At 44.5% G+C, this 57,671-nt stretch carries 57 protein-coding genes, 5 pseudogenes and 2 riboswitches (2 of these 64 cut by a window edge); of the genes and pseudogenes, 22 read left to right on the forward strand and 40 right to left on the reverse strand.

Annotation, left to right across the window (positions count from 1 at the left end):
• On the reverse strand, positions 1-806 hold the 5' portion of the coding sequence (locus L0M13_RS14565; RefSeq protein WP_235197176.1) for an alanine--tRNA ligase. The gene continues 49 nt to the left of window position 1, outside the view; 806 of the gene's 855 nt are visible here — the first part of the coding sequence; its start codon is at positions 804-806; the stop codon falls past the left edge of the window.
• A complete protein-coding gene (locus L0M13_RS14570; protein ID WP_235197177.1) occupies positions 791-1,174 on the reverse strand; it encodes an alanine--tRNA ligase-related protein in 384 nt (127 codons plus the stop codon). The genes L0M13_RS14565 and L0M13_RS14570 overlap by 16 nt, the downstream gene beginning before the upstream one ends.
• 196 nt (positions 1,175-1,370) lie before the next feature.
• Here L0M13_RS14570 and L0M13_RS14575 point away from each other — a divergent pair, with 196 nt between their 5' ends.
• Positions 1,371-2,282, forward strand: a complete 912-nt coding sequence (locus L0M13_RS14575; protein ID WP_235197178.1) for a diacylglycerol/lipid kinase family protein — start codon at positions 1,371-1,373, stop codon at positions 2,280-2,282.
• 31 nt (positions 2,283-2,313) lie between these two features.
• Here the strand turns inward: L0M13_RS14575 and L0M13_RS14580 are convergent.
• The 3 genes and pseudogenes from L0M13_RS14580 to L0M13_RS14590 all read right to left on the reverse strand — a co-directional run bounded on the left by L0M13_RS14580 (position 2,314) and on the right by L0M13_RS14590 (position 6,198).
• Positions 2,314-3,508: pseudogene (locus L0M13_RS14580) on the reverse strand (acyl-CoA dehydrogenase family protein).
• 22 nt (positions 3,509-3,530) lie between these two features.
• Entirely contained in the window at positions 3,531-4,697 is a 1,167-nt protein-coding gene (locus L0M13_RS14585) for a saccharopine dehydrogenase family protein (protein WP_235197179.1), read from the reverse strand.
• A 20-nt stretch (positions 4,698-4,717) separates the two neighbouring features.
• Positions 4,718-6,198 (reverse strand): annotated as a pseudogene (locus L0M13_RS14590) (aldehyde dehydrogenase family protein).
• Between the two features lie 251 nt (positions 6,199-6,449).
• Between L0M13_RS14590 and L0M13_RS14595 the strand changes: the two are divergent.
• Positions 6,450-7,310, forward strand: a complete 861-nt coding sequence (locus tag L0M13_RS14595; RefSeq protein WP_235197180.1) for a MerR family transcriptional regulator — start codon at positions 6,450-6,452, stop codon at positions 7,308-7,310.
• Between the two features lie 589 nt (positions 7,311-7,899).
• Here the strand turns inward: L0M13_RS14595 and L0M13_RS14600 are convergent.
• From L0M13_RS14600 to L0M13_RS14615, 4 genes and pseudogenes are all read right to left on the reverse strand, one after another.
• Complete coding sequence (locus L0M13_RS14600; protein WP_235197181.1) at positions 7,900-8,862, reverse strand: oxygen-dependent tRNA uridine(34) hydroxylase TrhO; 963 nt, start codon at positions 8,860-8,862, stop codon at positions 7,900-7,902.
• Between the two features lie 164 nt (positions 8,863-9,026).
• Positions 9,027-9,978 (reverse strand): annotated as a pseudogene (locus L0M13_RS14605) (2-hydroxyacid dehydrogenase).
• Between the two features lie 84 nt (positions 9,979-10,062).
• Positions 10,063-10,680, reverse strand: coding sequence for a DedA family protein (locus L0M13_RS14610; RefSeq protein ID WP_235197182.1), 618 nt, complete (start codon positions 10,678-10,680; stop codon positions 10,063-10,065).
• 13 nt (positions 10,681-10,693) lie between these two features.
• Positions 10,694-11,779, reverse strand: a complete 1,086-nt coding sequence (locus tag L0M13_RS14615; protein WP_235197183.1) for a metallophosphoesterase — start codon at positions 11,777-11,779, stop codon at positions 10,694-10,696.
• A 173-nt stretch (positions 11,780-11,952) separates the two neighbouring features.
• Here L0M13_RS14615 and L0M13_RS14620 point away from each other — a divergent pair, with 173 nt between their 5' ends.
• From L0M13_RS14620 to L0M13_RS14640, 5 genes are all read left to right on the forward strand, one after another.
• Positions 11,953-12,294 (forward strand): lmo0954 family membrane protein, encoded by a 342-nt coding sequence (locus L0M13_RS14620; RefSeq protein ID WP_235197184.1) that lies wholly within the window; start codon positions 11,953-11,955, stop codon positions 12,292-12,294.
• A gap of 12 nt (positions 12,295-12,306) precedes the next feature.
• On the forward strand, positions 12,307-12,945 hold the full coding sequence (locus L0M13_RS14625) for a PspA/IM30 family protein (protein ID WP_235197185.1): 639 nt from the start codon (positions 12,307-12,309) through the stop codon (positions 12,943-12,945).
• A 65-nt stretch (positions 12,946-13,010) separates the two neighbouring features.
• Positions 13,011-13,706 (forward strand): cell wall-active antibiotics response protein LiaF, encoded by a 696-nt coding sequence (gene liaF, locus L0M13_RS14630; RefSeq protein WP_235197186.1) that lies wholly within the window; start codon positions 13,011-13,013, stop codon positions 13,704-13,706.
• Positions 13,703-14,746: a sensor histidine kinase gene (locus L0M13_RS14635; RefSeq protein WP_235197187.1), complete on the forward strand. Its 1,044-nt coding sequence runs from the start codon at positions 13,703-13,705 to the stop codon at positions 14,744-14,746. Before liaF ends, L0M13_RS14635 begins: the two co-directional genes overlap by 4 nt.
• Positions 14,724-15,359: a response regulator transcription factor gene (locus L0M13_RS14640; RefSeq protein WP_235197188.1), complete on the forward strand. Its 636-nt coding sequence runs from the start codon at positions 14,724-14,726 to the stop codon at positions 15,357-15,359. The genes L0M13_RS14635 and L0M13_RS14640 overlap by 23 nt, the downstream gene beginning before the upstream one ends.
• A 34-nt stretch (positions 15,360-15,393) precedes the next feature.
• Here the strand turns inward: L0M13_RS14640 and L0M13_RS14645 are convergent, their stop codons facing one another.
• The 5 genes from L0M13_RS14645 to L0M13_RS14665 all read right to left on the reverse strand — a co-directional run bounded on the left by L0M13_RS14645 (position 15,394) and on the right by L0M13_RS14665 (position 19,615).
• Positions 15,394-16,191: a sensor histidine kinase gene (locus L0M13_RS14645; RefSeq protein ID WP_235197189.1), complete on the reverse strand. Its 798-nt coding sequence runs from the start codon at positions 16,189-16,191 to the stop codon at positions 15,394-15,396.
• Complete coding sequence (locus L0M13_RS14650; protein ID WP_235197190.1) at positions 16,173-17,546, reverse strand: hypothetical protein; 1,374 nt, start codon at positions 17,544-17,546, stop codon at positions 16,173-16,175. The genes L0M13_RS14645 and L0M13_RS14650 overlap by 19 nt, the downstream gene beginning before the upstream one ends.
• Position 17,547: 1 nt before the next feature.
• On the reverse strand, positions 17,548-17,709 hold the full coding sequence (locus L0M13_RS14655; protein ID WP_235197191.1) for a hypothetical protein: 162 nt from the start codon (positions 17,707-17,709) through the stop codon (positions 17,548-17,550).
• Positions 17,687-18,379, reverse strand: coding sequence for a response regulator transcription factor (locus L0M13_RS14660; protein ID WP_235197192.1), 693 nt, complete (start codon positions 18,377-18,379; stop codon positions 17,687-17,689). The genes L0M13_RS14655 and L0M13_RS14660 overlap by 23 nt, the downstream gene beginning before the upstream one ends.
• Before the next feature lie 363 nt (positions 18,380-18,742).
• A complete protein-coding gene (locus tag L0M13_RS14665) occupies positions 18,743-19,615 on the reverse strand; it encodes an EamA family transporter (protein ID WP_235197193.1) in 873 nt (290 codons plus the stop codon).
• Between the two features lie 109 nt (positions 19,616-19,724).
• Here L0M13_RS14665 and L0M13_RS14670 point away from each other — a divergent pair, with 109 nt between their 5' ends.
• Positions 19,725-19,955: a helix-turn-helix domain-containing protein gene (locus L0M13_RS14670; RefSeq protein WP_052650566.1), complete on the forward strand. Its 231-nt coding sequence runs from the start codon at positions 19,725-19,727 to the stop codon at positions 19,953-19,955.
• Positions 19,956-20,001: 46 nt separating this feature from the next.
• On the opposite strand, the gene L0M13_RS14675 is transcribed toward L0M13_RS14670, so the two are convergent.
• The 16 genes from L0M13_RS14675 to L0M13_RS14750 form a co-directional block, all read right to left on the reverse strand.
• Positions 20,002-20,724, reverse strand: a complete 723-nt coding sequence (locus L0M13_RS14675; RefSeq protein WP_235197194.1) for a YjgB family protein — start codon at positions 20,722-20,724, stop codon at positions 20,002-20,004.
• A 142-nt stretch (positions 20,725-20,866) separates the two neighbouring features.
• Positions 20,867-21,649: a hypothetical protein gene (locus L0M13_RS14680; protein ID WP_235197195.1), complete on the reverse strand. Its 783-nt coding sequence runs from the start codon at positions 21,647-21,649 to the stop codon at positions 20,867-20,869.
• Between the two features lie 44 nt (positions 21,650-21,693).
• The gene (locus L0M13_RS14685) at positions 21,694-23,025 is read right to left on the reverse strand and encodes a hypothetical protein (protein ID WP_235197196.1); all 1,332 of its coding nucleotides are present in this window, start codon (positions 23,023-23,025) and stop codon (positions 21,694-21,696) included.
• Positions 23,026-23,049: 24 nt separating this feature from the next.
• Positions 23,050-23,772, reverse strand: coding sequence for a hypothetical protein (locus L0M13_RS14690; RefSeq protein ID WP_235197197.1), 723 nt, complete (start codon positions 23,770-23,772; stop codon positions 23,050-23,052).
• An 18-nt stretch (positions 23,773-23,790) separates the two neighbouring features.
• Complete coding sequence (locus L0M13_RS14695) at positions 23,791-23,946, reverse strand: hypothetical protein (protein WP_235197198.1); 156 nt, start codon at positions 23,944-23,946, stop codon at positions 23,791-23,793.
• 187 nt (positions 23,947-24,133) lie between these two features.
• Positions 24,134-24,724 carry a pilus assembly protein TadG-related protein gene (locus L0M13_RS14700; RefSeq protein ID WP_235197199.1) on the reverse strand — a complete coding sequence of 197 codons (591 nt, stop codon included), beginning with the start codon at positions 24,722-24,724 and terminating at the stop codon, positions 24,134-24,136.
• Entirely contained in the window at positions 24,721-25,230 is a 510-nt protein-coding gene (locus L0M13_RS14705) for a TadE/TadG family type IV pilus assembly protein (protein WP_235197200.1), read from the reverse strand. Before L0M13_RS14705 ends, L0M13_RS14700 begins: the two co-directional genes overlap by 4 nt.
• Entirely contained in the window at positions 25,202-26,611 is a 1,410-nt protein-coding gene (locus tag L0M13_RS14710) for a VWA domain-containing protein (protein WP_235197201.1), read from the reverse strand. Before L0M13_RS14710 ends, L0M13_RS14705 begins: the two co-directional genes overlap by 29 nt.
• Positions 26,612-26,692: 81 nt before the next feature.
• Entirely contained in the window at positions 26,693-26,914 is a 222-nt protein-coding gene (locus L0M13_RS14715) for a hypothetical protein (RefSeq protein ID WP_235197202.1), read from the reverse strand.
• Positions 26,915-26,934: 20 nt separating this feature from the next.
• On the reverse strand, positions 26,935-27,870 hold the full coding sequence (locus tag L0M13_RS14720; protein WP_235197203.1) for a type II secretion system F family protein: 936 nt from the start codon (positions 27,868-27,870) through the stop codon (positions 26,935-26,937).
• Positions 27,871-27,879: 9 nt separating this feature from the next.
• Positions 27,880-28,809, reverse strand: coding sequence for a type II secretion system F family protein (locus tag L0M13_RS14725; protein ID WP_235197204.1), 930 nt, complete (start codon positions 28,807-28,809; stop codon positions 27,880-27,882).
• Positions 28,800-30,164: a TadA family conjugal transfer-associated ATPase gene (locus L0M13_RS14730; RefSeq protein WP_235197205.1), complete on the reverse strand. Its 1,365-nt coding sequence runs from the start codon at positions 30,162-30,164 to the stop codon at positions 28,800-28,802. Before L0M13_RS14730 ends, L0M13_RS14725 begins: the two co-directional genes overlap by 10 nt.
• 28 nt (positions 30,165-30,192) lie before the next feature.
• A complete protein-coding gene (locus tag L0M13_RS14735; protein ID WP_235197206.1) occupies positions 30,193-31,332 on the reverse strand; it encodes a CpaE/TadZ family protein in 1,140 nt (379 codons plus the stop codon).
• Between the two features lie 11 nt (positions 31,333-31,343).
• Entirely contained in the window at positions 31,344-32,141 is a 798-nt protein-coding gene (locus L0M13_RS14740; RefSeq protein WP_235197207.1) for a Flp pilus assembly protein CpaB, read from the reverse strand.
• 727 nt (positions 32,142-32,868) lie between these two features.
• The gene (locus tag L0M13_RS14745) at positions 32,869-33,882 is read right to left on the reverse strand and encodes a homoserine O-acetyltransferase MetX (RefSeq protein ID WP_235197208.1); all 1,014 of its coding nucleotides are present in this window, start codon (positions 33,880-33,882) and stop codon (positions 32,869-32,871) included.
• Positions 33,883-33,894: 12 nt separating this feature from the next.
• On the reverse strand, positions 33,895-35,184 hold the full coding sequence (locus L0M13_RS14750) for an O-acetylhomoserine aminocarboxypropyltransferase/cysteine synthase family protein (protein WP_235197209.1): 1,290 nt from the start codon (positions 35,182-35,184) through the stop codon (positions 33,895-33,897).
• Positions 35,185-35,287: 103 nt separating this feature from the next.
• Positions 35,288-35,399, reverse strand: a riboswitch (SAM riboswitch).
• A 132-nt stretch (positions 35,400-35,531) separates the two neighbouring features.
• On the opposite strand from L0M13_RS14750, the gene L0M13_RS14755 reads away from it, so the two are divergent.
• The 6 genes from L0M13_RS14755 to pepT all read left to right on the forward strand — a co-directional run bounded on the left by L0M13_RS14755 (position 35,532) and on the right by pepT (position 42,000).
• On the forward strand, positions 35,532-36,170 hold the full coding sequence (locus tag L0M13_RS14755) for a glycerol-3-phosphate acyltransferase (protein WP_235197210.1): 639 nt from the start codon (positions 35,532-35,534) through the stop codon (positions 36,168-36,170).
• A gap of 101 nt (positions 36,171-36,271) precedes the next feature.
• Positions 36,272-36,387, forward strand: a riboswitch (SAM riboswitch).
• Between the two features lie 123 nt (positions 36,388-36,510).
• Positions 36,511-37,542 carry a methionine ABC transporter ATP-binding protein gene (locus L0M13_RS14760; RefSeq protein WP_235197211.1) on the forward strand — a complete coding sequence of 344 codons (1,032 nt, stop codon included), beginning with the start codon at positions 36,511-36,513 and terminating at the stop codon, positions 37,540-37,542.
• Complete coding sequence (locus L0M13_RS14765) at positions 37,532-38,182, forward strand: methionine ABC transporter permease (RefSeq protein WP_235197212.1); 651 nt, start codon at positions 37,532-37,534, stop codon at positions 38,180-38,182. The genes L0M13_RS14760 and L0M13_RS14765 overlap by 11 nt, the downstream gene beginning before the upstream one ends.
• Before the next feature lie 31 nt (positions 38,183-38,213).
• Positions 38,214-39,050, forward strand: a complete 837-nt coding sequence (locus L0M13_RS14770; RefSeq protein WP_235197213.1) for a MetQ/NlpA family ABC transporter substrate-binding protein — start codon at positions 38,214-38,216, stop codon at positions 39,048-39,050.
• Positions 39,051-39,447: 397 nt separating this feature from the next.
• The gene (locus L0M13_RS14775) at positions 39,448-40,650 is read left to right on the forward strand and encodes a M20 family metallopeptidase (RefSeq protein WP_235197214.1); all 1,203 of its coding nucleotides are present in this window, start codon (positions 39,448-39,450) and stop codon (positions 40,648-40,650) included.
• Between the two features lie 132 nt (positions 40,651-40,782).
• Positions 40,783-42,000: a peptidase T gene (pepT, locus tag L0M13_RS14780; protein WP_235197215.1), complete on the forward strand. Its 1,218-nt coding sequence runs from the start codon at positions 40,783-40,785 to the stop codon at positions 41,998-42,000.
• Between the two features lie 28 nt (positions 42,001-42,028).
• On the opposite strand, the gene L0M13_RS14785 is transcribed toward pepT, so the two are convergent.
• Entirely contained in the window at positions 42,029-43,048 is a 1,020-nt protein-coding gene (locus tag L0M13_RS14785; RefSeq protein ID WP_235197216.1) for an STAS domain-containing protein, read from the reverse strand.
• A gap of 176 nt (positions 43,049-43,224) precedes the next feature.
• Here L0M13_RS14785 and L0M13_RS14790 point away from each other — a divergent pair, with 176 nt between their 5' ends.
• The 3 genes and pseudogenes from L0M13_RS14790 to L0M13_RS14800 all read left to right on the forward strand — a co-directional run bounded on the left by L0M13_RS14790 (position 43,225) and on the right by L0M13_RS14800 (position 44,975).
• On the forward strand, positions 43,225-43,455 hold the full coding sequence (locus tag L0M13_RS14790; protein ID WP_235197217.1) for a hypothetical protein: 231 nt from the start codon (positions 43,225-43,227) through the stop codon (positions 43,453-43,455).
• Positions 43,456-43,550: 95 nt separating this feature from the next.
• Positions 43,551-44,455 (forward strand): annotated as a pseudogene (locus L0M13_RS14795) (EamA family transporter).
• A gap of 96 nt (positions 44,456-44,551) precedes the next feature.
• A pseudogene (locus L0M13_RS14800) lies at positions 44,552-44,975 on the forward strand (pyridoxamine 5'-phosphate oxidase family protein).
• A 34-nt stretch (positions 44,976-45,009) separates the two neighbouring features.
• Here L0M13_RS14800 and L0M13_RS14805 read toward each other — a convergent pair.
• Positions 45,010-45,444: an Rrf2 family transcriptional regulator gene (locus L0M13_RS14805; protein ID WP_235197218.1), complete on the reverse strand. Its 435-nt coding sequence runs from the start codon at positions 45,442-45,444 to the stop codon at positions 45,010-45,012.
• 91 nt (positions 45,445-45,535) lie between these two features.
• Between L0M13_RS14805 and hmpA (L0M13_RS14810) the strand changes: the two genes are divergently transcribed.
• Together hmpA (L0M13_RS14810) and hmpA (L0M13_RS14815) are read left to right on the forward strand one after the other, a co-directional pair.
• Positions 45,536-46,726, forward strand: a complete 1,191-nt coding sequence (hmpA, locus tag L0M13_RS14810; RefSeq protein WP_397443492.1) for an NO-inducible flavohemoprotein — start codon at positions 45,536-45,538, stop codon at positions 46,724-46,726.
• Between the two features lie 170 nt (positions 46,727-46,896).
• Entirely contained in the window at positions 46,897-48,078 is a 1,182-nt protein-coding gene (gene hmpA, locus L0M13_RS14815) for an NO-inducible flavohemoprotein (RefSeq protein ID WP_235197220.1), read from the forward strand.
• A 76-nt stretch (positions 48,079-48,154) separates the two neighbouring features.
• Here hmpA (L0M13_RS14815) and L0M13_RS14820 read toward each other — a convergent pair whose 3' ends face one another.
• The gene (locus L0M13_RS14820; RefSeq protein WP_235197221.1) at positions 48,155-48,532 is read right to left on the reverse strand and encodes a VOC family protein; all 378 of its coding nucleotides are present in this window, start codon (positions 48,530-48,532) and stop codon (positions 48,155-48,157) included.
• 148 nt (positions 48,533-48,680) lie between these two features.
• On the opposite strand from L0M13_RS14820, the gene L0M13_RS14825 reads away from it, so the two are divergent.
• Complete coding sequence (locus tag L0M13_RS14825; protein WP_235197222.1) at positions 48,681-49,376, forward strand: hypothetical protein; 696 nt, start codon at positions 48,681-48,683, stop codon at positions 49,374-49,376.
• 31 nt (positions 49,377-49,407) lie between these two features.
• Here the strand turns inward: L0M13_RS14825 and L0M13_RS14830 are convergent, their stop codons facing one another.
• Positions 49,408-50,031 carry a VLRF1 family aeRF1-type release factor gene (locus L0M13_RS14830; RefSeq protein ID WP_311195580.1) on the reverse strand — a complete coding sequence of 208 codons (624 nt, stop codon included), beginning with the start codon at positions 50,029-50,031 and terminating at the stop codon, positions 49,408-49,410.
• A 374-nt stretch (positions 50,032-50,405) separates the two neighbouring features.
• Here L0M13_RS14830 and L0M13_RS14835 point away from each other — a divergent pair, with 374 nt between their 5' ends.
• Entirely contained in the window at positions 50,406-50,714 is a 309-nt protein-coding gene (locus L0M13_RS14835; RefSeq protein ID WP_052650535.1) for a DUF3243 domain-containing protein, read from the forward strand.
• A gap of 30 nt (positions 50,715-50,744) precedes the next feature.
• On the opposite strand, the gene L0M13_RS14840 is transcribed toward L0M13_RS14835, so the two are convergent.
• From L0M13_RS14840 to L0M13_RS14860, 5 genes are all read right to left on the reverse strand, one after another.
• Positions 50,745-52,016, reverse strand: a complete 1,272-nt coding sequence (locus L0M13_RS14840; RefSeq protein WP_235197223.1) for an MDR family MFS transporter — start codon at positions 52,014-52,016, stop codon at positions 50,745-50,747.
• A gap of 41 nt (positions 52,017-52,057) precedes the next feature.
• Positions 52,058-54,184: an ATP-dependent helicase gene (locus L0M13_RS14845; protein WP_235197224.1), complete on the reverse strand. Its 2,127-nt coding sequence runs from the start codon at positions 54,182-54,184 to the stop codon at positions 52,058-52,060.
• 87 nt (positions 54,185-54,271) lie between these two features.
• On the reverse strand, positions 54,272-54,499 hold the full coding sequence (locus tag L0M13_RS14850; RefSeq protein WP_235197225.1) for a hypothetical protein: 228 nt from the start codon (positions 54,497-54,499) through the stop codon (positions 54,272-54,274).
• Between the two features lie 31 nt (positions 54,500-54,530).
• Entirely contained in the window at positions 54,531-54,731 is a 201-nt protein-coding gene (locus tag L0M13_RS14855; RefSeq protein WP_235197226.1) for a YwbE family protein, read from the reverse strand.
• A 102-nt stretch (positions 54,732-54,833) separates the two neighbouring features.
• Positions 54,834-56,081: a DUF2382 domain-containing protein gene (locus tag L0M13_RS14860; RefSeq protein WP_235197227.1), complete on the reverse strand. Its 1,248-nt coding sequence runs from the start codon at positions 56,079-56,081 to the stop codon at positions 54,834-54,836.
• A gap of 268 nt (positions 56,082-56,349) precedes the next feature.
• Here L0M13_RS14860 and L0M13_RS14865 point away from each other — a divergent pair, with 268 nt between their 5' ends.
• Positions 56,350-56,907: a hypothetical protein gene (locus L0M13_RS14865; RefSeq protein WP_235197228.1), complete on the forward strand. Its 558-nt coding sequence runs from the start codon at positions 56,350-56,352 to the stop codon at positions 56,905-56,907.
• A 22-nt stretch (positions 56,908-56,929) separates the two neighbouring features.
• Here L0M13_RS14865 and L0M13_RS14870 read toward each other — a convergent pair whose 3' ends face one another.
• Positions 56,930-57,671: the 3' portion of a glutaminase gene (locus tag L0M13_RS14870; RefSeq protein ID WP_235197229.1), read on the reverse strand. The gene runs 224 nt beyond the window's last position; the window shows 742 of its 966 coding nt (coding positions 225-966); its start codon lies off the right edge, out of view — the gene reads right to left on this strand; its stop codon occupies positions 56,930-56,932.

A 57,671-nucleotide genomic window follows, 5' to 3' on the forward strand; every position in this document is an offset into this window, starting at 1 on the left:
AATTTTGAGAGCCTTTCGGAATGTCTCCATAAACACTTGCGGGGATTCTGCGGATTTACCGCCGCCTTGCACAAATCCGCGTTTCCTCCGCCTTTCCCATCCGTCAACGCCAATAACTCAGGTAAAATTCCTTTCATATTGCCTTCCGCATTCTCTCCTTTTGCACCGACAAAACGGACATCTTCTCCGTCTATAGAAATGAATAAGAGATAGGCGTCTGGATTTTGTGCACTAACCAGACGGGCCAGTTGCTGAATTTCTTTGATGGGACGTCCATGAAAAATTTGTTCGATAACTGTTCCGGTTTCAGAAGCCAAGCTTTCGGCTTCTTTTTCAAGGAGCTGTTGCTGCAGCTCCTTCATCTTTTTCTCGTTTGCCGCTTTTTCTTTTAATAATTCCGAGGCCGCATTTCCTAATTCCGCAACCGGTGCATTCATCTGTTTGACCAATTCGTCCGTTGTAGCGGCCAATAGCCGGAAATAATCCATTGCCCGATATCCGCATAAAAAGTAAATTCTCGTTCCGCCTTTTGCTTTTTCATTGCTAATAATTTTAATCAGTCCGATATCCGCTGTGTTTTTCGGATGGGTTCCTCCACATGCATTCAAATCCACTCCATCGATAGACACTAATCGGATATCGCCCTCCACAGCGGGCGGTTTCCGCAAGTTCATTCCTTGGGACTGCTCTTGTGTCACCCACTCGGTTTCAATTGGCAGATGCCGGCGAATCACATCATTCGCTTTCTTTTCAACTGCCTCAAGAGTCACCGCATCAATGGAAGGCGTATTCAAATCAATGGACACCGCTCTTCCCCAAGATGAAAACTGGTTGTTTTCATCTGATGGAAATCATCAAAAATCGCACTCAGTACATGTTGCCCAGCATGCTGCTGCATATGGTCAAATCTTCTTTTCCAATCAATTTCAGCTTCGTACTGGCCGGGTGGAACTGGGGACTCGGTGTAATGGAGAATTTCTCCGTCTAGGGTTTGGACATTCGTTACTTGAACTTCTCCGATTCTGCCTGTGTCTGCAGGCTGGCCGCCGCCTTCAGGATAAAAGCAGGTCTGGTCCAGAACTGCATAAAAGCCAACACTGTTTTGGCCATTCCTATTCACTCTTACAATTGCCTTTTTCATTTCCGGGTCCTGATAATATAGTTTTTCAGTCATTTGAATTCCTTCTTTCCATTGAATTGAATACAGAGGCTTGAGTTTATGATTTCCTGGTTAGTGGAAAACATTCTATAAAGACAGTATGTAATCATTGCGGCAATCCGCTTTTCCATTAAAGGATGTTACCTAGTAATCAGCTGATAACTTCCATTCTGTCATCACTATATCAGGAAGCCAATTAGGAGGAAACGAAATGCCGAGATTTGAACGTTCGGTTTTATTGTATAACGGGGCGGCTGGAGCGTCCACGAACCAGGAAATTTTGCCGTTGGTTATCGGCCCACTTGCTAAAGCATCCAAGAATCTGATCTTAGTCCAAACTGAAACAAAAGAAGAATTTGAAGAAGCCTGCATCAGGCATGCAGATTCTGCCGATGTGCTTTTCGTCGCAGGCGGCGACGGCACTGTACATTCTGCTGTCCAGGCCCTCTGCTATCTCGAAAATGCGCCGATTTTGGGAATTTTGCCTGGAGGGACATGCAATGACTTTGCGCGCACATTGGATATTCCACTTGCACTTGATGAAGCTGCGCAAGCTTTAGCTGATGGGGAAATTAAGAACGTGGATATCGCTTTAGCCAACAATCATTCGTTTTTGAATTTTGCGGGCATCGGCTTGATCACTGACGCTTCATCGAATATTGATCCAAATTTAAAAGAACGCTATGGAAAACTTAGCTATTTCATGAGTGCCTTGCAAATGATGAGACAAGCTGAAAGTTTTGTAGTCAATTTGGAAATTGACGGTATCCACTACAGCGAAAATGCAGTTCTCGTTTTAGTCATGAATGGTAAATCCATCGGCACCCATGCGTTTCCTTTAGCCGAGATCGATCCAACAGATGGACTGCTCGATATCTTTGTCATTCAAACATCCTCCATTGCAGCAATTCGTGAATGGTTCTCGCTTTCTCAACCCGATATTACTGCAGATGAACTGGAGCATATCACCCATTTCAAAGGGAAAGATATTGTTCTCAAAACAGAGACGGATATGGATGTGGATACAGACGGGGAGATTTATCTCAAAACTCCTTTAGAAATAAAGATTCAGCCTCAAAATATAAAAATGCTTGTCCCCAAAGTGCAGGAACAAGCATTTTAAGAAAAACCGGCCATTCGAGTGGCCGGTTTTTTCAATCTTCAAATGGCCAAGCTGGCAGCATCTGATTCAGTTTTCGGTCTTCGCGCTTTCCGAGCACGTAATCCGCTTGCATTAAGGTATGGATTTCACGCGTTCCTTCATAAATTACCGGAGCTTTTGAATTTCGCAGGAACCGAGCAACCGGGTATTCATCCGAATAGCCGTATGCGCCATGGATCTGCACAGCATCATCAGCTGCCTGATTGGCAAAATCACAAGCCTGCCACTTAGCGAGTGAAGTCTCTCGCGTATTCCGGATTCCTTTGTTCTTCATTTCACCCGCTCTGTAGACGAGTAAGCGGCTCATCTGAAAACCAGCTTCCATTTTAGCAATCATTTGCTGGACCAATTGATGTTCACCAATCGGCTTGCCGAATGTCGAACGCGACTGGCAATACTTCACGCTTTCTTCAATGCATGCCATCAATAAGCCGCAAGCTCCTGCCGCGACGGTAAAGCGGCCATTATCCAATGAAGCCATGGCAATTTTAAAACCTTCCCCTTCTTCGCCAAGGCGGTTGCCGACAGGAATTCGCACATCTTCAAAGAAAAGTTCCCCTGTATTGCCCGAGCGTATACCGTATTTTCCCTTGATCGCTTTTGATGAAAACCCTTCTCTTGAACGCTCGACGATAAAAGCGCTGATTCCTTTATGCTTCAATGATTTATCGGTATATGCGAAAACGATAAAATGATCGGCCACATCACATAAAGAAATCCAGGTTTTTTGGCCATTTAAGACATATTCATCGCCTTCGCGTTTAGCAGTAGTCGAAAGCGCTGAAACGTCCGACCCCGCCTCCCGGCTCAGTCAAACCGAATGCCCCAATCTTTTCACCTTTTGCCTGTGGAACCAAAAACTGCTCTTTTTGTTCTTCAGTCCCCCATTGGAGAAGGGACATGGAATTCAAGCCGGTGTGGACAGAAACTGCAGTACGGAAAGCAGTATCTCCCCGTTCAAGCTCTTCACAAACGATCGCCAGCGAATTATAATCCATTCCGCTGCCGCCGTATTTTTCCGGGATGCATACGCCCATCAGCCCAAGATCTGCAAGCCGCTTCCAAATTGCCGGATCGAATGCGCCGCCTGTATCCCATTCAGCGATATGGGGTAAAATTTCATCATCAACAAACTTTCGGACGGTTTGCCGCAATAACACTTGTTCGGATGAAAAATCGAAATCCACAAAAGCCCTCTCCTTCCATACGTCAGCTTTGATAAGCTGAACGATGAACCGTTTCTTTGATTTCCACACCGCGCTTTGCCATTTCCTCGATGTATTCAGCCCCCGGAACAATAAGTTCTGGCGGATAAGAACCTTTTCTGTCGATAATCCCCTCTCCGATCATCTGGGCAACTGCTGAAATCGTATAGGCAGTAGCGCGAGCCATTGCCGTCACGCCTGTTTCTTGATCTCTTACCGTAATCATTGTGTATTCAAACGTCAATGTTTCCTCATTTTTCAGCCCGGAAACCAGAACCCGTAGAAGCACGGCATCCTGTTTATCGCCAAGCTCTGTAATCGGCGTGAGGACTTCCCTTAATACATCTCTCAACTTGATTTGGTTTCCGGCAATGGTAACGGTTTTATCACGATCCGTAAATCCTAAGTCGACGAGGAGTTTGAATTTTTCTGCATGCCCTTTATAGCGAAGCGTCTTGTATTCCAATGTTTCAACGTCTTCAAAAGTTTCGGTCAATGTCGAAGTTCCTCCGGAAGTGTGGAATGCTTCGAGTTCGCCAAAACCTTCAAATTCGATATGTTCGATTTCAGATAATGAATCCACTTCCAGCAGTTCGCCACGGCGAATGACGTGAGAAGGATCGGTATAATGGTCAAATACGCCATCCAGTGAAAAAACATGATTGTATTCAAGCGGCGGTTCCGGATCTACCGGTATTCCACCTACATACAACTTGATGTCTTGAACTTGGTCAAGTTTGCTTGCCCCGTATCCACTCAGGATATTAATCATTCCGGGAGCTACGCCTAAATCCGGAATCAGTGTCACACCTTTGTTTTCCGCTTCTTCGTGCATACTTAGCACTGCGTCTGTTGCGCCGCCAATATGTCCGCCTAAATCGACTGAATGCACACCACATTCGATTGCCAAGCGCGCGACTTTTTCATTAAACGTATAAAACAGCGCATTGATGACGACATCCGCTTTCGAAATGACAGCTTTCAGAGCCTCATCATCATTAGCATCAAGATAAATAGCTTCGAGTTTCGCGCTGCCTAAATGTTCAACGAACAAATCAGCCTGCGCTACATTCAAATCAGCTAAATACACTTTTTCCACTTTTTCATTGGCAATCAAATCTCCTGCTGCTTGTTTCCCCATCAACCCTGCACCCAATACTGCGATTTTCATCGTCATTCCCCTTTCCGGATTCAGATATCATTATCAATTTGTGCACGCTGCAATTTCCGCTGTAGTCGACATAGATGCTCTTCCATTCCGTAAACACGTCTAGAGCTGCGACCCCCGAATCGCGGTGGCCATTGCCTGTTCCTTTCGTGCCTCCGAACGGCAAGTGGATTTCAGCGCCGGTTGTCCCTGCGTTAATGTAGACGATGCCCGTATCCAGGTCACGCTGCGCTTTAAAGACCCGATTGACATCTGCCGTATAAATGGAACTGGACAGCCCGTAAATAACGCCGTTATTCACTTCGATCGCTTCATCGAATCCATCAACTTCAATTATGGAAACGACCGGTCCGAAAATTTCTTCTTGGGCGATGCGCATTTCAGGCGTCACGCCTGTAAACAATGTCGGTGCGTAATAGTTCCCTTTATCGTAAGTCCCGCCTTTTAGCGTTTCTCCTCCGACAAGCAGCGTTGCCCCTTCCTGTTGCCCGATTTCTACATAAGAATGGATTTTCTCCAACGCTTTTTGATTGATCACCGGCCCTACTTTTACGGATTCATCTATTCCATCACCAATCGTCAATGTTTCCATTTTTTCCAAAAGACGTTTTTGCAGTTCTTCTTTTGCATCTTTATGGACAATCACCCTGCTGCAGGCCGTGCATCGCTGGCCAGCAGTTCCGAAAGCACTCCACAATATCCCTTCAACTGCCAGATCAAGGTCTGCATCTTCCATAACAATCACGGCGTTCTTTCCACCCATTTCTAGAGACACTTTCTTCAGATGGCGTCCGCCCATTTCTGCTACTTGCCGCCCTGTATCCGTAGACCCGGTAAATGAAATAACCCGAATATCCGGATGTTCGATCATTGCCGTACCAACCTCGGAACCTGCGCCAAAGACAATATTGGCAACCCCTTCCGGAAGTCCGACTTCCTCAAAAATCTTCGCCATTTCATAAGCCATCATTGGCGTTTCAGTAGCGGGCTTCCATAAGAACGTATTTCCTCCGACGATGGCAGGAAAAGATTTCCATGTGGCAATGGCTACAGGGAAATTCCAAGGAGTAATGAGACCCACAACGCCGATTGGGGCACGAACACTCATCGCGAATTTATCGGCTAGCTCTGATGGCGTGGTTTCACCAAACATCCGCCGGCCCTCACCTGCCATATAATAGGCCATATCAATTCCTTCTTGCACTTCTCCGCGTCCTTCTTCGATTACCTTGCCCATCTCTTTGGTGAGCACTTGCGCCAGATGTTCTTTTCTTTCTTTCATCAAACGGCCAATTTCGTATAAATAATCTGCTCTTTTAGGAGCAGGAACCTTAGCCCATGTTTTTTGCGCCAGCTTTGCCGCTTTAGCCGCTTCATCTACTTCGGCTTTTGTGGACATCTGAACCTGCGCTAACTCCTCACCTGTCGCTGGATTTAATACAGGCGTAAATTTCGCATTTTGTGGATCTTGCCATTTTCCATTGATAAAGTTAACCAATTTCATATTCATATCCCCTCCGCTGCAAATATATGTAACCGCTTTCATTATCATTATTTCATAAGGTACAGGAGAATCCTACCCCTTTACAGCTAAAATTCAAAATTTTCTTTTATTTTACTGTTATGTGAATAGCCCTGCTTTTCATAAGCGTTTGGACATTTTGATGTGAACAAATAGCCATTTCTATGAAATTGCTCGAAATCTATTGACACTAACGGTGCGTCATAGTCTAATCTAGAAGAAGAGGTGATCATATGTACAAAGTACAGGAAGTGGCAAAAATTGCTGGTGTCAGTGTTCGCACACTTCACCATTACGACAGCATTGGATTGTTGAAACCATCGAATATTGGTTCTAATCGTTACCGCTATTATAATGATGCAGATTTGCGTTTGCTCCAGCATATTTTATTTTTCAAAGAAATTGGATTCTCATTGAAAAAAATCCAGGAAATCGTTGCTGAAGGGTTCGACACTACTTACGCATTGACCACACATATTGATTTGTTGAGAAAGAAAAAAGAGCGGATTGAAAGCTTGATCAGCAGCGCTGAGCAAACTTTGCTTGAGAATGCAGGAGCAGAACCTTTGGCTAATGCAGATCGCTTTGCAGCTTTTTCCATCAAAAAAACAGACGATGACATCAAAAAATATAAACTGGCTGCAACTGAACTTGATGCGAAGCCAATTGCCGATTCTACTGTAACGGACGATGAAATAATTGAAGTTAGCGCTGAAGAGCTTACGCCATTTGTAAACTCGCCAGTAGAACTTGAAGAGTTTATTGAAGAAACAAATTCCATTGAAGAGCCTCAACCCGAAAAGGAAGAAGAAGATTTGGAAGAAATCAACCGGGAAGGAAATCGCATCTATCAATCAGTTGCAAGTTTGATGCACCTTTCTCCGAAAGCGGCGGAAGTACAGAAAGAAATGCATGCTTATTTCACTTTGCTGAACCGCTTCTATGATTGCACGCCTAAAATGTTCCGTGGCCTTGCCGACCTTTATGCAGCTGATAGCCGTTTCGCTAATAATATTGATCAGCATGGACAAGGATTGGCAAACTATTTGAAAGAAGCGATGTACGTTTACGCTTCCATTTTGCAAGATGCGTGAGTTAATCGGGCCATGCAGCAGCTGTGGCAAAGACATCTATTGCCGGGACGGATTTCTTGATGGGGTTTATGTTGACGGTGAACTGATTTGCTTTGACTGTGCGGAAGAACAAGAACAATAAAACAGAAAAAAACGCTGCCGGATTTCGGCAGCGTTTTTCTTATTTTCCTGATATTAACAACTCGATTCGAATCTAAGCGGCTGTTTCCGCTTTTCTTATTGTCCAGACTCCAGCGCCCAACCCCTCGAGGTCTTAAGCCACCCAGCTCTGGAAATCAGGATTTCCGCCGCCGGTCGCCTTAAGCTTGTCGGGGCTTACCGGGCGCTTCCGCTTTTCTTATTGTCTAGACTCCAACAGCCAGATTCTCGGGTCATAAGTCAATCTGGCTGGGCGGCTGAAAAAACGCCGCTTCGCCAGTTCGCCTTATGCCTTTCGAATCTAAGCGGCTGTTTCCGCTTTTCTTATTGTCCAGACTCCAACAGCCAGATTCTCGGGTCATAAGTCAATCTGGCTGGGCGGCTGAAAAAACGCCGCTTCGCCAGTTCGCCTTATGCCTTTCGAATCTAAGCGGCTGTTTCCGCTTTTCTTTTATACTTCAGCTGTTTCTTTAATCGCATCTAACCGCTCTTGCACTTCAGCACCGGTTAACCCGTGCTCAAACGCATAACGGTTGCGTGGATGCTCGCGGCATTCGTCTGAGCAAGAACGCATATATTTGTGTTCGTTTTCTTCAGAGGCCAAAATTTTCTTATTGCATTCCGGGTTTGCACAGTTTACATAGCGTTCACATGGTTCGCCAGTAAAGTGGTCTTTCCCTACAACAACATGCTCAACTTGGTTGATCGGCACGGCAATACGCTCATCAAAGACGTACATTTGTCCATCCCAAAGTTGTCCTTTTACTTCTGGATCTTTTCCGTAAGTTGCGATGCCGCCGTGCAATTGAGCCACGTCTTCAAAGCCTTCTCTTTTCAGCCAGCCAGAGAATTTTTCACAGCGGATTCCGCCTGTGCAGTAAGTCAAAATTTTCTTGCCTTCAAACATCTCTTTGTTTTCACGGACCCATTCCGGCAAATCACGGAAGTTTTCAACATCCGGACGCACAGCGCCGCGGAAGTGGCCTAAATCATATTCGTAATCGTTGCGTGCATCTAGCACGATTGTATCCTGGTCCTGCATGCGTTTATAGAATTCTGCAGGCTCTAAATAAGTTCCCGTCAATTCATGTGGATTGATGTCTTCTTCCAATCCTAAGTGGACGATTTCCTTTTTAGGGCGTACATGCATTTTTTTGAATGCATGGCCATCAGCTGCATCTATTTTGAAAACGATATCTGAAAAGCGCGAGTCGCTCTTCAGCATTTCCATGTATGCTTCTGTTTGTTCGATTGTACCTGAACATGTACCGTTGATTCCTTCCTCGGAAACAAGGATGCGTCCTTTTAATCCAAGTTCCTTGCACGCTGCCAAATGTTCAGCTGCGAACGTTTCCGGATCTTCAATCGGCGTATATAGATAGTAAAGTAAAACATTGTGTGTATGATTTTGCATGAATCATACCCCCTATTCTTCAATTTGTCCCTTTAGCCATTTTAGGCTTTAAAAACCTAGATTATTTTACATCATAAGCCGGTAAATTTCAACTTTTACAAGATTTTGCGAATGCCCTGATAATGAAAAAACAGCTGCCCCTCGGCAGCTGTCCTTCTTGTTATTTAGCAAACTCTATTTTTGACAGAACGCCCTTCCAAGCAAGAACGGATCGCTTCGGCATTCAATGCCATCATTGCCAAACGTGTTTGAATGGCCGCACTTCCGATATGGGGAAGGACGGTCACATTCGGCAAAGTCAGAAGCGGATGGTCTAATGGCACCGGTTCCTTTTCGAAAACGTCCAGACCCGCCTCCCCAAATTTTTTCAGACTTCAATGCCTCGTACAGGGCTTGCTCATCCACAATGCCGCCGCGTGCTACGTTGATCAGGCATGCCGTATCTTTCATGAGTGAAAGTTCGCGTTCGCTGATCATTCCTTTTGTCTCTTCTGTAAGCGGCGTCAGAATGACGACGAAATCCGAGTTTTGCAGAAGATCATCGAGTTCAGCATATTTTACATCTTCCAAGCTTCTTCTTGTTCTATTGTGATAAAGGACATTCATGCCAAACCCTTGACCGCGCCTAGCCACCGCTTCTCCGATCCGCCCCATGCCGATAATCCCGAGAGTGGCACCGCCGACTTGCTGCCCTGCCATGCCCATAGGCGACCACGATTTCCAATCCCCAGAGCGGACTGATTTTTCCGCTTCAATAATGCGGCGCGCTGTCGCCAGCAGCAATGCAAATGTTAAGTCAGCCGTCGCTTCTGTTAGAACTTCAGGTGTATTCGTGACCATTACTCCGTGTTTCCGCGCAGCATCCAAATCGATATTATTATAGCCGACTGCTAAATTAGCAACGACTTTCAAGTTTGGTGCGGCTTCAAAAACTTCCTCATCAATCTGATTGGACAACATTGCCCATAGCGCATGCGCCTCTTTTACCTGATTTATGATCTCTTCTTTAGGAGCGGAAGTTTGATCGTCGTGCCACATTCGGACCTCATAAGAGTTCTGTAATTCTGCCACTGCCTCATCCGGCAATTTTTGTGTAATATAAATGATCGGTTTCATACAATACCTCCATTTTTTCTATTATCAAACAATTATAGCAACTAAAAAAACTGCCGGCAAACGCCAACAGTTTTCCCAATATCTTCAATCCATTTCACGAGTTCTTATTTTTTTGAAATAATACCAAACTACTGCAATCGCGAAAAGAGCAATTGCAGCGTACACCACATTTGAATAGATATCCAATTGTTTTAAAATCGCTTCCCGGTTATCGCCAACCGCTTCTCCGACAAATACGAGTACAGTATTCCAAAGCAAAGTTCCAAGTGTGGTAAAGGTAAGGAACAGCCATAACTTCATATTGGACATTCCAGCAGGAATGGAAATCAGACTGCGCACGAGCGGAATCAGACGTCCGAAAAAGATGGTCCAAATTCCATATTTATCAAACCAGTGATCTGCCCGGTGGATATCTGATTTTTTCACTCTTAGCCAACTGCCGTATTTTTCGACGACTCTTTCTAAACGCTCCACATCTACCAGCAGTCCTACTCCGTATAAGATGACAGCTCCTACTACCGATCCTGCTGTGGAAGCGAGAATAACACCCAACATCGTCATATCGGTCGTAGTTGTCATAAATCCGCCTACTGTCAATATCACTTCAGAAGGAATGGGAGGAAAAACGTTTTCCAGCATGATCAGCAGGAATATCCCGATATATCCATAATCCGACATGATGCCTGTAATCCATTGCTCCATTATTTTGCCCCTTTTATTTTATTTCTTTAAAGTTCATCTTGATCGACCATAACTCCGATCGGCTGCCGGTACGGATTGGCGGACCCCAAAATCCAAAGCCTGAGGAGACCAAAAAATGGGTGCTGCCTATTTTCCGGTAGCCGTAATCCAATTCGAAAACTTTTCGGGTTATCAAATGGTTTGGCCACATCTGCCCTTTATGAGTATGCCCGGAAATATGAAAATCTACACCCACTGGAATCGGCGTTTTTAAATCGGAAGGCGTATGGTCCATGACGATCCAAGGCAATTTCTGACCCGGTTTTAATAATTCCAGCGCGCGGCGCTTGCCATTCGTCCGATCTTCCCGCCCTGTAATATAAAAACGATCCGCCACTAAAATGGTTTCATCCCGCAGAATTTTCACGCCTGAACTTTCCATCAACCGCTCAAGCAATGGGATTTTCTTTCCATAATATTCATGATTTCCAAGAACGCCATAGACACCGAGTTTAGATTTCAATTTATCCATTTCCTCTTTCATTCCGTAGCGGGCATACCAAATTGGATCATCATCGACCAAATCGCCAGCCAAGAGCACCAAATCCGGATTTAACCGGTTGGCTCTATCTACAAACCGTTTTAGATGCCGCTTTCCGGATAGTACCCCTAAATGGAAATCAGAACCCACGACAATCTGCAGGGGCTCCTGCTCCGGCCCTTCCACTTCAATTTCCAATTCCCGGAGAACCGGACTGTAAGCGAGATAAGAACCGATGGCAAATATAGCAGCAAACAAAATCGCTACTGAGGTACCCAGGATGAAAACTTCATTATCCATATTGATCAATAAGCCGATAATATTGGCCAACGGAATAAGCAGAATCGCGTATTGCAAAAATGCAAACCAGTAAGATCCGATGATGGTAAATGCCAGCCATCTATGTCCGAGCCTGCCGATGAAAAAGCTGAATGCGATGAGCAGCCAAAGGACAGAAAATAGCCCGATATTCATCCAGGGGGCGATGGTTTCCACCCATAGGTATACATTCCAGCCTAAGTAGACCACTAACAGCAAATAGATGCCGAGCGCTCCTATAATAGAACTTGCTATTTTCATACGAAGTTCCTCTCTTCTTTTTATATAGAAGCTATTATAGCATCTTCCCCTTTATTCAGCCTTGCTGAGAAGCAGCTAAGCCTCAAGTCTTAGTCAAAGATGCAGTCAGGGACCGTGTTGCGAAATTCAGACCCTTGGTATGATTAGGGTACAAATTGAGAGGAGGAGTTAAATTGAATAAGTTTTGGATGATTACACTCGGCGCTATCGCCGGCATTATCGTACTTTCCAATCTCGGCGCTATTGTGGGATTGGCTATCTCCGGATTGATTCTTTACATGGGCGTGCATTATTACTTGAAAAGCACGTCAACAGCAGCAAAAGTTTGGTGGGGCTTTGTCGGAGCAATCGGCGTTTTGTCTGCCATCTCGAATGTACCGGCATTGATCGGCGTTGCCGCAGCATATGGTCTATGGATGATTTACCGCAAATGGAATGAACAACCCGTAACCGTTGCTAAAACAAATGATCCGTTTACAAATTTCGAAAAACAATGGAATAAGCTTTCAAAATAAGGAGGAATAGAAATGACATCAATATGGGAACGTTTTAAATTTGCAGTCGCAACTGACATGGATGCATTAGTATCAAAAAAAGAGGAAAAAAACCCACTCGCTGTGTTGAACCGCTACATCCTAGAAGCAGAAAAACAGACAACCGATACCGGGAAATGGGTGGAACGCCAAGCCCAATTAAATGTTAAACTGGACAAGGAATTGGAAGAAGCAACAACAATGCTGCAGAAACGCCAATCTCAGCTTGAATTGGCCCAAGCTTCCGGAGAAAATGATTTATCCGTTTTCGCCGAAATGGAAGTGGCAGCTTACTCAAACCGGGTGTCGGAATTGAAGCGCAGCATCTCAGAGAACTTGGAAGAATTGACGGTTCTTGAACAGCGCTACGAAGAAATGAAACATAAAGTGAAAGACATGAAAGTCAAACAGCTCCAATTGATGGGGAAAGAAAATGCAACACGCGCCCATCATCAAATGGATAAAGTGCTAAATCCGGAACTCGCTGCAGAGCGTCTGGGCTCCTATGACGATATGGCTTCCTACATTAAAAACCTGGGAGCCAAAGTGGAACAAGACCATGAACGTTCTGCCATGGAGCGCCGCTTGGAGTTATTAGAAAAAAACAGCGCACAACAAAAGGAAATTGGTTAAACTAAAGTGAGAAGAAGATTACTTCTTCTCATTTTTCTGCTACAAAGAAGGGGGCAAAAACTGCGATGCGCAATTTAACTACTAACAAACAAGCGTTTTTCATCTTAAGCGCTTTATTTCTCATATTCGTGGAAGCTGCATTTTTCCAAAATGGCAGCGTGTTTTTGGTTCTTCTTGGTATCGGACTGCTCTATTATGGAATGAAAAAAACCACGAAATCCAGAAAATCGTATATCTGGACTGGCTTTATCTTGATCGGCATCTCTGTTTTGTCCATGTGGAGTTTACGCCTTCTCGTTTTCGGCGTAGCCATCTACTTATTGGTCAAGCTTTGGAAAGGTGAAGAATGGGAGCAAACCGTTCCGATTCAAGGGATGGTCGATAAAGGGCTCATCCAAAACAAATTCTTTTCGGCTCAAAGCACCCCGATTGAATCTTACGAATGGAAAGACATCCACGTTCAAGGGTTTGTCGGTGATTTGCTGATTGATGCCACGCAAACCGTCTTGCCTAAAAAGACTTCTGTCATTTCCGTGCGGCAAGGATTCGGAAAAGTGAAAGTCATTCTTCCCTACGAAGTTCCCGTCCGTATTTTCTATACGACATTGCTCGGGGAAGCACGCTTTTTCACCGGAAGCAAGCAGCGTATCTGGAACGGCACTGTACACGCGGAAGACGGTTTTTCAGAAGATGATAATCGCACAGAAATGATCGTCACCATCACCACCTGGATGGGAGATGTCGAGGTGATCCGCCGATGAAAAAACTTGTGCCGCGCAGTTTATTTTTCACCGCATTATTTGCAGCGATTATCTTCAGCATTTTGATCGTCTTGCTTGGTCTTCCTTCTGTTCAAACCTGGTCAGTGCTATGGGAAGATTTTGTAGCCGGCCTTCCATTCGGCATTTGGCTTTTGGTCCTGATTTTGGCTTTATCCGGCGGCATTGCCTGGTGGACAGAATCGTTGTCTCGTTCCAAAGTCCAAGAAGTCGAGGATATCTTCCAAGCTCTCTTGAGAAATGAAGACCAAACGGTCATTGAAGCGGCCCATATGAAGACGCTTCCTGCAAATCTATCAAATTCCATTTTAAAACTGCAAAAATTGCTGGAGTCGCAGCGAAGAAGTTTGACGCGGATTTCGAATGAACGGGCTGAAACCCAAGACAAGCTGATCCAAGAACGGCTCGTTATGGAGCGGCAGCGCCTTGCCCGGGAATTGCATGACTCGGTATCACAGCAATTGTTCGCCGCATCCATGCTCTTGTCATCGATGACTGAACAGGACAATGCTTCGCCCGGCTTATTGCAGACCGAAAAAATGGTCCAACAGGCTCAGCTTGAAATGCGTGCTTTGCTCCTCCATTTGCGGCCGGCTGCCCTGCACGATAAAAGCTTGCGGCGAGGCTTATATGAACTCGTATCTGAACTCAAAGAGAAAGTCTATTTTAAAATTGAACATAAGCTCGAAGAAGTTCCTTTGCAAAAAGGCGCGGAAGACCATTTGTTTCGTATCGCCCAAGAAACTTTATCCAATACACTGCGCCACTCCAAAGCGACCGAAGTCCATATCTTATTTATTGAACGTGATGATTTTGCCATTTTACGCATACAGGATAACGGTGTCGGTTTTGAAAGCGAGCAGTCGAAGTCCACTTCTTACGGATTAAAGCATATTGAAGAGCGGGCGATTGAAATTGGGGCCATCAGCAAAATTGTATCCGTACCTTCTGAAGGAACCATTGTGGAAGTGAAAGTCCCTATCGAAAGGAAGATTTCCAATGATCCGAATCTTATTAGTTGATGACCATGAAATGGTGCGCATCGGCGTCTCCGCCTACCTTCAATCCCAAGCGGATATGGAAGTTGCTGGAGAAGCTGCCAACGGCGAGGAAGCCGTCAAAATGGCCTTGGAACTCCGGCCTGATGTTATCTTAATGGATATGGTTATGCCGGTCATGAATGGCGCCGAAGCGACGGAAGCCATCATCCGTGAATGGCCCGAAGCGAAAATCATGATCGTGACCAGTTTCCTCGATGATGACAAAGTTTATCCGGCTTTGAAAGCGGGAGCTGTCAGCTATGTATTAAAAACATCGAAAGCTTCACGCATTGCCGATTCCATCCGCGAAACGATGAACGGAACTTCTGTGCTTGAACCGGAAGTCATGAGCAAGATGATGAAGCAAATGCGCCATGACCGGGTATTGCATGAAGAACTGACAGACCGCGAGATGGAAATTTTGCTGCTTCTGGCAAACGGCTACACAAATCAAGAAATAGCCGATCAGCTATTCATCGCTTTAAAGACTGTCAAAACCCATGTCAGCAACCTCCTCGCAAAACTGGAGGTCCATGACCGGACCCAAGCAGTGATTTACGCTTTTCAACATAAGCTGGTCTCACCGCCGAAATAAGAAACGCCGCCTGAATCCCAGGCGGCGTTTTTCCTTACAGGCTATTAATCGACACAATCACTTTGAACAAATCTCCATCCACTTCAATTTTCATTTCCCCTCCGTGCAAGTCTACAATGGATTGGGCAATCGCTAAGCCAAGCCCCGACCCTTCCGTCTGCCGCGAGGTATCTCCGCGTTTAAAGCGTTCAAATAATTCATCTGTATTTTCTCCCAGCTCATAACGCGTAACATTTTTAATCGTAAATTCCGCTTGGCCATCCCGGTCCTGCAAGTTAATATAGATACGGGTTCCAGGCATCGCATATTTAATGGCGTTCAGGATTAAATTATCGAGTACCCGCCACCATTTTTGTCCGTCTGCTTGCACGTAAATTGGGTTCTCCGGAGAAGTGACGCGGAAATCCAGTCCTGATGCTTCGATATCTTCTGCATGCTCTGCCAGCGCTTGGTGAAGCAACTGATTCAGATCGAGGCGTGTACGGTTAAGTTCCATATTGCCGCTCGCCATTTTCGAAACTTCAAACAAATCTTCAATCAAGGTTTTCAAACGCTGGGATTTCCGGTCCAGGATATTGGCGTAGGAAAGCCGCTCTTCTTCCGATAAATTCGGTGTTTTCATCAAATCCGTGTAGGTAATGATCGAAGTCAGCGGCGTACGGAGATCATGGCTGACGTTCGTGATTAATTCGGTTTTCAGCCTTTCGCTCTTCGCTTGTTCAGACATCGATAGCCTGACGCCTTCTTTCAGGCGAGTGAGCTGTCGGGCATGGTCGGCTAAAGGCGAACGGCCTCTGACGGGAATATTTTGATTTAAACGGCCGTCTGCCATTTCAGCCGTATCCGCATCAAAATATTCAAATACCCAAAGCGGTTCATCGTAAACAAGAGAACGGGTATGCCGATGAAAAGCGTCGTTGGGATCCAGATAATGATGACTTCCCGAACAAAGACCATTGCCATCGTTCCCATTCCCCATGTGAAAACAACGAACAATAAAATCAGCATCTGTATGCCAATGGATTTCTTCAAAAATGCTTGGCTCGCCGTTTTAAAACTATTGAAAAGTGAACTGTTTTTAATATCATGCTCTAAATGCTGCCAATCTTTATAGAAATTCAACATCCAGATAACTTGAATAATAGCTAAAGCGATAAAGGCTATAGCCAGGATAAATTGCCATACCAAACTGCTGCCGTAGCGGAGCATATTATCAGACCAGGAATACTGCAGCGTATTTATAAATTTCCCGCTGCCATACGGCAAAGCCAGAAACACGGTCAGAACCAATAGGAAAAGGCGTGCTTCTAACGGCAAGTTGCTCCATTTTCCGTTTAGCGGCAGATCTGTAAACCAGACTCTGTTGAAAGGCAATTTGGTCAATAGCAGCACAATCCCGCCCACAGCGAGTCCCGCCATTACATACAACATATATTTCGTGAAAATAAAATGATCAAACAGGCTGCCATTAAAAGATTCACTTAAAAGCTTACGGTCGATTTGTATAATTCCTTCAAAATTCGCATCTGATAAAGGAAGTTCAAATTCCGTGCTCTGGACTTCACTTCCGTAGAAGTACTCGGAATCCATTGAAAGAGGATTGCCAGGCGTGTATTCTTTCTTGAAATAAGGATTGTTTGTCAATTCCCCTTTTTCAAAAGTCTTGCCTGTATCTAAATCGATTAGATTATAAACAAAGTAATCGTAGTCTTCCTTAAAGGAAAGTTTTTGCCGGTTCAATTCCTGGATGGTCTTCTCCAATCCATTTTTCCGTTCGGCAATTATTTTTTCTTTAACGATATTGTCATCTGCAAAATTGCTGCGGATCGCCTCTATTTTAGTGTCGCGTTCCTCCGTTAAAATCTTTTCTACACTGCTGTTTCCATTTGCAGTTGCTTCCTCGATATCTGTTGTATATTGATTTTGGATGCTTTGGATTTGTTCACTTAAGGTACCATAACGCGTTCGGTATTCTTCAATCTGCTCTTGTGTAACAGCTCCTACGTCTTCTGCATCCAGCGGATCCAATTCCAAAGCAATCAAGCTATTTTCAAAAAAGGAGAGATCGTTGTCAAAATCAATAGTGTCAAGATAGGATTTGCCAAAATAATCTTTTCCTAATTCTAATACACTAAAAGAAGCGACTAAAATAATTGCCAAGGTGATGAGCCATATCCACTTCTTCAATTTAAGCATCTCCTTTCGATAAGGAACGAAGAGACGCCATCAAGTCCGCTGCAGGAAAATTCAATAACAAGTCAAAGATGAAGGATAAACAATAAGCCAAACTGAATAGCGCGATGATAACTGCGGCGATCGACCAAAAATCATTTTTCAATTTTGTAGCCAACGCCCCACACCACCTTCAAATACCTTGGATTCTTTGGATCTGTTTCAATCTTCTCCCGGATTTTCCGGATATGCACAGCGACAATATTTTCTGCATTGTATGCCGGTTCGTTCCAAACCCGCTCATAGATATCATTGATGGAAAAAACACGTCCTGCATTCGCCATCAATAATTCGGTTATTTTAAATTCAATCGGAGTCAATTTTATCGAGTCTCCGTGCAAGGTCACTTCTTTCGATTCTGAATCCAGAATCAGTCCATCAATTTCAATCCGCTGCGCTTTGTCTTGGTAAGTCCCTAGCTTAACGTAACGTCTGAGTTGTGATTTAACCCGGGCCACCAACTCCATCGGATGGAACGGTTTTGTCACATAATCATCCGCCCCTACAGACAAGCCATGGATTTTATCCGAATCTTCGGCTTTAGCGCTCAACATAATAATCGGGATATTCCGCTGTTCCCGAATTTTAAATGTAGCTGAAATGCCGTCTAATTTAGGCATCATGATATCCAATATGATGACGTGGACTTCATGGTTTTCTAAAAGCTCGATCGCCTCCAGGCCATTAGCAGCTTTAAGGACTTGATATCCTTCATTTTTTAAATAAATTTCAATGCCGTCTCGAATGTCCTGATCATCGTCTGTGACCAATACTGTAAAAGGAGCCATCAGTTTCACCTCTTCCATCTATAGAGTTTATTGTACTGTTCAATTCTTAAGCCAAGCTCAGGAAAAATATGAAGAAATTCTTAAGAAAAGCGGAGCCGCCTTGCAAGCCGCGACAAGCGCTGGAAGTCTTATCGAAAATGGCGCCTTTTGCCATTGCAGGTAAGACTGAAGCGACCTCGAGCGGCTAGGCGGCGGAGTCTAGACATTAAGAAAAGCGGAAGCGCCCGGTCAGCCCCGACAAGCTTAAGACAACCAGTGACGGAAATTTTGATTTCCAGAGCTGGATGGCTTAAGATCTCGAGCGGCTGGGCGGCGAAGTCTGGATAGTAAGAAAAGCGGAAGCGCTGCTAAAAATGAGGCTTATTAAACTGAAGCTGAAACTTTCCGTTTGCCAATAGTTAAGATAAGAATTCCGCCTAATAATAGAGACACCCCTATCCAAGCCGTATTAGACAACACTTCCCTGACGATGAAAACGCCGAGAATAGCAGCAGTCAGCGGTTCTGCTAGAGAAAGCGTAACTGCTGACGAAGAAGGGATTTTTTTCAAGCCAGTTGAAAATAAGATATAGGAAATACTTGTTGCCCCAATTCCCAGATAGGCAATAACGCTGAGATTTACAGGGTTACCCATGTAAGATACATCCAAAAATAATAAAAATGGGAATAAGAAACACGCACTTATCGAGAAAATAATAGCGACGGCAGGAACAGCTTCCATTTTCCTTAAAGCGCTTTTACTGACCATTGCATAGCCGGCAAAAGCGGCGCCAGCTCCTAAAGCCAAAAAGACGCCTGATAGACGGATCGTAGAAGATTCACCGTTTATAAACAGCAGAATAGAGCCTATAATGGCAAAAATCGTTGCAAAAACCCACACTCGGTCCGGCCTGCGCTTTAACACAATCCATTCAATCATTCCCGAGAATACTGGTGCGCTCCCGATCGCTACTACTGTGCCGACAGCCACTCCGGTAGATTGAACTGCCGAAAAAAAGAATGGCTGAAACACGGCCATAGCTGCCGCAGACAGGAAAACTGCCTGCCAAGGAACTTCATGAAAAACGATTTTCTTAGCTGCAACAACAACTAACAATAGGGTAAAACCGCCGATTCCGAGCCTCAAAGCGCCGATTGTCAGCGGATGTGCTGCCCCTTCGATAAAACTTTGAGCCGTCCCCGTAGTTCCCCACAGCATAGCGGCCAGCAATACATACATATAGGACCGAAAATTCATCCAAAACCCTCCTGATTGCTTGCTCTTATAAGCTAGCTTACACGAATTCTAAGATTTGAGATACCACCTTTCTTCTATTATAATTAGAAGAAAAAGAGGAGATGATCATATGTATATGACAGTCCCGGAAACTGCCGCGTTTTTATCGATGCCTGAAGAACAAGTCAATCGCTATGTATTAGAAGGCCGTATTCGTGCAGTCCATGACGGTGAACAGTACTTGATCAACACCTCCCAATTCGAAACGCATTTTCAGCAATTGGAATTAGCCAAGGCAGAATTGGCTGAATGGCGGGCAACGCCTATTCCGGATGATGTTGATATTAAAGATGAGGACTGACATTTGCCTATGAGAAAAGCATCTCGCCGCAGCGGCGAGATGCTTTTTAATTGGATTTCTTCAGCAGGTTTACATGGTCAGTGGTCCCATCTTCACCTAGAATAAATTGCAATTCATAATCATCGACATGATAGACAATATTGGTTTCTCCCGTAGCAGAGATGGTTCTTTCCTCTTCCGGCTTACCGATTTCTTTCCTTAAATCTTCTTTCGTGATCCCGCCTAAATTCGTCTGTCTTTCTACATTTGTACCAAAATACCGTGCTTCTTGCATGACATCATTTTCATCATATTTAATTTGATAAGAAGCTTGCCCCATCGAACCATGGTAAAAGTCAAATTCCCCTGCCTGCTCTTCGGGTTCAGCGATTTCTGCATAAACTTCTTCACGTGTGCTTTCCCCTACTGTAAATCCAGAGGCGAAGCGGTAAACCATTCCTTGTTCAGCGTCCTTAATAATACCTTTCAAGGTTTCAATAGCCATTTGTTTTTGCTCGTCCGGGATTTCTTCACCCGCTGATCCAGTTTCTTCGTCGTTAACCTCTGCATCTTCTGTTTCATCCGTGTCGCCAGCAATCTCATTTTCTGAAGGCTCAACTAAATCCGTTTGTTCCGCTTCTTCAGCAGCTTCAGTATCGTCCGGCATCTCTTCTGCACTCGTTTCTTCTGGCTTGATGTCTGCTTTATCTCCAGCAGCTTCATCGGAACAAGCAGCTAAACCGATTGCCAATACGGCCGCTGCACCCATAGTGAAAAATTTAATACGCAAAGCGTCCACGCCCTTTTATTAGAGTAACTTCCATTACATAAATAGACGTTTCAGCTAACAGAATGTCTCATTACCATTCAACTTAATGAAAATAAAAAACAGGTTGTAAATTTCACAACCCGTTTTCCAGCTTATTCTTCATTTAAAGCGGATACCGGACAAACTGTTTCTGGCTATCGATTGATTTTTTATTTTTTTCAACCATTCGTTCGAAATTCATTGCAGTCATTTTTTCATAATCTGCATGTTCTGCCATGTCCAAGTTCCGTAAATTCTTTTGCAGCATGTCAATGTTTTCAGCAATGCCTTTAACGAATTTCTGTTCTTCTTTCGTCAAACGGTCCCATCCGTCCTGCTTCTCCAAATAAGCGGCAAAAGAACGGATCTCTTCATTTTTTTCGACTAAAGTATGAAGAGTGGTGTATTGATACATACTCATCCGGTTCGCCGTTTGCTGCGTTTTGAGCACGTCTTCTTCGGTAATTCTTCCGATTTTCAGCGCTTCATCATAATAATTTTTGTAAGCCCTTGTGTCTTCGTTGAATTTTTGCTGAAGCTCCCATAGAACAGTGAAAGCTTTCTGTCCTTCGATTACTTTCGAATCTGTTGTGGAAACTGGGATGTTTAAAGGATTGGTGTAATATTCGGTCGGGATATTCAGCCGTTCTCCACCAGCATTCAATATGCTTGAGCTCAAGTCTGCAAATAACGAAAGATTTGACTGTGCTTCCATCGCTTCTTCTCTCACTTCATCGCCCGTACTGACATAAGCCGTACCAACGACTTCATTATTTTTAGTGAATCCACCCATATAATACGGTTTTCCATTTATTTCCCAATAAACAGGATTTACGAATGCGCCTTCCGTCCACTTTTTATGTTTTTTCACTTTTTTCATTAACAGTTTAGTCGTTTGATCATCCATGGTCGCCTTCATCTCCTTTGGTTGTCACTTTCTAGATGATAACATTAACCGAATAGTGCGTTCCAACCTTTAGAAATAGCTCCGCCCACTTTCGATGCGGTATTTTTGATGCCGTCCCAGTTTTTCGCTACATAACCGGTCAGTTTTGATGCTCCCCAAATAGCAGCACCGGCCACTACAAGTCCGGCTCCAATTGCTTGGCCGCCAGGAATCGCTGCAGCTACTCCACCGGCACTCATTAATGTAGATCCAAGGCTAGCAGTGGCATCCGTCACAGCTACTGTACGGTCCGCACCTGTCGAATTGCTGTCTTGGAATACTTCAATGGCATTGGCAGTGTTATTGTAAGTATCAACCGCTCCAAAAACGGTTCCCACTGCTGCTGTCGCCACGTTCAGTTTTCCAAGTGCTCCCATTGCCGATGATCCGGCTTGTGCTGCACCACTCATTACCGAACCGGCAGCTGAAGTATTAGTCGCGATATTCGTTCCGGATGTAAGCGTCGAAATAGCGCCTCTTGCATCCTGATAAACATCGACACCATCTGATACATCCGAAGCAAAATCGAGAATTGGATTATCAATTCCAAGCTTCAATCCGTTTAAAAGTGTTGAGCGCAGGAATGAATTCGTGCTGCCGCCCATCGTATCTGCAGCATCCGCATTAAAAGATTCCGAAGCTAACTCTACTTGCCCCAGAATGACATCATTGCCGATATAGCTTGCAACATCCCAAGGCGTCGGTGAGTTGGAACTATCGTTATTCCCACCTTCTCCGCCATTGGTGCCATTGCCAGACGAACCATCGCCATTGGTGCCATTTCCGTTAGTTCCATCTCCGTTCGATCCGTTGCCGGATGTCCCATTTCCATTCGTCCCATCTCCGTTTGAACCATTGCCGGTTGTGCCGTCTCCAGAGGTGCCATCACCCGTGGTGCCGTTCCCGCCAGTTCCGTCTCCTGAAGTTCCGTTGCCGGACGTCCCGTCACCGTTCGTGCCGTTGCCACCGGTGCCATCTCCATTCGTCCCGTCGCCTGAAGTCCCATCACCCGATGTTCCATCGCCAGTTGTTCCGTCTCCTGAAGTTCCGTCGCCCGAAGTGCCATCTCCGTTTGTACCGTTACCGGTAGTTCCGTTGCCGTTGGTTCCGTCTCCTTGCCAGCTTTCGCCATTCGTTCCGTCGCCTGACCAGGTATCACCTGACCACGTATTGCCTTCCCAAGGTGTTCCTTCCCACGTATCGCCCGACCATGTGTCACCGGACCACGTATTTCCTGTCCATGGCTGAACCGCAAATGCGACAGAACCGAAAAATGATTGGGCTACGATGAGCAGAATTGCGGTTAATGCAAATATGCGTTTGATCGTTGATTCCATTTCTTCCCCTCCTTTAAACGTTTATTAATCTTGCATAGCCATATCTTGATGATCGATAGAGAACAAACTTAGCTCTTCTTTCCACTTCAATACAAAAGATGCCAAGATCAAATAAAACAAAGGCAAAAATAAGGTATTCAAAAATATATGGCAAATCGCAATAGCCAAGAAAGAGTTGGTTATATCCAACACCAATGCCTGGACGATTGCTGAAATAATAAACTCCCCAAATCCAAAACATACAAGCAATAAGATTATTTTCCAATGCGGCCGTTTAAAAATCCGGCCGCTTTCCCGTATTGATGACCAGACCGATTGATTATCGATAATCGCAAGGACCGGAGCCATGACCAGAATGGCTAATAAAATAACGCCCGGTACGACGAATAACGCAAACCCAATTGTCACCAATAAACCGGCGGCTACCGAAAAGACAAAATAGTGAAAGCCTTTTAAAGAGAATTGAAAAAATGCCTGCCTTAAGGGCCGATCATGTCCAGTTTCTTCGAAATGCCAAAAGTATACGAATGGCACGAGCGTAAAAAAGAAAAGAATAAACACAATAAAAGCTGAATAAATATCTCCGAAACCAAACATTGCACCGTTCGTTGGTGTAATAGCTAAAATGTAGTTTGATGCAAAAAATTGCAGCAAGATGATCGGGAGCTGGATAAATAAGACCAACAGCAGCAACCGTTCATATTTTTGTCCGAAAAAGCTGAATGCTGAGCGAATCGGATGTTCCATTTTAAAACCTCCTGTCATTTATGATTGCTGAAGCTGTGCCAAATGATTTTTTCTCATGAATGGCAGAGCGAGCCCCACTGCTATTGCCGTAAACGGAAAGCTCCCGTCACTGAACAGCCATTCCCCTACAGTTACCGGAACAAATATGGCATAAAAGAAAATCATCAATACCAAGTAAATTTTTCTCCACTTTTTTCTTTCTTCATTTTCCCACTCCTATTCCAACGAATACGTTCTGCCTTCCCAACCCGCCAATTTCTGGACAAACATAACCTCTGGCCCTTTGGAAGATTTGGTTAAGTTTTTAACAGCCCCGGCAAAAAATCCGTTATAGCCAATTGCACTGGCTTCTTTAGAAGATTTAACGACAACCTGTCCGTTTTTCAAAAACAGTCATTTGTGCGCCTGCCAGTTCTCCTCCATTTGCGAGAATTGTATTTCGAGCACTTTCTTTCATGGAATTGATCCATCGGTATTCCATTTCGTCATTCATCATTTTTTTAAGCAATCCACCGCCCAAACCTTTATCCATTTCACTCGCCAATACCCGGTCAATCGCTTCATTTTGGATTTCATTTAATGAGTAATCCGCCATTTCACCTGACAGATTGTCCACTTCTTTTTCGATAAGTTCAGCTATGCTATCTTCTTCCTCAGCAGGCGCAGCCTCTTCCGGGGGCTCTGCTTCCCCGCCTTCTTCAGCTTCTTCCGCTAACATTTCCTTCAGCTTCATTTCATAATCTGAAATGAATTCCGGGAGATCCTCATATAAAGCTGCAGTTGCAGCTAAAGCCGCTTGCTGGGAAGTGGAAATGGCCTGCTCTTTTACGATTAAGGCTCCAGCCAAGTTAAGGATGAGCACAAATAAGATAATCATGACGCTTAATATGCCGATGACGAATAACGCGATATTGCCCTGTTCGTTGTTTAAATAAAATTTGAACTTTTTCATTTAATCACCTTGCCTGACGTATCGGCAGTGTATGAAAAAGTAGGTTTTCCTCCTGCAAACATGCTAGCCGGAAGAAATACAAAATCAATATTGACGCTTACCGATGCAGTGAAATTATTTGATCCTGAAATTGGTGCACCTGCAAAACTGATATAGCTGCCCCCCGCATCTACAATATTTTGTGCGGCATTAGTCGCTTCTCCCACATCCGCCGTGACAGAATAAACTTTCGCTGCTTCGCTGGCTGCTGATTCCGCAATCATCAAACCATGGAATCCGGCAATAAACTGCCACGCGATCATCATTACTGAAAATACGAGAGGGACCATGCCCAAAAACTCGATAGTTGCGGATCCTTCTTCATTTTTTATTTTTCTTTTCATGGCTACCACCTCAACTAATAGACTCCGCTTTTCCGGCTTATCTTGCAGGGGGCCGCACGTATAAGCCGGAAAAAGGGGAGTCCCCTTTTTACTGTCATTCTGCTTCATCTGGGTATTTGTCACTGATTTGCTTCCGCATTTCATCCAGGCCTTTTTCTTTCACTTCGTTTAATTCTGAAACGAGCGGCCCTTTTGCTGAATTTGCTACATCACTGATGTCATACACTTTTTTCTCGAGAACGCTTTTTTGATCCCAGTTGATATAACCGGCTTCCCGTAAATAGCGCAACCCTCTGTTCAATGCCAATTCTTGCTTCAAGGCAGAAGCACTCCAATTATTTTCAAATTGTTGAATGGCTAGCCAGCTGTCATTGCTTGCTTTTAAAACATCCAGCTCGGAATTCTGTTTCCAGCTCTTCCAATTTTTCAATACTTCTTCAGACTGGTTAAATTGCTCGGTCAATTGCTTGCCGTCTGCCACATTTGAGAAGATGCCTTCTGCTGCTTTAGCGACTTCTTTCAATTGCTGCTGTGCTTCGGCGTCCGCGTTAAAACCGATGACATTGATGATGGGTGCTACATTACTGGCCGCTAGCGATTTCGCTACAGCTACCGGATCTCCCTCGCACGTTTCAATGCCGTCGCTGACCATGTAGATCAAGTTTGTATTTGTTTTACTGTCCAGCCCTTCAAAACTTGCCTGAGCCGATTCCAATGCCCCGGCAACCGGAGTCCATCCCGCAGGTTCAAACGTGTTTAGCGCCTGTTCGAACTTCGCTTTATCATATGTTCCGCGTTCATATACTTCATCAATAGCTGCGCATGATGCCGCTTTGTCTTCTTCGGAACCTGTGCCTTCATGTCCATAGATCCGCAGCGATACATTCGCTTCTTCAGGTACTTCTGCCATGAAATTGCGGATGGATTCCTTCGCGAGTTCCATGCGGGTTTTGCCCCCTACATAGTTAGCCATGGATCCGCTGGCGTCCAAGATGACTTCTACATTGTAATTTTCTTTAAAAGCAAAACGTTCATCCGCTTCCGGTGTTCCTGAAAGTGCAAACTCCAATTGATTCAGTACATCTTGTGGATTCTGGAAATCATAGGCGACCAAGGAATAAAGATAATTGAAATATAAATCCATTTCTTCTTCTGAAGCATCTTCTTTTAGAGGCGGCACTTCTCCGAATGCTTCAAAGAATGCAGGCTCAATCTCTTCTTCATCTCCGCTTGATAAATCCAAATGACCGATTTTCCCGACAGGCTGGCTGATTAAGTCTTGATCGGTCTCCGGCAAGGCAATTAAATCCTCTTCCGAAATAGCCTCTTCCAGACCTGGCTCTTCTTCGGCTTTTTCTGTGGATTCAGCCGCTGTATCCTTGTCGGCTTCCGCTTTGGTTTGTTCTTCAGTTTCTGCTGCTTTTGGTTCTTCAGGTTCATCTTGTTGACAGGCTGCTAACCCTAGCACAAGCAACGATGCCACCAATACCTTGCCTAATTTCATCGTATGCTCCTTTCGTGATGCGTATTCATGCAATATCAGGCTTCAGGCTATTGCCCTTATACCAAGAAAAGCAGGGGGATGTTACTCCCCTCCGCCGATTTTTCCGATAAAGCCATTGAATTTTTCTACTAATGTAGTTCCGAAAGTACCGCCAGAGAATGCTTGTGAAACAACGCCCACTACGATAACAATAACTGCTGCAATCCCGATCCACTCCAAAGTTTGAGATCCTCTTTCGTTGTCCATTGCCGTTTTCATAGATGTCACCATTTGCAAGATAAAGTCGTTTAATGTTTCTTTCATAATAAATTCCTCCTAGAGTTTTATAGTATGTTAAAAATGCTGTTTTCTCCGTAAATCATATTCAGCAGCATGAGGCCGGCAATCATCATGATTGAAACCGGTGCTACCACGAATGTTGTAACCAATGTGACTTTTGGCGAAGCCTTGGCTGCCAGTTCCTTGACGCGCTCCTGTCTCAACTGGCGCATGTCTTCCGCTTGAATTTTAAACGTCGTTGCAATAGGCACCCCTAATTTCATGCCTTGAAGCAGAGATTTGATCAATTGCTGAAACTCTTCATTGTCATTGCGTTCCAGCAAATTCCGATAAGCCGTTTCACGTTGCACCCCTAGGTCGATTTCCTGATTGAAGCGCATAAATTCCTCTCGGAGCGGACCGTCGAAAAAGCGTATCACCTCCCTTAATGCCTGGTCTAGGCTAACCCCAGCCTGAATACTCGTACTGATAGTATCCAGAAAATCGGGTAAATCCATTCTCAGTTTTTCCTGGCGTTTCTTAGCTTGTGACCTTACTAAGTAAATCGGGATAAAGTAGCCGATCAGCGGCAAGAAAACCAACCCATATTTGGAGAATGGCAAGCCGATGATAAAGGCCAACATCGCTGCAAAAAATCCGATAATGAACAATAAAATCTTCAAACCTTGAAAGCGGGCCACCGTCAATTCATAAGGATTGCCGGATTTCTTCAGCCAGTCAGCCACTTCAATGCTTTCACTAAAAAAGTTGATGCGCTGCCCGAGTTCTGAAAATTCATCTGCATAGCCGCTTAACCGGCTAAACAGATTCGCTTTTTGTTTCTGTTTTTTCTTTTTCTTATCGAAACCGTCAACATTCGTTGTCTCAGAAACGTGCACAAGCACGCCTCTTTTTTCATTTACATAGACGGACCAGTTGCGGATTCCTAAAATGACCATGAACCAGAAGACAATAATCGTAAAAATAATGAGAGCATCCAAACCCTTCACCTACACTTTTATATTTGTAATTTGACGAATCAGGAAAAAAGACAAGATGATTCCCAAGCCGAATGCGATCATCATAACGATGCCAATTGGCGTAGTCAGCGGATCCGTAAATCCATCGATGATATTGTTCATAAACAAGAGAATGAATATGGGCATTGCCGGAACAATCAACGATATATAACGCTGCTCGGAAGTCATCGTTTGAATCGTCTGGTGCAATAGCTTCCGGTCTTCCAACGTATGCGACATTGTTTCAAGCGTCGCCGCCAAATTGCCGCCTGTCCGTTTCTGAATCAGCAATGTAGCGATGAATAATTGGAAATCGCGTGAGCTATTCCTTTTCTGGACGGCTCTTAATGCTGTTTCAAATGGCACACCCAGCTTCAATTCATTCGAGAGCCGCTTGAATTCATCTTTTGCCGGTTCATTTACTTCTCTTGCTACCAAATCGATGCCCTGAGTGATGGTCATTCCCGATCTGGCCCCGTTCGCCAAAAGCCGGCAAACTTCACTGAGCTGCTCATTCAAACGTTCTTCATACTTGTTTTTGCGGATATAGAACAATAGAAAATGGCTGCTTACTAAAATACCGATAGTCAATATAATGCTTGGCAACGCCGCCATGCTGAAGATCATATTGAACACGACGTAAAGCATGAGAACGCCTAGCACATGAATGCCGATGTATTCAGAAGCTAATAAAGAAACATTGGCACTTTTAAGCTTTTTAGTCAGCTTCTCGGACATTGGAGATTCATCGAACCGGTCTCCCCAAACACTGATGGCACTTTTTCTTTTTTCTTCGGGATACCAGGTTTTAAGCTTTTTCTTCCACTCCTGTTTTCCCCTGCGATAGTCAAGGAACAGATAGGCGCCGAATAACAGCGCCAAAACGGCTGCACTATATAAAATGGCAATGCTTATGTCCATTGGGCCACCTCCTGCTTCACCTGGAACATCGATTCATCCAACTCGATGCCGAATACCCTTAGATGATCCAAACATTTCGGTATATAGCCGGTCGGCGTGAAATGGCCGATTACTTCACCGTTTTTGCCGGTGCCGGTCCGTTTAAAAATAAACACATCCCGGATTTTAACGCCTTTGTCTTCATCTACATAGACTTCAGAGATATTGACGATTTTCCGTTGTCCATCTCCAAGACGGTCAGCCTGGATGATATAATCCAGGGCCCCTACGATATACTCCCGGACGATTTCACTCGGCAAATCCATTCCCGCCATGATGACCATGCCTTCAACTCGGCTAATGGCATCTACCGGAGAGTTGGAGTGGACTGTAGTCAGCGACCCTTCATGTCCTGTATTCATTGCCTGCAGCATATCGAAAGCTTCCGCTCCCCGGACCTCTCCGACAATGATTCGGTCTGGACGCATTCGCAGCGAGTTCCGCACCAATTGGCGGATACTGACTTCCCCTTGCCCTTCTACGTTTGGCGGGCGTGCTTCCATTCCAACGACGCTTCCTCTGTTTAGCCTGAGCTCTGCTGAATCCTCGATCGTAATGACCCGTTCATGGAGTGGGATTGACTTTGCCACTGCATTCAGCAACGTCGTCTTTCCGCTCCCGGTTCCTCCGGATATCAGGATATTGAGTTTCGCTTCCACAATGGCACGTATGAATTTCGACATACTTTCATCTAATGAAGAAAGCCTGAGCAAATCTTCCATTTCAAACGGTTCTTTCCGGAATTTCCGGATCGACAGCAATGTGCCATTTAAACTGATGGGCGGAATGACCGCATTCACCCGGCTGCCATCCGGCAAGCGTGCATCGACCATTGGCGAACTTTCATCGATTCGCCGGCCAAGCGGGGCAATCACCCGGTCGACAATATGGCGGACATGCTCTTCGTTCTTAAAGGTAATATGTGAAGATTCCAGCCGACCGTTCCGCTCCACATGGATCTCTTTTGGTCCGTTCACTAAAATCTCGGTGATCGTCGGATCTTTCAGCAATTGTTCCAATGGACCAAAGCCAACTGTTTCATCAATCAAACGCGTCAAAAGCATTTCGCGGTCGGTTTTCGAGATGACTACTTTTTCTTCGAGCATGAACTGGCTGATCAGGCGTTCAATGGACAGGCGGCGCTCAGATTCTTCAGCTGCAATCAGCGGTTCTAGATTGGTTTCTGCCAACAGCCTTGCTTTGTAATGCTCGAGCAATTCTTCTAAATATGGGCTCAACACTTGTGAGCTTTGTACTGAAACACTTTCACTGACAGCCGCTGCTGATTCGGTTCTTTTCCGTTGAAAGAGCGACATCGCTTTCCCTCCTTCCTTTTAAAAATGATTATTTCAGCATGGATACGACCCATTTCCGCATGTCTTTAGCGGCGGGAGTAAGTTTCTTTTCTTTCGGCAATTTTCGAAGGGTCTCGCCTTTATTGATAGCGGTCTGCACTCCTTTAATATCGCGTCTGATTTCAGCTGCCACAGGATATTCGATAAAGCGTTCAATATCTTTTTTGCTTAACTCGTTTTCCCGGCCGACTTCGTTCAGCACGAGCTCCAACCGGTCTGCTGTAGGAATTCCAAGTTTTTGGAACAGTTCTTCCGTATGCTTGAAAACCCGGATGGATGGCGTGTCCATTAAAGTCGTGTAATAAATGCGGTCGGCCTCGACTAATGCCGTATACGTACGTTCATCCATGTTCACGGGCAAATCAACGATGATGAAATCATAGGCCCGGCGGCATACCCGCAAAAGACGCGTGACGAAATCTTCTGTAATGTACTCAGCAAGTTCCGCATCGCATGGGCTGATTAACAGCTCCATTTTCGATAAAGGTTCTTTTTCTGTCACGTTGCGTAAATGCTGTTCAGTCATTTCTTTGATAACCGGCTCCAAATCCAGGATGTTTCTCGCAGTTTCCACACCCAGATAAGATTCTCCGCCTCCATATTGAAGATTCAAGTCGATATAAAGAACTTGAGCCGTGGATTCAAATTTCAAGGTCTGGGCAAAAGCGGTGCTCAACAGCGTTTTCCCGCTGCCTCCCTTGCCGCTATAGAAAGCGAAGACTTGTCCGCTCCCTCGCTTAAAACTCAGTTGTTTTTCTTTTTCTGGAGATTTTTCAAGTCTTGCAAGCATAATCGCCAATTGGTTCTCTAAACCATTTAAATCTTCGGGTATAACGAAATAATCGATCGCCCCCGCTCTTACTAAGTCTCGGAATAACTGGAAATCGTGGCTTTCATGGACAAATACGACAGGCGTTCCGTCAAGTTCCTGTTGGAGATAAGCATGGGTTTCTAAGTCTTTCCCAGGTTCATGCAATAGAAGAACTAATGCCGGGTCCACGTTTTTCAGCTCCGAACGCAAATGGGTAGGGTCGAGCCAACTATAGTCAAACTCACCTTCGAATTGCCGGGTGAGCAATGTAAATAATTCGTTTTTCTGTCCGACAATCAATAGTTTCGATTCTTTCATATCCAAATCCCTCAGCTCTCCGGAGACGTCTCGGCTGCGTCATCCTGTTCTTTCTTTTCTGCTTCTTTTTTCTCTTCTGCTTTAGGTTTCTCTTCTGCTTTTGGCTTTTCTTCTTTCGGTTTTGCTTCTGCTTTTTCTTCCGTTTCCTTTGAAGCTTCCGTTTCAGCAGCCGTGTCTGTTTCCGGTGCATCTTCTTTGCCGGCACCGACATTTGCTTTGATGATCCGGACGCTGTCTGCGTAATTCTGCATATGTATTAGCTTAGGTGCTTGTTCGAGTGAAACTTCTAACTGGACCCCCGCAAACTTTTTATTATCATTTGCTACACGTGCTACTTTTACATCTTTCATGAAAATTTGCGTTTTGTTCTCATTGTCAAAACGTACTGAGACGATAATATCGACCCGGTCTAAAGCTTCAAGCTGTTCATCGAAAAAGACACGATCTGAGGCCATTAAAGTGATCAGGCGATTATTTTCTTCCATTACTGCGGAAGCTTGCTTCAACATGTTTTTCGTAATGAAGTCTCCTGCGGATAAAGGAATGACCGATACCTTATTTTGGAGATCGTCAGTGCTTGTAATATGCTGGTCCGTTAAAAACTTTTTCGGGATTTCCTCAACAGCCACATCTTTTGGCGTAATAACGCTTCGAGAGGCGATATCCCCTTTTGCAGCATAAACTTTAACCATTGTTCCCAAGTCGCTGTTCAATTCCTTTACTTTTGATAATGTCAGGAAACCGGCCGTTCCTGCTAGAATGGCAGCTAGTACGAAAAAGATAATTGCTTTTCTTTTGGATTCAATCATTTTGGCACTCCCTTGGCATTAGGCATCTATTTCTCTACTTCATGTCAATAGCAGGAAACTTTTTGCACTTTGCTAAAATTTTCTTTAGTTAATAAAATTGGCAATATTATCCTTCACTTTTTGTCTATATTTTAATTTCCTCTATATGCTTATCATTAAATTTATAAAGCTGTCAAAACCGTTTTCGGTTAGAGGTATTTTTTACAGATAAAAAGTCATATAGGTATTTTTAACCCCTTCTATTACAATGCCATCTATTCATTATCATCCCTCTTTTCTTTAGGCACATTTTCCTTGAAATCCCTCTCTATCTTTTCTCCTTGCTCTTTTACCTGTTATCTGTACTCTTTAACCGTGACTTTTTATTCATTTTTAAAATTTTTTTATTATTATAAAACCTTGAATTCAAGAGTTATTTAATAGAGATATTTACTCAGGACTTTTATCTTAAAACTAGTATAAATACGATGCAGTAAAATAGGCATCCTAGTGCGGTTTCCTCTTTTTCCTACCCCTGACTCCCAGTAATTACAAGTTGCTAATCCCCTTAATTTTTCCAATAAAAAAAGCTATTTTCATCTTAATAAAGATGAAAATAGCTTTAAATTCATTCAATTTTCCAATTCTATTTGGTTGGAAATCTCTTAAAATTAATATTATGTGGAATTATTACAAGTCCCTCCTGTCGGCGACTCTGCATTTCTTGCTGGCAGCTGGTTAAATTTCTTTAAAGAGACGGCTGCGGGACGATGGCATTTTCTAGTTTTTGTTTAATGCTGCTGCTCCATTTATCAAATTCCACTAAAAATCCATCATGGCCAAATTGCGTTTCAACAACTTCCCATTCTGCATGAGACTGAGATTTTAACCATAGAATCATCAATTCACTCGGATACAGCAGATCATGCGTAAAGGATAGCGCAAAAATCTCCACATCCAAAATTTCATTTCCTACATCATGGGTATTCATTGCTTTCAAAAGAGTTAAATAACTGTTGGCATCAAAGCGGTTCGCTAATTTCTGGCCTTGATAATTCAAATAAGATTCTACGTCATAGCCATTGGCAAGCGCTTTTCGGTTAAAGCGCCGGTTAAACATTTCACCGCTTCGGTAAGTGACCATTCCTGCCATTCTTGCCACCTCGAACCCCTTGATTTCAGATGAATGGCTGTAATTTCCATTATTGAAACGCGGATCGTTTTCAATCGCTTGAATTCCAATGTAATTAAAAGCGATGCCATAGTCACTATAAGCCGGAGTTACAGCAAGCGGGAAAATAATATCCACAAATTCCGGGTGGGCTCTTCCCCATTCTAAAGTCTTCATGCCTCCAAGCGATCCGCCGATGACAGCTGCCAAATGAGAAATTCCGAGCTCTTTCAACGCTTGAAATTCAGCTTGGACCATATCTTTTATCGTGATCGCCGGAAAAGACGAACGATACGCTTTACCTGTTTTGGGATTGGTGGATAATGGCCCAGTAGAGCCATTGCAGCCCCCGAGAACGTTGAAAGTGACGACTTGAAAAATAGTGGTATCCACGGCTTTGCCTGGCCCGATCAAGCCGGACCACCAACCTGGAAGATCCTCGGTCCCGATCGCATGCTGGTCTCCAGTCAACGCATGGCAGACAAGAACGGCAGGACCACCTTCTTTGCCGGACCATTCATAGGCAAGCACTGCATTCTCTAAGACTTCTCCAGATTCAAGAACCAAATTGCCGATGGATACACTAGTCATCCGCTTTCCCTCCTAGACGTTTTCGAGCACTGCCGATTTGATGGCCTGCTCAAGATCTGCGATTAAGTCTTCCGGATTTTCAAGGCCGACCGATAAACGGATCAATTCTTCCGTGACTCCTGCACCTTCCAATTCCTCTTTGTTCAATTGCTGGTGGGTAGTAGAGGCCGGATGGATGATCAACGATTTCGCATCGCCGACGTTTGCTACATGCGACCATAATCCGACGCCATCAATTACTTTCCGCCCAGCTTCACGGCCGCCTTTGACGCCAAAGTTCACGATGGATCCGTAGCCGTCTTTCAAGTATTTTTGCGCCAGCTGATGGGACGGGTGATTTTCAAAACCGATGTAGTTCACCCATTCGACTTGCGGATGCTGCTGAAGATATTCAGCGACTAACCGTGCATTGCTATTGTGGCGTGGAATCCGCAAATGCAGTGTTTCTAAGCCTTGCAGGAATGCATGGGCACTGTCCGGACTTAGCGACGGACCAAAATCGCGCAGCAATTGGACACGCAGTTTAGTCGCAAATGAAGCTCCTTCTGCGTCTATGCCATAGCGGATGCCGTGGTAGCTTTCATCCGGCTCTGTGTAGTTCGGGAATTTCGGATTGTTCCAGTTGAACTTGCCTCCGTCCACCACAACTCCGCCAATGGTCGTCCCATGCCCGCCAATCCATTTCGTCGCTGAATGGATGACGACATCTGCACCGAAAGCGATGGGGTTGCTACCGTACGGGGAGGCAAATGTATTATCGATCAATAAAGGAATTTGGTTTTCGTGTGCAATTTCTGCTACTTTTTCAACATCAAACACATTCAAACTTGGATTTCCGATGATTTCTCCAAAGATTGCTTTTGTTTTATCCGTGATGGCTGCACGGAAGTTTTCGGGATCTGTTCCGTCCGCAAATCTCACCTTGATTCCGTAACGCGGAAGTGTGTTGGAGAACAAACTGACAGTACCGCCGTAAAGATTGCTGTCTGCCAAAATTTCATCCCCCGCCTCGGCAACGTTTAAAATAGAGAATGCAATGGCTGCCATTCCCGAAGACAAGGCGACAGCTGCAGTGCCTCCTTCCAGCAAAGCTACACGCTGTTCAAAAACATCAACCGTCGGATTCATGATGCGGGAATAGATATTTCCAGTCTCTTTTAATCCGAATAAGTTTTGGGCATGCTCCGTACTTTTAAATACATAAGAAGTTGTTTTATGAATGGCAACTCCTCTTGCTCCTGTTGTTGGATCCGGCTCTTGGCCACCGTGCAATAAAAGCGTTTCTGGTTTAAAATTTGTCATTTCTTATTCCTCCTAGTTTTTATTGATGAAAACCGAAGACGAGGAGGGAACAGAAAAAAGCCCTCTTCGTTAAGAAGAGGGCCGTCATATACGGAAATACCTCCTCTCATCTGCCAGATCGTTGCCGATCTGTAGGATTTAGCACCTTTCCAAGCAATTGCTTGGTGGTTGCCGGGCATCATAGGGCCTATTCCCTCCGCCTCTCTTGATAAGAGTATTCAGATTTAGTTTTTCATCTTGTTTAGCAGTATAAAAACATCGCTCTCATTTGTCAAGTGGATAATTCAAAAAATTTCGAAACCTCTGCTTCTCCTAAAACGTTTAATACATATAGAGGAGATGATTTTATGATTCTTTGGTTTGCTTGCACTTTTATTATTGGTTATTTACTCGGTTCACTTCATGGATCCTCCATCGCCCAACTGATTTCAGGCACGAATGTCAAAAAAGAAGGGGTGAAAAATTCCGGTGCTTCCAATGCTGCTATCGTACTTGGTTGGAAATTCGGCGCACTTGTCGCTTTGATCGATATTTCCAAAGGGATTGCTGCTGTCTTGGGGCTAAGAATTCTTTTAGGCCAATTCAATTTATCAAGTGAATTGGAATGGACAATGCTCTTTGTGATCAGTGCGGCTGTCGTCATCGGCCATAATTTCCCTTTCTATATGAACTTTGACGGCGGAAAAGGCACAGCGTCCATTATCGGCGTTATGCTTGCACTGGATTGGAAATTGGGGCTTGCCGGCGGATTGCTGCTGGTCGCTTGCGCTTTAGCAACGGATTATTTGGTTGTCGGCGTTCTCGTTCTGTATGGCATGCTGTTTGCTATCGCTTATTTCCCGGCGGAAGGCAGTTGGCCGCTTCTCACTGCCTTCGGGCTTTTTGCGATGGCGCTCTGGAAACACATTGAAAATATTAAACGAATCAAAAACGGAACGGAAAGCAAGGTTTCTTCTGTCTTCCGCAAGAAAGCGGGGCCTGCGTGAAAGCAGGCTTTTCTTTATTTTAAATTATTTTCAAAAAGTTTCTTGACTTTTCTGCGTTGACGCACTAAAGTGAGAATTACAAATCGAATACATACATCACTTTCTTATCCAGAGAAACCGAGGGACAGGCCCTATGACGTTTCGGCAGCGGATTCGCTTTAAGCGAAAACTGTGCTAATTCCTGCAAATGCATGTACGTGCATTTGGAAGATGAGAATTGAGATGGTTTCATTCCGGAGCCCTCTTTTTTCTTATGGACAAGAAAAAAGAGGGCTCTTTTTGTTTTATTTTTTACAGGTTTGTACGCATTCGATCCATACAGCATGAGGAGGCTATTTGAATGATTCAATTTGAGGGGGTTACGAAAACCTACCATTCGGGCAAACAGGAAATCCACGCTTTGAACGGCATCGATCTGACTGTTGAAACCGGAGAGATATATGGCGTCATCGGTTTTAGCGGCGCCGGCAAAAGTTCACTGATCCGGACAGTCAACTTACTGGAACGTCCGACGAACGGACGGGTGCTCATCCATGACAAGGATATTTCCACTCTTACCAGCAAAGAAATCCGTGATACCCGAAAAGATATCGGGATGATTTTCCAGCATTTCAATCTATTGAATTCCAAAACGGTATTCCATAATGTCGCGATGCCGCTGATTCTGGCAAAAACACCGAAAAACAAAATTAAAGAACAGGTGAAAAACCTTCTTGAATTTGTAGGCCTGGCAGACCAGGCAGAAAAATATCCGGACCAGCTTTCAGGCGGACAAAAGCAGCGGATTGGGATTGCCCGGGCACTGGCGACTAACCCTTCTGTCCTGCTATGCGACGAAGCAACATCTGCACTTGATCCCCAGACGACTCAGTCCATTCTGGATTTATTGCGGCGCATCAATCGTGAATACAATATCACGATCCTATTAATCACTCATGAGATGGGCGTCATCCGGGAGATTTGCGATAAAGTAGCGGTCCTCGAAGCTGGAAAAGTCATCGAACAAGGTTCCGTATACGAAGTTTTTACAAATCCGAAGCAGCCGACGACTCAGCGTTTTGTCCGTTCGGTCATGAACGATGAACTGCCGGAATCCTTGTTGACAAAAATCCAGGATCCGACGCAGAACCATTCCATCTACCGCGTCCAGTTTACAGGAACTTCGGTCGGACAGCCGCTCATGTCCCGAGTATCGCGTGAATTCAATCTTGACCTCAATGTGCTTTTCGGAAATATCACGGAATTGCAAGGCGAACCTTACGGCAACCTGATCGTTGAGTTTTCAGGAAGTTTAAGCGAGATTCAACGCGCGCTGACTGCGATCCGCAGCGACTCGGTCAAAGTCGAGGAGGTAAAAAATTATGCTAGTTGATAACGAACAGATTTTAGAAGCTCTCTGGGAAACGGTTTATATGACCGGCGCTTCGTTCTTATTCTCAATCATTATCGGTTTCCCGCTTGGCATCTTGCTAGTCGTAACAAGAAAAGGCCATTTACTGGCAAATGAACCCATTTCGAAAGTATTGAACGTCATCATTAATATTTTCCGTTCAGTCCCTTTCATCATTTTGATGGTGGCTATCATTCCGCTTACCCGGTTGATTGTCGGTACATCCATCGGCACTGCCGCTGCCATCGTCCCGCTTGTCTTCTATGCAGGACCATACATTGCACGACTTATTGAAAACTCATTGCTCGAAGTCGACAAAGGCGTCATCGAAGCCGCACAGGCAATGGGTGCGACACCTGGCCAGATCATTTTCCGCTTCCTCATTCCGGAAGCTTTGAGTTCATTGGTACTGGCACTGACTATCGCCATTGTCGGATTGATCGGAGCATCCGCTATGGCTGGAGCCATCGGCGGCGGCGGACTTGGAGACTTGGCAATTACTTATGGTTATCAGCGCTTTGATACAGTCGTCATGCTGATTACAGTCGCTATACTCGTTGTCCTTGTCCAAGGCGTTCAGTCTGCCGGCAACTTGCTATCTAAAAAAGTACGAAGAAGTTAATTATAAAAACATTTAATTGGAGGAATACATCATGAAAAAAATTACATTGACGGTTTTATTCGCATTATTGGCTTTAGTCCTTGCGGCTTGCGGCGATGATGCTTCAGGAGAAGAAGGAAACAGAAAAGTGACGCTAGGCATTAGCGGATCCGATACATCCATTTGGGATTTTGTCGCGGAAAAAGCGGAAAAAGAAGGCATTGACCTTGAAATCATTACGTTCTCTGATTACGTAGCGCCAAACCTGGCACTTGCTGAAGGCGAGCTTGACTTAAACGCATTCCAGACCATTTCTTATTTCGACGAGTTTGTCGCAGAACACAATATCGACATCGTGCCGATCGGTTCAACCGTAATCGCACCGATGGGCCTCTACTCCGACAAATACGAATCCATTGATGAACTTCCGGACGGATCACAAATTGCAGTGCCGAACGAAGCGACAAATATGGGACGTGCACTGCTATTGCTCCAAGAAGCAGGTTTGATCAAATTATCCGACGATGCAGGATTGACTGGGACAGCAGACGATATTATCGAAAACCCGAAAAACATTGAAATCATGCCGATGGTTTCAGGGCACACGCCGCGTGCAATGCCGGATGTTGCCGGTTCAATCATCAATAACGGCGTCGCAGTTGATGCTGGCTTGAACCCGACAGAAGATCCAATCGCTGCAGAAAGCGATACAGCTACACCTTACATCAACCTGATTGCAGCAAGTGCTGAAAATGCCGAAGACGAAGACTTCTTGAAAATCGTCGAACTTTACCAACAAGACGACACAGCTGACTTCATCGTCGAACATACAAAGGGCGCATCAATCCCAACATTCATCCCAGTAGAAGAACTAGTGGATTATCAATAAGAAAAGCGAAAACGGCCGTTCAGCCTCGACAAGCTTAAGGCGTCTTGCCGCACAGGCAAGACGACTTAAGACCTCGAGAGGCTGGCCGTTGGAGTCTGGACAATAAGAAAAGCGGAAAGAGCCGGTTAGCTTCGACAGGCTTAAGACAGAACGCGAGGAGGCTGTTGCCGCCGCAGCGGCTGCCTTAAGACCCGAGAAGCTGGCTCTTGCAGCTGGACAATAAGAAAAGCGAAGGCAGCTCGTCAGCCGCGACAAGCGCTGGAAGGCTTAGCAGTAATGGCGGGTTTTGCCATTGCTGCTAAGGCTGAAGCGACCTCGAGCGGCTAGCTGCCGGAGTCTAGACAATAAGAAAAGCGGAAAGAGCCGACTATAAACCAAAAACTAAGGAGGAATTTCAATGACAGCAATCAAAGAAGCAGCTCAAACCATTTCCCAATCAATCGAATCGGATCGCGGGGTTTACATCGAAACCAGCCAAGCAATCCATGCAAAACCGGAAATCGGCAATGAAGAATTCTTCGCAAGTGCCACATTGGTGCAACTGCTTGAAGGGGCCGGATTTACTGTTGAAACCGGCGTCGCTGGCCATGAAACGGCATTCTTTGCCAGCAAAGAAAGTGCATTGCCGGGACCAACTATCGCTTACCTGGCAGAATACGATGCACTTCCCGGAATCGGCCATGCCTGCGGACACAACATTATTGGGACAACAAGCGTCGCTGCTGCGATTGCTTTAGCTGAAACCCTCCCAACAACAGGCGGCCGCGTAGTGGTGCTTGGTACACCCGCAGAAGAAGGCGGCCCGAATGGCAGCGCTAAAGGCAGTTTTGTGAAGCATGGTTTCCTTGAAGGCATTGATGCAGCGCTGATGATCCATCCATCTGGAAAAACGGCCGTTACTGGCCCTTCCCTCGCGGTCGATCCATTGGAATTCCATTTTTACGGAAAACCGGCGCATGCAGCCGGATCTCCTGAAGAAGGAATTAACGCACTTGACGCTGTGCTCCAGCTTTTCAACAGCATCAATGCACTTCGCCAGCAATTGCCGTCAGATGCCCGTGTCCATGGCATTATCACCCACGGCGGCGATGCGCCGAACATCATTCCGGAATATGCTGCGGCCCGTTTTTACATCCGCGGCGATTCATGGAAAAAAACTTCAGCTACGGCAACAAAAATCCGGGCGATTGCAGAAGGTGCTGCACTAGCTACAGGCACAACCGTTAAAATTGTGCGCTTCCAAAACGAAGTTCAGGATCTTGTTTTGACCCCGGCTTTAGATAAAGTGGTCCAAAGCGAACTGGAAGCAGTGGGCGAAGACGTAGCCACTTCCCGAGCGAAGGGCCTTGGATCAACCGATGCCGGCAATATCAGCTATGCCGTGCCGACTGCCCATCCTTACATCAAAATTGGACCGGACGATTTAATCGGCCATACCGCAGAATTCCGTGAAGCAGCAAAATCTGAAGCAGGCAATGAAGCCCTGATCAAAGGTGCAAAAGCATTAGCGAATACTGGCTACCGTTTGTTGACCGAATCCACTTTACTGGATGAAGTTAAAGAAGCTCACGCAAAAGCGGTGCAAGACAAACAGCTATAACCCGAAAAAACCGGAAATTCCTTGAAAGGAAGTTCCGGTTTTTTATTTGTTTTCCTCCTTCTCTTCTCGTATTTCCAAAATTTATTATTTTCGTGCTAAAATAATAATAGAACACATTTTAGGAGGAATACGATGTTTGAAACTTTAATCGAACGCCTTGTGCGATATGCTAAGATCGATACCCAATCGGATCCTGAGAGTACAGCTACCCCTTCCACTCCGGGCCAATGGGATTTACTGAAAGAACTTGAAAAAGAAATGAAGGAAATCGGCCTCCAAGAAGTCGAAACAGATGAATATGGCTATTTATTCGGTACGCTTCCAGCGAATACGGATAGGGAGATTCCTGTATTCGGTTTTCTTGCACATGTCGACACAGCTCCTGATTTCACGGGCAAAAACGTGAACCCGCAGCGCATTGATAACTACGACGGAAAAGACATTCCATTGAATGATTCTGTCATCATGTCCACTGCTGATTTTCCTGACCTGAAAAACTACGTTGGCCATACGTTGCTGACCACTGATGGAACAACGCTCCTCGGTGCTGACAATAAAGCCGGCGTAGCGGAAATCATGACGGCAATGGAATACTTAGTCCAGCATCCGGAAATTGAACATGGAAAGATCCGTGTGGCTTTCACTCCAGACGAGGAAATCGGCCGCGGACCGCATAAATTCGACGTGGAACGTTTTGGTGCTGACTATGCTTATACGATGGATGGCGGCCCTCTCGGTGAATTGCAATATGAAAGCTTTAACGCCGCTGCCGGCAAATTGACGGTCCAAGGAAAAAGCGTGCATCCCGGATCAGCTAAAGACAAAATGGTGAATGCACAAACGATCGCCATCCGTTTCCAAGAGCAAATGCCGAAAAATGAGGTGCCCGAAGCTACTGAAGGCTACGAAGGCTTTATCCACTTGAACAATTTCAACGGCAATGTTGAAAAAGCTGTTCTTTCCTATATCATTAGAGATTTCGATAGAGAAAAATTTGAAGCAAAAAAACGGTTGATGCAAGAAACAGCCGAAAAATTGCAGCAGGAATATGGTTCAGAGGCGGTCACATTGGAGCTCGAAGACCAATATTACAATATGCGCGAAAAAATCGAACCCGTAATGGAAATCGTCGATTTAGCTGAGAATGCTATGAAAATGGTTGGCATCGAACCGAATATTGTTCCTGTAAGAGGCGGTACTGACGGTTCCCAGCTTTCGTACATGGGCTTGCCAACACCCAATATCTTTACAGGCGGAGAAAACTATCATGGCCAGTACGAATTCATTTCAGTTGATAATATGGAAAAAGCCACTCGCGTAATTCTTGAAATCGCGAGAATTACGAAATAAAAATAAGCGCCCGCGGCGCTTATTTTTTTTATAGAATCGCTCTTCCGTTTTGAGCAAGCGCATAATGGATGCCATGCTGCAAAGTCTGAAAGCAATTGAATTTAGACAAATCAATGCCTGATTCTGTTATGACCATGCTCATTTTCGGGGAAATCCCTACAAGAATGGTTTTGGTTCCTATCAAGCCTGCAGTCGATCCCAATTTTTCAATGAGGCTAGCGGCTTCCTGAGTAAAGCGGTCATTCAGGCCCGTTAAATCCAGCACTAAATAATTCGCTTTATGTGTCGGTAAATTCTGCAATGTTTTAACCAGCAACTCTTCTGCTCTTGCTTGGTCATACGTTCCGAGAAGCGGCACCACGACGATGTCTTCAAGAACCGGAATAATCGGAGAAGAAATTTCCTTGATCAAACTGTTTAGTTCTGCCGTCTTTTCTTGGACCGATTTCTCCAGCTGATCGATTTGCTCAGCCTCTTTTAGTCGTGCAAAACGATGAATATTCTCTTCGATGTTCTGCTCCGACGGGAAATACTCGATAATCGTTTCCTTATATCCTTCAATTTGATGATGTACAATGCGATACCAAATACTTGTATTGAAAAGATTGCTGAAAATCCCTGCGTAATGGGCAGCCAAGTAGCTTCCGCCTTCTTTTTTCCCTTGGGCTACATTGATTTTATGCTCCCAGCTATTTTTCAAATGCACACGCAAAGTTTGTTCGGCTTCGTCCATATCTTGTATTTTCGCAAGTCCCCATCCAGCAGATGCATATGTATTCGTAATCAGATTGGCTGCTTCAGAAACCGAAACATTCTCCATCTCTGAGAAATAATCTCCTACAAGCAAACCTTGTCGGAACCCCGTCGATTCCATTACGACGCTCGCAGCATCCTCTCCAGAAATCTCTTCTATCGAATCAAAAAAGATCTTCATGGCAGAAGCTGTCCAGAAAAGCACCGAATCCTGCCCTTCAAATATAAATCTTCCTTCTTCCAGATCCCATTCAAAACTTAAGCCACCTACATTTATTGACGGTTTTGTTTCCATGATACAACCCCTCTCGTTCACTCCCTCTATTTTACCATAATGTTTAACAGGCTATTAAAAATAGTCCGATTAGCCGCCTCTTTAGAGCATTTAGATACTATTGGCGATACAGGAATGTTTTAAAAACCTTGATAAAAGGAATAAACCAATAACAGACAAAGAAAGAGGTGCTTTCCATGACAGACAAAAAACCTTTCAAAGAAGAAGAGCGCGAAACAAGAGACGGCGCTCCTATGGATAATCCTGAACAATTCAAGACCGATAAAAAAACGATGCATGAAATGTTCAAAGAAGAACAAACGGTGGACTCTCTTCCTCTTGAGGATTTGAAACAGGAAAAAGAAGAAGAAGGCAAACCGCGTGCCACTAAAGAAGATTCTTCCAGCGAGGAAAAATACCCAGATTAATAATCAAAATACATCTACTTTTCTGAAGAACCGCAAGGCTGATGCCTTGCGGTTCTTTTATGTTATGATTCTCTTTGGAACAGGAGTGGATACATTTGAAAAACTGGATATACCCAGTAATGGTCGTTGTTGCGGCCAGCTGTTATGGAGTACTTTCTACTATTATTAAAGTCGCCATGAGCCATGGCTTTACAACAGCCGAAGCTGTTACGAGCCAATATTTTACCGGTTTTGTGCTAGCGGCTATTTTATTTGCCGTGACGCAAAGACGCCTCCGCGCTTACGCGGTTGGAAGATTCTCGTCTTATCCGGGTCGTTCACTGCAGCGACCGGAATGGTTTACAGCCATTCGCTTAATTATTTGCCGGCATCGCTGGCAGTCGTGCTATTATTCCAATTCACTTGGATCGGCATGCTTATGGATTGTGTCGCAAACCGGAGATGGTTGAAGCGCATCGAAGTGATTTCGCTTCTCATATTGTTTGGCGGAACGATTCTTGCTGCTGGGGTCATTGATGCTGATTTAAGCGGCATCCCTTGGCAAGGATGGGCATGGGGAATTGGAGCTGCATTCTGCTTCTCGGCTTTCATGTTTGTCAACGGCAAACAAATCGAAGGCATGGATACTACAACCCGCCTGTTTTACGTATCGCTGGCGGCGGCTCTTGTTATCGCAGTCTTCCAAACACCTGAAATTATGTGGAATGGCACGTTCTTCGGAGAAGGATTGTGGGTATACGGCCTCCTTCTTGGATTCTTCGGAATCATCATGCCCATTTACTTTTTCTCAATCGCCGTCCCTCATGTAGGGTCGGGGTTAGCTTCCATTTTAAGTGCAATGGAACTGCCAGTCGCCGTTATTGCTTCGGTCATCATTTTAAGTGAATCTTTGACGGTGCTCCAGATTGTCGGCATATTTGTCGTCCTCGCTGGAATGGTGTTGCCAAGCATGTTCAACCGAACTCCAAAGCCTGTCGAACGTATAGAAGAACCTGCTTAACAAAGCAGGTTTTTTTATTGCTCAATTTCTTCACGTTTATTTCCAGCCAAAACAGGAATACTAGAAGTAAGTTTGAAATTCAAAGGAGTGGAAAATATGGATCAGCAAGAACTGAAGCAGCAAGCTTTAAAGATTTTAGAAGAGAGTTATGTAGGGGTTTTAGCAACGGTGAAGGACAATAAACCGCATTCCCGCTTATATGACATTCTTTAACGATGAATTTACTTTGTATACAGCTACAAGCGATCAGACTCAAAAAGTGGACGAGCTTGAGAAAAACCCTCATGCCCATATTTTACTAGGTTATGAAGGAGAAGGCGTCGGTGATGCGTTTCTTGAGATTGAAGGTACGATGGGCATCCACGACGATAAGAGCATCATCGACAAAGTCTGGAACGAACATTTAAGAGGCTGGTTCAGTGGTCCAGACGATCCGCATCTCGTTATTTTGGCGATTAAGCCTTCCCAGGTTCGCATCATTAACAAAAAAGGCGAAGAGCCGCAGACATTGGAATTGTAAACAAAAAAACGGCTCGATTTTTCGGGCCGTTTTTCTATGTATGGAGGATTTCCCGAAGGCCTTCTCGGTTGAAGAGCAGATCTTCAAGTGTGTATTCATCCAAAATCGACAAATAAGCATGAAGCGCTTTTCCTAGAACGCCGCGCAATCCACAAACAGGCGTTATCGGGCAACGATTATGTTCCCGGTCAAAACATTCGACCAGATGGAAATCGTCTTCCATTCGGCGCACAACTGTTCCAACATTGATATTCTGCGGAAGATCGGCTAAACGGATGCCTCCTCCTCGGCCGCGGACCGTTTGGATAAAACCCGCTTTTCCGAGTTCAAATGTCACTTTCATTAAATGATTCTTAGATATATGATAAGCATCCGAAATTTCCTGGATTGTCGTCAATTTGCCTTCCGGTTTGGAACCCAAATAAATCAGCACGCGCAATGAATAGTCGGTATACATGGTTAATTTCATCAATCTCACCTTCCCTGCTTCCTCATTATAGCGATTAAGGGAAGCTCGATAAAGCAATTGAGATTGCGAAGAACTCATAAAGGAAAAGGAGATGATTTTCATGTTATCAAACGAAACACGATCCATCATCAAATCCACCGTCCCTGTATTGGAAGACCACGGTGTCGCGATCACCACTGCCTTTTACAGAAATCTATTTGAAGCTCACCCGGAATTGCTGAATATTTTCAACCATGCAAACCAGGCACAAGGAAGGCAGCAAACGGCACTTGCAAAAGCCGTCTATGCTGCGGCCGTCCATATTGACGATTTGGCAGAAATCATGCCGGCAATTATCCAAATTGCCCATAAACATGTAAGTTTAGGCGTAAAGCCTGAGCATTATCCGGTTGTCGGCGAATATCTTTTAAAGGCGATGAAAGAAGTACTTGGAGATGCAGCAACCGATGAGATCATCACTGCATGGGCTGAAGCTTACGGCGTGATTGCAGATGCATTTATCGATGTCGAAAAAAATATGTACCGAAAAACCGCCGAGCAAGAGAATGGGTGGATTTACTTTAAAGACTTTGTGGTCGCCCGGAAGGAAAAAGAAAGCCAAGTCATCACTTCCTTCTATTTAAAACCGGTAGACCAATCGAATGTTCCCGCTTATATACCTGGACAATATATTTCCATCCGGTTGTCGATTCCGGGAGAACCATATGCTATGATCCGCCAGTATAGCTTGTCTCAAGCATCTAAAGCGGATGAATTCCGAATTTCAGTAAAACGTGAAGCGGACAATGATCCAAATGGCGTTGTCTCGATTTATCTTCATGAAAAAATCCAGGAAGGCGACCGTGTGGAAGTCAGTGCACCTGCTGGCGTCTTTGTACTCGATTCCTCCAAAACAACCCCTGTTGCCTTTATTAGCGGCGGCGTCGGCATCACACCAATGATGAGCATGTTCGAAACTGTGGCAACTTCGACTCCGGCGCGCCCGACCACCTTTTTACATGGTGCTAGAAATCGCTTGCAGCATGCCTTTGATGAAGACATCCGCTCTTATACAAACCGGATGGAGCATGCATACTATAAAACAATTTATGATGAAGAAGACGGCTTTATCACACGCAAAACTTTAGAAGAATATGTCGATCCTTCAGGTGATGCGTACGTTTGTGGGCCGCCGCCGTTCATGATGAGCATGATCCGGGAGCTTCGCAATATCGGAATGGACGATAGCCGCATCCACTTTGAATTTTTCGGTCCGGCTTTAGATTTAAATGATTCCAATTGATTGTCTGCTTTCATAGCCAAAGAGTTCACGGGTTACTCCGTGAACTCTTTTTTATGTGACTTTTCTGTGAAACTAAATGTGTCTAAATTTTAAAGATGTATTTTAAATATATCTTTAAACCCCAGATAGGTTTATAGTCGAATTATAGAAAACAAAAGGAGCGATCGAAGATGTTATCCCAAGAAACGAAATCCATCATCAAATCTACAGTACCGGTACTCGAACAGCATGGCACAGCTATTACCACGGTCTTTTATAAGAATTTATTCGATGCACACCCTGAACTATTGAATATTTTCAATCACGCCAATCAAGCTAAAGGGCGCCAGCAAGCTGCACTTGCCAATACGGTTTACGCAGCAGCTGTCCATATCGATAATTTGGAAGCCATTCTGCCAGCGGTTGTTCAAATTGCGAACAAACACGTCAGCCTAGGCATCAAACCAGAACATTATCCGATTGTCGGCGAATATTTACTGAAAGCGATCAAGGAAGTGCTAGGAGATGCGGCAACAGATGAAATCATCAACGCCTGGGCAGAAGCTTACGGAATGATTGCCGACGCCTTTATCGGTGTTGAGCAAGGCATGTATGAAAAAGCTGAAAATCAAGAAAACGGCTGGAAGTTCTTCAAAGACTTCATCGTCGCTGACAAAGTAAAAGAAAGCGATAATATCATATCGTTCTATTTAAAACCTGCAGATGGATCTCTTGTTCCCGCTTATCAAGCTGGCCAGTACATTTCTGTACGCATTTCCATTCCGGGGGAAGAGTATTTGTTCAATAGACAGTACAGCTTATCTCAAGCTCCGAAACCCGATCAATTCCGCATCTCAGTCAAGCGTGAAGCGGACAATGATCCAAACGGACGCGTGTCGGTTTACCTTCATGAAGAATTAGCGATTGGCGATACCATTGAAGTGAGCGCACCAGCCGGTGAATTTGTTCTCGATGTTGAAAAAGATTCTCCGGTCGCTTTCATCAGCGGCGGTGTTGGCATTACGCCAATGATGAGCATGTTTGAAACAGTGGCCACTTTGACTCCTGAACGTCCGACTGTTTTCCTTCATGCAGCACGCAATGAATCATTGCATGCATTTGATAAAGACATTCAAAAGCATCTAGCGACTATGGCAAACGCCGCATATAAAACTTTGTATTCGGACCTTCCGGATGGCTACATCACTCGTGCGGTTCTTGAAGAATACGTGGATATCACAGGCGACGTGTATGTATGCGGACCCGTTCCTTTCATGGAAGCGATGATCCGTGAATTGCGCGCAATGGGAATGAACGAACAGCAAATCCATTTTGAGTTCTTCGGTCCCGCGGTAGCATTGCAAGCTGTATAAAATTTTAGAGAAACAGAAAGAAGGACAGTACAGAGCTGATCAAACGCTTCTGGACTGTCCTTCTTTTCTTCTTATCTCATTTTACTGAACCCTCTTTTAAAAACTCTAACCGGTTGCCGAATGGATCGAAAACAAAAAATCGTTCCACTCCGGGAATGCTGCCATCGTTTTTCACTTCAATGCTTTGGCTTTCCAATTGTTTTCTAAGCGCTTCATAACCATCGACAAAAAAAGCAGGATGCGCTTTTTTAGCTGGAGAAAAAGGCTCTTCCACTCCAACATGCAGTTGAAAGCTGCCAAATTCAAACCATACGCCTCCACGCGGTTTCAACGGCTCCGGTTTTTCTACTTCTTTCATTCCCAATAAGTCCCTATAGAATTTTCGTGCCTGCTCTTCGTTCCCTTTTGGTGCAGCAACTTGTACGTGGTCAATTTTGCTAATTGAAAATTTCATAGCTTCCCCTCCCATTACCACTATTCTAATGAAACAAAATACAAAAGAACATTCAATTGTATAAATGAATTACGATAAGTTTTGCTTATCCCTTTGCAAATCTTTTATTTTCCCTTAGCATGATGAGTAGTTAAAGGAGTGAAAATCCATGGATGCATCCCCCCAACTCAAACTCATCCTTTCTAATTATTCTGTAGCAGTTGGCCGTCTGCCTGAAAAGCCGCTTTCATTAGATTTAAAAACAGCGATAACTCAATTAAAAGAATGGTCCGGAAGCGAAAATGACGGCGCCGCGGTTTCTTATTTTTTCCGGCAATATGCCTTATTCATCACGGCTCAATTTGATTTGATCATCAATCACCACTGCTATTTTAAAGGCTCGTTCAGTGATTTACGCTTTAATCGTGTCGTCAATTACGGCTTTCCTTTACTTCAAACCCATGCTGATGCTGAAAACCTGGTATTGATAACGGATTCCCAACGCTTTTCTGCCATGCATGAAGTTCTGTATGAACAAGGCGATCAGGCCATCCAGGAATTCCGCGGCTATGTAAAAATCTCGCCTATTATTCTTTGGGAAAACATCTTAGGGTCGCTATTGTGGTTTTATGCCAATTTTGAAAAGCGCCAACCGCGAAGAGCAGCTGAAGATTTGGAGTGGCTGCTGGAACCTGAAAATTGGGAACCGATCAAAACGTCTTATCTCGCTAAGCTTTTAGGCAATTCCTCTTTGGAAGCTGCTGTGACTCGGCCTTTGCGAAAAACGTGCTGCTTGTATAAAGAACTCGATGCTTTTGAAACCTGTACGTTCTGTCCGCAGCCCCATATTCAAATGAAAACGTAAAAAAACCCCAGCATAGCGCTGGGGATTTTGATTATTTTTCAAACACTTCATGCAGGATTTGCCCTGGTGAACTATTGATTAAGTTTTTATATACGCAACTGTTCGGTTTTTTCATCAAAACTTTGGCAAAGGATTTTGCATGTTCGGTTTCTCCCACCACATGGATTTCATCCCAATGGCGTTCTTTTTTCAGTTTCTCGATTTTGATGCTCATATCTTTATAGAAGCGTTCCAAGTTCTCCCGCAGGCGGTGGTCTAGGTCATCTGCATGACTTCCGCTGTTTCCGCCTAAATGAGCTCCGCCACCGCCCATGCTATTGCCCGTGCCGCCGCTTCTAGATGCAGAATGGACGCCTTTTTGCTCTGTCCATACTTCCAGTCCCGAATCAAATTCATAAAAGATCTCTTCATTAATAATTCCCATCGAAGTATCGAGCACTCTTATCCCTTTAAAGCTCGGCAGAATCACGCCGGCATATGGATAAGCCTTATACATATATCTTAATTCATCCAGTGCTGGCTTTGCTTCCCAGTGGAAACTCGTCTTCACCGGCACTTGAACGTAATGCACAGACCATAAATCTTCATGTGGAGATGCAAAAATAACGACACCCTTTTGGAGGTCGTCTTTATGGTCAAGTATTTCACGCTCCACTTTTTTCTCAGCTCTTTATAGCGTTTCATTTCTTGCTCATCTTGCGAGGCTTCTAAATATTCATCCAATCGTTTCAAACCATTCTTGAGGTGAATTTTCCAAGCGCCATTTTGTGCGTTCAAATCCGCCGGGTTCGTATTCAAGTAGACGCTTAATACGCAACGGTCATCACAATTAAATGCTTTTAGTTTCTGGATTTCGTCATATAATGTCATTCATCCATCATCCTCCTTAAAATACATCCTCTTTAGTTCATTACCCTAAGTCTTCTACATTAAACGAGAGACTTCCTTCTTTTTTTATTATTCTGACGTTTAAAAGAGCTTCATAGAGGTAAACAGATAGTGCAATCAAATAAAAGGAGTGTGTGATTAATGGAAAATATCGATAAAAAAGTAGACGATAAATTAAAATCTTTTGATGATGAGAAAAAAGAAGACATCTTAGCAAATTTTGAACATTTCAAGCAATACTTAAGCAGCAAAGTTGAGATGGGTGAAAAATTAGGATTGAGCGAAGAACGTTTGGCTCAAATCACTGAAAAAGTTGCCAACTATTTAGCGAAAAACGAAGATCCAAAAAACCGCGAAGAATATCTTTTGCAGGAATTATGGAAAGTCGGAGAAAAAGAAGAGCAGCATATGCTTGCTCACATGCTCTTGCGTTTAGTGAAGAAAGAATAGGAAAAATCATCGCCTATAAAAAAAGCGTCCCTATACATGGGACGCTTTTTTGTCGAATAACCGGAACATCACTAGATAGACGAGGCCGCTTGCTAATGCCAATACGCCTAAAATAGCAAACGTCCAACCAAAACCGAACCAGGCAGTCATCGGAATTGAAACCGGCGCAATCATTCGCCCGATGGTGTAGCGCATACTCGCGGCTGCAAAGTATTGCCCCCGCATATCTTCCGGTGCCAATTTCGAAATAAAGCTCTGCTGGATGCCTACTACCATCAATTCGGCAAAGGTGAAGATGGCCATTGCGATGACAAAAATCCAAAAAAGCGATGTTAACGGGAAGAGAATCATGGCAATTGCGTAGAAGCATGCCGAAAAGAAAAACACCCATTTTTCGCGGAATTTTGTCATCCATCTTGTCACCACTACAGTCAACAATGCCACTAAAAGACCATTCTCCGATAACAGGAAGCCGAAAGACGTTTCACCTGTCACGGTCCATTCTTTGCTTCCGAAAGAAGCAATCGTCTGTACATCAATCGTTTCTTTCAAGTAAATCGGGAACAATAGATCCAGCTGCATGAATGTCTGTGCACCTAAGACTCCGGCAATAACGAACAAGAGGAAAACACGGTCTTTAAAGATCAGTCCGTATTCTTTGATTTGGCCAAGAACCGCTTTTGACAGACCTGCAGACTCCCCTTCTTCCCATTTGTCCCGCATCTTTTGCGACAAAGTTTCGTTTGTATAAAGGCGCAAAACCAGGCCAAGAATCATCGAAATAACCGCTACGGTCAATAAGAGTTCAAAGCGGAACGAGAAGAATAGAACGGCACCGATCAGCGGTCCTACAACTACCGCAATATTCAATGTCGTGTAGAAAATGGCAAACACATCGCTTCTGTATTTTTCAGGAACGACATCGGCCACCATTGCCTGGCTGGCAGGCCAATAAAGCGAGCTGCACATTCCAGCGATGGTGAAAGCCACAAATCCTAAGGCTGCCGAATCAAACCAAGGTGAGTTGGCAAAAGCGAAAAGCAGAAATGCAGCTCCCTGCGCTATGGAAGCGATAACGAGCATCCGCCGCCGGCCGAACCGATCCGCGCAATACCCTCCAATCAAATTGGCTGCGACAGAAAAAACTTGGGAGATGACGAGCAATAAGCCCGCTGTCCCCTTTCCGAACTCTTCCGCAAAGTAAATAGCTAAAAATGGAAATACCATCCAATAACTTGTATTCATAAAAAATTCGCCTACAAGGCGGACTTTTAAACTTCGATCCCAATCTCTGATTTTCATTTTCCTGTCCCCCGTTCCTAAGTTGAATATAAAACTTGCTGTCAGTCAATCACTTCCAATAATTTATAGCTTAAACATATATCAATCATCAAATCTTTCCGCTCTTTTGCGAATTGGATCGATAGCCGCTCATGGTCCCGTTCAACAATTTTCCCCGTCCCAAAAACACGATGGCGAACTGTTACCCCTTCAGCTAGCTCATCATCTGCTTTTACAGCATTCGGATTATCCGGCACATCTACTTTAATCGGCGTTCGAGCAGCCGGCTGTTTTGTTTTTACCGCGCTCTTTTCCGGAACGATGATGTCCCTCACTTCATTCATAAAACGAGATTCGCTGTCGTAGCTGATCAATTCCAAATGTTTTTTGGCCCGCGTCATGCCTACATAGAATAACCTTCTCGCCTCTTCCAGCGTTGCCGGATTATCTGCATCTTCTTCGGTCGGAATTACGCCTTCCACCAGATCCACCATATAGACCCTGTCGAATTCAAGCCCTTTGGAGCTATGGAATGTCGATAAGGTCAGCATGTCATCCGTCTTTTCCGCTTTTGCATTTTGGGTAATCTGCTCCAGCTCTTTTAGCCTTACCGCAAATTCCGTCATGGACTCCAAAGGCTCGGCGATTTGCTCCAGCTTCATCAATATCTGTTCTAAGTATTGCAGACGCATACCGAATTTTTCTGCTCGGCTGGAAAGCATCTGATCGTAGCCGAGGTCTGCCCGGATGGTCCGAATCACTTTTAACGGACGCATACTGTTCAAGGCTTCAAACCATTTCTTTTGCTCGTTCAAAATTTTGATCTGGTAATCTTTTAATGTTACAGTCCGGTTGATTTCATCAAATGCATTGTTTTGCGTCGACTTCATGCGGCTCAAAAACTTCAACTGGCTGCCCGACCAGTAAGCATTGGTTTTCGAAGCGATTTTTGCATAAATGTCCACACGTTCCGGCTTTAGGCTAAAGCGCATGAAATTCAGCATATCTTCTACAATCCAATGGGAGAAAAAGCGGTTGTCTGCATCTTTCATATAGAAAGGAATGCCATGGCGCTCCAGCTCGCTCATCAACAAAGTTGAAGAGGAATTATTGCGATAGAGAATAGCCACTTCGCCAAAATCGGTTAATTGCTTTAATTCTTTAAAGAGATATTTTAGCTGGGCTTCTTCTGAAGAAAGCCGTTTTAACACAATCGGCTCCCCTGAAGGCTGCTTTGTGAACATATTCTTATCATGGCGTTTTTTATTGGCTTTTATAAAGACATTTGCTGTATCGACGATATTTTTAGTCGAACGGTAATTACGCTCCATTTTCATCACATATGCATCCGGATAAACATTCTTAAATTTCAGTAGATAAGTCGGTTCAGCTGCCCGCCACGTATAAATCGATTGATCATCATCGGCTACTACACACAGATTGTGATGGCGGGCAACCAGTTTTTCGACAATCGCGTGTTGGATGAGCGATGTATCCTGGCTTTCATCTGTCATGACGTATTCCCATTTGTTCTGATATTTCGAAAGCAATGCTCTGTCTTTTTCCAAGGCTTCATTGGCTAAAGACAACATATCGTCGAAATCCACCAAGCGGTGATCATAATTTTCTTTAAAGGCTTCATAGGTTTTTAAAATCTCGTTAGCACCATCAAATGGCGCTTTCAGCTGCGACCATTTTTCCCGTGGGATCATTTTGTTTTTAACAAAACTGATAAAAGAGGTGAGTTCCTCTAGCTGATCATCCGTGATGGGTTCTCCCACTTCCGTCTGATACATTTCACGTAAGAGGCGTTTCTTGTGAAGGCCGTTTGATTCGCTTCCTTCAATCATGATATAGCGGGATTCCGCAAAATATTCACGTGTGATTTGAAAAGCTAAACTGTGGATCGTCGAAAAATCGACTGGGGCAAGTTTCGGAAAAAAGCGTTTATAGCGTTCGTTCATATCGGACGCAGATGCTTTACTGAACGTAATCGCTTTGATCTTCTGGGGACTGACCCCTTTTTCTTCGATCAAATAGCCGATTCTCATAATCATCGTTGTGGTCTTTCCGGAACCTGGACATGCTAAAAGAAGCAGCGGGCCATCTGTCCGCTCCACAGCTTTCTTTTGGATCTTATTCAATTCCACTCCAAGCTCTTTCTGCTTTCGTTCAAAAAAACGGCTCATATGCTACTCCTTCGCAGTTTCATTCCTTTTATTTTAACACACAAAAGGACTCAAATTAATGAGTCCTCTTCTGTAATTCTATAAACTTCAAATGAAATTTTTCTCATCCGGTTTGCTGATGGGATCTGCATTTCGTTTATCTTTACGGGTTTTTGGATTTTCATAATGCCGGTCATCCAGCCCCTCTTTTTGTTCATCCAATTGCTCGCCTATCTTACGTGGATCTTCTGTGGAAAGTTTTTCGTCTTGGCGTTTTGCTTTTTCTTTTTCTGCAGCTTCAAAAAGTTCTCCATGCTCTTCTTTATTGGCAAACATGTTCATGTCCCCTTTCAGAATAAGTAGAAGTTTATTTCGATTCCAGAATTTCGGCCACTCGCCCTACTTGGCCATCTTCAAGCCGAACTTTAATGCCATGTGGATGCGTAGCCGAGTTGGTTAATATGTCTTTTACAATACCTCTGGTCAACTTGCCGGATCGTTGGTCTTGTTTCAATACAATATTTACTGCAATCCCTGGTTTTATATCATTTCTTTTTTTGCCGTCCATTGTCTTCACTCCTGACTTTCCTCTATCATACCGTTCTTTGGCGAAATAAAAAAGACGGGGATAGTTCCCCGCCTCACCGTACATGTTCAGTCCAACAAAATCTTATAAGCGGTCTTTTCGGTTGCGTCCTAAATCATCGACATCATGATCTTCATCAATATCCGCTTCTTCACGGCGAACTGTTTCGCTTACCGTCTCTGTATCCTGTACTTTACGTTTTCCAACGACGATTTCTTCACTCACTACATCAGTTTTCGATACATCGACGCGTTCTTCCGTGACTGGAATGTGAATGTTATCGCCTTCCTGGTAAGCATCTCCAGTCAAGCCGCCGTCTGTGCTTTCTTCATTTACTGGACGGCGCTCTACGTAAACTTCCTCCCGTTCAACCGGTACTTCGATGGTCTGTTCATCTTCGACTACATGCTTCCCTACATTCACTTCACCGGTCTGCACGCGGTCTTTGTTTACATGCAAGCGTTCTTCATGAAGACGCAGGCGCTCTTCTTCATCATGCGTATGGTCGCGGTTCAAATCATTGTCTGTTAAGCCACTAGACGTACGATCCGTATCTGTAAATCCACCGGTTGTCCGGTCTCGGTCAGTCAAACCGCCAGTAGTGCGGTCCGTATCGTCGAATCGGTCCGATCTATCCACTTCATTAGTCGCAGTGAAATCATTTGCATCCCGGCTTGGACGTGGCGTATCGTCGACCGTGTTGCCCGTACCTAATCCAAATCCGGTTCCGGTATCCCGTCCGACACCAGCGGTCTCATCATCAAGTCTTGAAGCAGCTGAAGTATCGTCTGAATCCACCATATTCCGTTCTCTATGGAAATCAATATCATTGGCTTCGTTCGTATCGACAGTCAAGCCGTCACGCGCAACGATTCCTGAATCCGAATGTCCAGTAGCTCTGGTGTTTTCTACAGTAGGATCCCCGTACACCGATCCGCCTGCCAATGTGCTCTTTCCTTCATCTCTGCCTGTGTAGTTCTCAGATGTGCGCGAATAATTATCGCCCATTTCCTTATCTACAAATAGCAGGATTTTTCCGTTCTGTACTTCGTTGTAATAGCGGTCAGCTTCATCGCCGTCCACACCTAAACCGTTAAATGCCTCGCGGACAGGTTCATTGCCGGATAAGAATCCCATGAATTTATCTTTCCAGTTGCCTTCTGTTGATTTGTAATCGACATCTGTCCGGCCCCGTACCATGGAAATCTGCTCTTTGTCACGTGCCATCACGTACATGTGATCTTCACTCGTGCCTTGCGTTTTCAGTTCCTCGATTTTTCTTAACACTTCTGTTTCATTGTCGAAAGTTCCCATAAACTTATTGTTAGCCATTTTTGATTCCTCCAATTTCAGTATGTGTAACTTGAAAAATCTTGCTTACAAAAGATTTACCCGTGCCTTGGCATCTCAAACATGCGAGAAACTGAATGAGCCATTTCGCCTAAACTTTAACAATCATTGAAGCATCATTCTTTAGAAAATATTTCAAAATAAAATACATAATGAATTTCAAAATTCTCTCTATTTATTTTCCATTTTTCTGTAACTTTTCATTTTCTGAAACGTCTGTATTAGTAAAGATGATGGCAGGGGGGATTGTGTGCGCAATTTAGGACTGGCTCTATTATTATTTGGTTGTTTTCTACTAGTTTCCGGCTGCTCTGCAGAACCCGTTGCTTCCGAAAGCATCACTCCGCCGAAGCTGGATTACTCTACGCTACATATTGTGCAGCACCCCGCTGAACAAGCCATCTTGATTGAAGGCACTTATTTTGAAGTAGTTCCAACTAGCCGATTCACACAAACTTCTGGAGCACCGCTCGATCAGCAGCAGTTAAAACCAGGCGATTTGGTGGCTTTGACCGCTCACCGTGAAACGGCGGACATTTTGCCCGGCAAAGGCACTTTAATTTCCTTGGTCCGGTATGACGACGAACGCAGCCAAAGCATCAGTAAAGCGATTGCTCATGTGATTGAAAACCAAGACACCGGCGGCGATATCATTGCGCCTTCGATTAAAGCGGTCAGCAGCCACTCCGTCACATTTCAATTTTATGATTGGGGAAAAACCCGTAAATTCGAAGGCATCGTAAATATCGGCAGCTTAGCCTTCCAGATAAAAGAGCTATCCTATGCCCCCAAAAATGAAAACCCGTGAGCTTTATCAGCTCACGGGTTTTTTAGAATATACTCAAGTCCCACTCTTTTGAAATCTGGCGCAGCATCATTGTTCCAGCGGCACTATTTCCCTGGACATCGATCGCTGGCCCGTAAACACCGATGCCTGCTCCAGCGCGAAACTCATACGTCTGTGAATGGAGTTTAGGCGGAACAGCGGCCAAAATGCCTCCGGAAACGCCGCTTTTTGCCGGAATGCCGACATGGGCTGCAAAATTCCCGGAAGAATTGTACATGCCGCACGTCACCATCAATACTTTCGTCACTTGAGCGATTTCATCTGAAAAATGCTTTTCTTTCGTAATCGGATTAAATCCGTCATATGCGATGATTAACCCGATCAAGGCCAAATCTTGCGTACTTATCTTAATCGAGCATTGGCGGATATAAATATCGAGCGCTTCTTCCACTTCGATTTCAAGGAAGTTCGCCTCTTTCAAGTAATAGGCGAGTGCCCGATTGCGGTGTGAAGACTTCCATTCGGAATCATAGACTTCCCGGTCCATTTCGAGCGGATGCCCCACCAGCTTTTCCAGAAATTCCAGTAAGTATTCGTATTTCTTTTGGCTGGTTTGCCCTGGCAACAAGGCAGATACGGTGATAGCACCCGCATTGATGAATGGATTGAATGGTTTATTCGGCCGGTGGATTTCAAAAGGAATGATGGAATTGAATGCTTCACCCGTAGGTTCAACATCAACCCGCTCTAGTGCAAATTCCAAACCGTAATGGCAGCATACTGCG

The organism is Planococcus sp. 107-1 (assembly GCF_021513255.1).
GTDB lineage: Bacteria > Bacillota > Bacilli > Bacillales_A > Planococcaceae > Planococcus.

Coding starts and splice junctions, on each gene's coding strand:
- L0M13_RS14660 (WP_235197192.1), bottom strand. CDS start 18,379: ATGGCTCCTTTTACAGTATTGGTCACAGACGATGATCAGGACATTCGA.
- L0M13_RS14665 (WP_235197193.1), bottom strand. CDS start 19,615: ATGAATTTTCGGTCCTATATGTATGTATTGCTGGCCGCTATGCTGTGG.
- L0M13_RS14765 (WP_235197212.1), top strand. CDS start 37,532: ATGCTAGTTGATAACGAACAGATTTTAGAAGCTCTCTGGGAAACGGTT.
- L0M13_RS14740 (WP_235197207.1), bottom strand. CDS start 32,141: ATGATTGAATCCAAAAGAAAAGCAATTATCTTTTTCGTACTAGCTGCC.
- L0M13_RS14635 (WP_235197187.1), top strand. CDS start 13,703: ATGAAAAAACTTGTGCCGCGCAGTTTATTTTTCACCGCATTATTTGCA.
- L0M13_RS14615 (WP_235197183.1), bottom strand. CDS start 11,779: ATGAAAATAGCAAGTTCTATTATAGGAGCGCTCGGCATCTATTTGCTG.
- L0M13_RS14755 (WP_235197210.1), top strand. CDS start 35,532: ATGATTCTTTGGTTTGCTTGCACTTTTATTATTGGTTATTTACTCGGT.
- L0M13_RS14600 (WP_235197181.1), bottom strand. CDS start 8,862: ATGCAAAATCATACACACAATGTTTTACTTTACTATCTATATACGCCG.
- L0M13_RS14700 (WP_235197199.1), bottom strand. CDS start 24,724: ATGAAAAAGTTCAAATTTTATTTAAACAACGAACAGGGCAATATCGCG.
- L0M13_RS14680 (WP_235197195.1), bottom strand. CDS start 21,649: ATGGATGATCAAACGACTAAACTGTTAATGAAAAAAGTGAAAAAACAT.
- L0M13_RS14690 (WP_235197197.1), bottom strand. CDS start 23,772: ATGGAACATCCGATTCGCTCAGCATTCAGCTTTTTCGGACAAAAATAT.
- L0M13_RS14770 (WP_235197213.1), top strand. CDS start 38,214: ATGAAAAAAATTACATTGACGGTTTTATTCGCATTATTGGCTTTAGTC.
- L0M13_RS14595 (WP_235197180.1), top strand. CDS start 6,450: ATGTACAAAGTACAGGAAGTGGCAAAAATTGCTGGTGTCAGTGTTCGC.
- L0M13_RS14575 (WP_235197178.1), top strand. CDS start 1,371: ATGCCGAGATTTGAACGTTCGGTTTTATTGTATAACGGGGCGGCTGGA.
- L0M13_RS14785 (WP_235197216.1), bottom strand. CDS start 43,048: ATGGAAACAAAACCGTCAATAAATGTAGGTGGCTTAAGTTTTGAATGG.
- L0M13_RS14570 (WP_235197177.1), bottom strand. CDS start 1,174: ATGACTGAAAAACTATATTATCAGGACCCGGAAATGAAAAAGGCAATT.
- L0M13_RS14860 (WP_235197227.1), bottom strand. CDS start 56,081: ATGGCTAACAATAAGTTTATGGGAACTTTCGACAATGAAACAGAAGTG.
- L0M13_RS14745 (WP_235197208.1), bottom strand. CDS start 33,882: ATGACTAGTGTATCCATCGGCAATTTGGTTCTTGAATCTGGAGAAGTC.
- L0M13_RS14790 (WP_235197217.1), top strand. CDS start 43,225: ATGACAGACAAAAAACCTTTCAAAGAAGAAGAGCGCGAAACAAGAGAC.
- L0M13_RS14775 (WP_235197214.1), top strand. CDS start 39,448: ATGACAGCAATCAAAGAAGCAGCTCAAACCATTTCCCAATCAATCGAA.
- L0M13_RS14850 (WP_235197225.1), bottom strand. CDS start 54,499: ATGTTTGCCAATAAAGAAGAGCATGGAGAACTTTTTGAAGCTGCAGAA.
- L0M13_RS14640 (WP_235197188.1), top strand. CDS start 14,724: ATGATCCGAATCTTATTAGTTGATGACCATGAAATGGTGCGCATCGGC.
- L0M13_RS14820 (WP_235197221.1), bottom strand. CDS start 48,532: ATGAAATTTTCAATTAGCAAAATTGACCACGTACAAGTTGCTGCACCA.
- L0M13_RS14855 (WP_235197226.1), bottom strand. CDS start 54,731: ATGGACGGCAAAAAAAGAAATGATATAAAACCAGGGATTGCAGTAAAT.
- L0M13_RS14805 (WP_235197218.1), bottom strand. CDS start 45,444: ATGAAATTAACCATGTATACCGACTATTCATTGCGCGTGCTGATTTAT.
- pepT (WP_235197215.1), top strand. CDS start 40,783: ATGTTTGAAACTTTAATCGAACGCCTTGTGCGATATGCTAAGATCGAT.
- L0M13_RS14760 (WP_235197211.1), top strand. CDS start 36,511: ATGATTCAATTTGAGGGGGTTACGAAAACCTACCATTCGGGCAAACAG.
- liaF (WP_235197186.1), top strand. CDS start 13,011: ATGCGCAATTTAACTACTAACAAACAAGCGTTTTTCATCTTAAGCGCT.
- L0M13_RS14735 (WP_235197206.1), bottom strand. CDS start 31,332: ATGAAAGAATCGAAACTATTGATTGTCGGACAGAAAAACGAATTATTT.
- L0M13_RS14645 (WP_235197189.1), bottom strand. CDS start 16,191: ATGGCAGACGGCCGTTTAAATCAAAATATTCCCGTCAGAGGCCGTTCG.
- L0M13_RS14840 (WP_235197223.1), bottom strand. CDS start 52,016: ATGAAAATCAGAGATTGGGATCGAAGTTTAAAAGTCCGCCTTGTAGGC.
- L0M13_RS14750 (WP_235197209.1), bottom strand. CDS start 35,184: ATGACAAATTTTAAACCAGAAACGCTTTTATTGCACGGTGGCCAAGAG.
- L0M13_RS14685 (WP_235197196.1), bottom strand. CDS start 23,025: ATGGAATCAACGATCAAACGCATATTTGCATTAACCGCAATTCTGCTC.
- L0M13_RS14585 (WP_235197179.1), bottom strand. CDS start 4,697: ATGAAAATCGCAGTATTGGGTGCAGGGTTGATGGGGAAACAAGCAGCA.
- L0M13_RS14835 (WP_052650535.1), top strand. CDS start 50,406: ATGGAAAATATCGATAAAAAAGTAGACGATAAATTAAAATCTTTTGAT.
- L0M13_RS14845 (WP_235197224.1), bottom strand. CDS start 54,184: ATGAGCCGTTTTTTTGAACGAAAGCAGAAAGAGCTTGGAGTGGAATTG.
- L0M13_RS14625 (WP_235197185.1), top strand. CDS start 12,307: ATGACATCAATATGGGAACGTTTTAAATTTGCAGTCGCAACTGACATG.
- L0M13_RS14670 (WP_052650566.1), top strand. CDS start 19,725: ATGTATATGACAGTCCCGGAAACTGCCGCGTTTTTATCGATGCCTGAA.
- hmpA (WP_235197220.1), top strand. CDS start 46,897: ATGTTATCCCAAGAAACGAAATCCATCATCAAATCTACAGTACCGGTA.
- L0M13_RS14725 (WP_235197204.1), bottom strand. CDS start 28,809: ATGGACATAAGCATTGCCATTTTATATAGTGCAGCCGTTTTGGCGCTG.
- hmpA (WP_397443492.1), top strand. CDS start 45,536: ATGATTTTCATGTTATCAAACGAAACACGATCCATCATCAAATCCACC.
- L0M13_RS14610 (WP_235197182.1), bottom strand. CDS start 10,680: ATGGAGCAATGGATTACAGGCATCATGTCGGATTATGGATATATCGGG.
- L0M13_RS14730 (WP_235197205.1), bottom strand. CDS start 30,164: ATGTCGCTCTTTCAACGGAAAAGAACCGAATCAGCAGCGGCTGTCAGT.
- L0M13_RS14710 (WP_235197201.1), bottom strand. CDS start 26,611: ATGAAATTAGGCAAGGTATTGGTGGCATCGTTGCTTGTGCTAGGGTTA.
- L0M13_RS14715 (WP_235197202.1), bottom strand. CDS start 26,914: ATGAAAGAAACATTAAACGACTTTATCTTGCAAATGGTGACATCTATG.
- L0M13_RS14825 (WP_235197222.1), top strand. CDS start 48,681: ATGGATGCATCCCCCCAACTCAAACTCATCCTTTCTAATTATTCTGTA.